Raw genomic sequence first — 57,671 nt, forward strand, 5'->3', positions numbered from 1 at the left:
GGAGCACCATCCGGTCGGACTGCCGCCTGCGATCAGACGGGTGTAGATGTGGTGCTTGCCGAGGGCCTGGAAGTCGTCCGAGGTGAGTTGTGGGGCCGTCTTCGCGAGGTCTCGGGCATCGAGCGGGTCAAGTGCGAAGCAGATCTTGGAGCGGGCGTTGACGTCGAGCGCGGAGCGCAGCCTGTCCGGCAGCTGCTTGCGGTACTGGTGCGCGAGGTGCCAGGCAACACCGTAGGAGCGAGAGGTCGCGAGTACATCGTCGATCGGTGTCGGGAGGTGGAGGTAGTTCTGCACCTCGTCGATGAACACCATGCCGGGGCGTTTCATCGGCTCTTTCTCCAGGGCGCGCTCCAGTGTCGCCATCCACAGCTCGGCGACGACAAGGCTGCCCAGGAGCCGGGACGCCCCTGTGCCGAGGAGGGCGTCGTTGAGCGGGACGAGGACCACCTTGCGGTCGCGGAAGATGTCCCGTAGTCGGAAGCGCGGCTGGGACTGTCCGAGCACGGCGACGAGGGGCTTGCGCATCACGATCTTGCGGAGCTTGTTCAGTGGTGAGGCAATGGCCGCCGCACGCTGGGCGGGGCGCATGGCGTCGAACTCGTCCCAGAACGCCGCCAGCGTCGGGTCGTCTCGGACGGCCATTACGATGGGGCGACGGAACGCGTCGTCGGTGAAGGCGCGCGGCAAGTCGATCAGCGTGTACGGCTCCCCGCGCCGCTGTCCGGCTCGGGCCAGCGATAGCAGCGCGCCTTGGATCAGGTACTCGGTTCTTGGTCCCCAGCTGTCCTGGAAGACGGCGGCGAGGGCGGCGAGGATGCCGTCGACGACAATGTCGGGGTCGCGGTCGCCGACATCCAGTGGGTTGAACCCAACGGGTGCTTCGGTGTCGGTGGCGTCGAGCACCACGATCCGATCTGCCGCGTCCTTCGGCGCGGTGGCGAGGATACGTTCGATCAGCTGGGTCTTCGGTTCGATCACGCAACAGGCGCGCCCGGCGTTGATGTCCGACAGGATCAGATGCTCAAGGAGTGTCGACTTACCGGACCCGGTCGGCCCTAGCACCACCATGTGCTGCAGACGGCTCTCTGGATCGATCCCCACCGGCCGCTCCGGCCCTGGGGCGGTTCCGGTGGCAAACACTGCCTCCGTACGGGAGACGATTTCGGGGACGGCGAGAAGCCTTGGGTGGGCGCTGGGCACGCCTGCGTAGTGCCGGTCGCCGAGCGGCCAGCCGAGGAGTGGTACCAGTTCGCTGGAGTTGAGGCTCAGACCCCAGCCGGGTCCGATGTGTGCGCTCTCCCAGCGCCGCGGAGTATCGCGCACGAGGGAAAACCGGACCCCGGGGCTCTCGAGGGCCTGGAGGGTGCCGAACAGTTCCCACGTCAGTGCTCGGCGCCGCTTGGCGGTGTCGGCGGTCACTCCCAGCCGAAGGGTGGTGACGAAGCGTGCCTGTGCTGCGTGCTCGGACACGCGGCGACGCACGTCCGTCGGGGCGGGGCGGATACCTTCGAGGAGCCTCGAGGGTGCTGGTTGCAATGGATCGGGCATCGTGTTGCGCACGGTCGAGGGGTGATGGGTTGTGCCGAGGACGAGCTGTACGGCCAGGACTTCGTCTCCTCGGCGGGCCGCGAGCGCGTCGTAGAGGGCGGCGACCTGGTCCTCTGGGTCGGGTAGCGCGAGGGGGAGCCCAGGTGGGCGGGCGGTGACGCGGCTGACAGCGGCGACGTGCGCCCGTGTGGCGGCCTCAAACTGGACCTCGGGTACGACGGCCCGAAGGAGCCGCTTTAGGCGCTGAACCGCCGTCTTCTTGCAGCCGAACATCGCGGTGATGCCGTCGGAGTCGCCGGAGAGCTCGAAAGCGATCGGGCGCGGGACGTCGCTGCTCGAGAGTCGGGTGATCACCAGCCCAACCGTGGCCGGGCTGAGGCGTGGCAGGTACAGCCGGGTGAAGACCATGGATTCAGGCATGGTCGGCCTCCCCTCGTTCGGGCGGTTCAGCCCGAGTCCGGTCGGCGGCCTGGGCTTGGGCTTCCGCTTCCAGCCGGGCCCGTTCCAACCCAGCGGTGGTGATGATGCGAGCGATCTGCTCGGGGCGCAGTTCACGGTTGACGTCCGAGAACACCCAGACGCGACGCTGGGAGGACTTGCGGTAGCGGCGACGGCCGCGGGCATGACGGGTCATGAGGCAACCTCCTTCCCACCGCTGCCCATGAAGGGCTGATTGGTTCGCGTTACGGTCGCGGAAGGACGTTGGATTCGCTCAACGGCATAGGTCGGGTGAGCGCAATGCCGCCTATTACGAACTCGAACGGCATCCTTGTCAAGCGTTTTGAACGCCCGTTGTGTATTCCGCAACGCTTCGACAGGGGTGAGCGTGCTCATGCTTAGAATCGCCGACCCCACCAGTAGCGGTAGACGACGATGCCGACACACAAGACGAGCACGATCGCGCTTATCAGCAGAATCCATCCCCAGAACTGCGCCAGCAGCTCCAGCGCGAGCCAGAGGGCGACGATGCCGCCGAGGATCAGCAGGCAGGCGCGAAAGAAGCGCGTCGGCGTCGGCGTGGGGGTCTCGTCCGGCATCAGTCATCACCTACCCCTCCATCTGCGCTGGCCCGGGTGAAGTCGCTTGGCACCGGATAGCCCGCGATCGTGATGTCGGACTCGATCTCGTTGCCCCACACCGACCAGTCCGCTTGGCTGTTCGGACGCTGCCGCGCGAACAGTTCGAGGTAGGGGCCGTCCAGGACGCGCTCGATCAGCGGGATCATCTCTTCGGGCTTGTGGGAGTGGTCCTGGCGAGGGAACAGCAGGGTCGAGCGCTGGCCGCGGAACTTGAACGGCGCGCGGCCACGAACCCCGTGGAGCAGGATCTCGTGGGAGCCGCGGAAGTAGTTCCCGAGGCCCATGTAGTACTTGTCCCAGACGGCGTTCGTCTTGTAGGTGAACCCCCACGCCTTCATCACCTCCAAGGCGCCGGGGAGGGCGGCGTTCGTGGTCCACAGCAGCAGGGTCGCGTTATCGTCCGCGAGGTCGGCGACCGGCATCGCTTTCAGCGCCTCGATGGTCATGAGCGGGTAGTGGTTGACCGCGCCGCGGGCGCCGGCCTGGGCGATGTCCCAGGGCGGGTCGGCGTAGATCACGGCGTACTTCTTGAGCGGGGACGCCGCTGCGGCGCCCGGGGTCTGATTGGTCATGTCAAAGAACTCCTTTCTCCAGCCCGCAGCGAAGCGTGCGAGCTATGGCGAGAACTGGTTATGCGCCATCAGGCGCGGGTCGTCAACATTCCGGTCGCTGTCGTTGCGAAAACCACAACGACCGGAAAGCTGACGAGGGTTGGTGCGGAGGTGCGGGCGCCCTGTGGTCATCACCCGCACCTCCGCGGTCACGGCTACGAGTCCGCGGACTCGTCCGGTACCCGCCCCGAGGCGAGGAAGGACTCCCGGATCAGCGCCTTGCGGGCCTCGTGAGCATCCATTCCGAGAGCCTCTGCGAGGCGCAGGATGGTCGCGCGGAGCTCTGCTTGCTTGCGGTCCAGCTCGGCCTCGATGCGCTGCTGACGGCGGGTGCCGTTCGGGGCCACCCAGCGCGTGAAGCGCTCGCTTGCCGTCGCGATCGCGTCGCGGGCAGACTCGACGACCAGGCGGGCCGTCTCGCTCGCCGTGGACATCACTGCCACCGGCGGATCGCCGCCGACGCGCCGAGGGTGTAGCTGTCCACGATCTCGCGGTAGCGTGCCTCACCGAGCGGGGCAATGCTGATGAGGTGCTGTTCGAGCGCGGTGAGTGCGCCGACGTTCTCCAGGGCGACCTGCGTGAGGAGTGAGCGTCCGTCCTCGGTCAGCTTGGCGATGACCGCGCGGGACTGGACCTGCTCGACCGCGCGGCGGGTGGCGCGCTCCATTCCCATCGACATGCCGCGGAAGGCGGTCGGAGCGATAGAGGCGCCTCCCGCCGGGAGCAGCTGCGTATTGGTGTTCATGGTGTTTCCTTTCCTTGTGGGTGGACGAACCGTTCGGCTACTGCGACAGCCGGCGGCTGAGAAGTTCCGTGAGCAGCTCGACTTCACTGAGGTGCTCGATGCCGTCCTGCCGCACAGCCGCGGTGGGCTGTGCGGCGAGGTCGCGGAGCGCAAGCCCAAGTGCGTTCACTGCGTCGATGAGGTGCTTTATGGTGCTCGGCGTCAGGTCCATGGCACCACGGTGACAGTCCTCAGATCCTTTGCAATTCTTGGTTCCTCAAGGAACTGAGGAAAAGGAAAAGGCCCGATCAGATGACTGATCGGGCCTGAGTTGGCCGAACTGTTTCCTTTATCTACTGGCTGGGTGGCCAGAAACGACGAAACTCCTCTTGGCGACGAAACTCCTCTTGGCGACGAAACTCCTCGAGACGACGCCTTCGGTTGTACTCGAAGAAGTCTTTCGACAGTGCCGGGTGGTTCCACATCTCGATCACGCTACCCTCGCGTACGAGCGTGGGCAGGACCACGATCTTCTCCTCGTAGGGACGTGACGTCGGTCCCGGCGAAGCGGTCATGGTTTCTTCGTCGTAATCGAAACCTTCCGGCGTGGTGCGCGAGAGAAACTCCTGGGACACCTTGCCAGTCGCGCCGCCTTCTCCGTTCCACATCGCGATGATGCAGATGACGGATCGAAGGTAGAACTCGTACTCGCCGCAGACGACGATGGCATCACCTTCGCTGACCCACAGCGCGATTGCGTCCATGAGGCATGTGACCGTGTGCTCCTCGAGGTAGTGCGCCTGATCGGGATCGCTGATGAACTCCGCGAAGTACGAGACGCCATCTTCGAGTGGGCACGTTCCTTGTCCGAAGGCGGTGAAGTAGCCACTCGGGGTCTTCATCTCGAGGTCGGTTATGCGGCGCATTCTCGCCTCGAATGCTTTCTCTTTTGAATCTGATTCGGCCATGGGTGGCCTCCAATCTTCTGGGGCCAACCCGCACATAGTATAGCACTATTGAGAATGATTGTCAATAAGCACCGCCTCTAGACTTGTCCAATGACGCCAGGCGTAACCGCGTGGGAGGACCTCACCGATTCGGAAAAGGAGGTCTGTCTCGACCTGTGCCGTGTGATGAACTTCTCGAAGCGTGACGTCTTCGCGCAGTTCGACTCCCTGCGGTCGTGGTCTGAAGCTTCGCTGCCTGCCTCTCGATCTCAAGACGGGTGGGCGATAATTCAGGCTCGACTTCGGGATGAGGCGTTGCTTGACCCTACGTTGCTGGCAGCGGCGTGGTTGCTTCGTGTGCGCCCGAACACGGTGGAGCAGGTCGAGCGCGACACAGGGAAGCCGGTGGGGTTCTCACTGCCGACCCGGTACTGGGATGACCCGCAGCGAACGGTCGGTGCCGTGCGTCGCATCGCCGCAGCGTGCCTTCTCCGAGATACCGCCGAGAGTTCGAACCACGCAGACCTTGATCGTCCGTTCCGTTCGAGCGGAAATGGCCCGACACCAGAGCTGAAGATCGTCTCGAAACACCTGATGAGGTCTGCCGACGAGTGGTTTGAGCTGGAGTCTCGCAACACGCAGGCCCGTGACCTCTCCGCGCCCACGCTGGGTGATTCTGATCGGGGTGGCAACAGTTCTGAAGCCGTGCCGACCGCGCGGCCAGCGTCTGAGTTCGCCGAGGCAAGCACAGGTTCTGCGCCCGCAACTGCCGTGGCCCCCGAGGAGACGACGACCCTCGGCCCCCAGTCGCCAACGGCTGCGCGCGGTCGCGCCGGGTTTCTCGCACACGCGAGAAGTACGCTTGCTCGCCGGAAAAGAGTGGTTGTTTCGTTGGCTGCTGTCGCGGCATCAGTAGCCGTGATTGCACTCGCGGTGAGTCTCACCAGTGCCATGGGCGACCTTCGTCCGGCGAGCGAATCGTCAACGATTTCTCCCGAGCTCAAGTCCATCCTGGACGCGGGAACTCCCGTGGGTCCTCCAGCTCAAGACGTGACGGCCGTCCAGACGGCCGGATGGGGCCCGATGTCGCGTGACCAGATCGCAGACGCAGCCCGCACACCAGACGTGTCGTTGAACTCCATTGTCGACAACCCCTCCTTCGGAGACGAGCGGCTATTCGCTCGAATCGCTCCCGTCGGAGCCGACACGGCGGGCGTCGATCGGCTCGCGCTAAAGCCAGGTGAGCGGTACCAGGTATCGATGTTCGTCCACAACAGCGCCCGGGAGGGGACGAACGCAGCGACCGGCGTACGCGCATCGGTCGCGGTGCCCGCAGTGATGTACGGGTCGGGCGCCATCTCGGCAATCGTGAGTGCTGACAACGCGGCCGTTCCACAGGTCTGGGCTGGCGTCTCCCTCATGCTCGATTCCGCGGAGTCGATTGCAGCCTTGAGGCGCGTTCCGGGGAGCGTCGTGTTCGAGACGATCGGCGGCAAGGTGCTGCCGCTTGGCGATGAACTCTTCACGTCGGGTTCGCTTCTTGGATGCGATGCACTGAACGGAGTGCTGCCTGCCGACGATGCATGCGCAGGCTACATAAGGTTCGAGATTCAGGTCGACCAGCCGAACTTTGAGATCGCGGCGGCGGCAGCCGTGGTCGATTCGAATGATCGTCTCAGTGACCACGTCGTAGCCTCAGTCGGAGACGTGCTCGACGTCCAGGTCGAGTACGTGAACACGGGATCGACCAAACAGAGCAACGTCGTGCTGCGACTCGGCGACCTCCCCGACGGCATCAGCTACGTCCTCGGTAGCGCCACGCTTCTGAACAGCAACACCGCCGGCCAACCACGGCCAGTAACGGACGCGGTTGTTGATGGCGGCATAAACATCGGAAACTACGCTCCCTCCGCAAACGCATTTCTCTCGTTCCGAGTTCAACTCGAATGGGACGAGGAGCTCTCGACCGTGGCACCCGGATGGATGACGATCAATCCTCTAGTTACGGTCGAGACGAACAACGGAAGCAAGGCTGCTGACCTTTCCATCACGCTGCTCCGGTGAGCCAGCGCGAGGTGGTCTGCCGTGAAAAGCACATCACTTGCGAACGGGACATTGACCAGCGTCCGCCAGCATCCATAGCGGATGAGCGCCTCGCGTGCCTCGTGCGCTTTCATGCCGAGCGCATCGGCCGGCTGGAGCACGGTGCGGCGCAGCTCATCAGCGACGGTAGCAGGATCACGCTCAAGCCCGACGAGGTCCGCATTTGCTCCGGTGTGACGAGTGGGCACTTCGATTCGTCCGACGCGCACCCGCACCCGAACCATCGCCTGATTCGTGTTCTCCAATACGCTGGGTGAACCATCAGGGGGAATGCATGGATCTTGCACGGCCGCAACGCAGCACCATCGTCCTCGCGCATCACGGTACAAGCGCCTCTGTGGCGTCCCACATTCTGGGTGAAGGCTTTCGATCATCCAAGAACGAATATGACTGGCTGGGGGACGGGACCTACTTCTGGGAGAACAACTTCTCGCGTGCGGAGGCTTGGGCGGTCCAGCACCATGAGGATCCCGTGGTGATCGAGGCGCAGATCGACCTGGAGGACTGTCTTGATCTCACGAATCCGAAGTGGTTCGCCCTGCTCACGCGATATGCCGATCGCATACTCTCGGCGCGCAAGAGCGCTGGTCTGAAGCCACTTCGCCAGGAGGGCCTCTTCCACGGCAAGGATCGGTTCATCATCAACAAGATCGCTGATGAACTCGAAGCGAGCGGACGGCCGTTGCGCTCGGTCCGTGGCGCGTTCTCGGAGGGTGATCCTGCCTACCCAGGCTCAGCGCTATTCTCTCAGTCACACGTACAGATCGCCGTTCGAGACCCCGCTGTGATTCAGAGCGTCGCAGTCACTCGGGTAAGGAGTGTGTTCCCATGATTACCCCTGATGAGGCCGAAGAGGTGTTGCGCGAGAGATTGATGGCGGCCCAGCCCGGTGAGACCGCCGGCGTCGGCACGGACTTGGCCGCCGGCGGCGCACTGCTCCCTCTGTTCGATGAGGCGGCGTGGGAAGGCGACACCAGAACGGTAGCGACCACCCTGCGTTCGATCGCACCCAGTCATGATCGTGTCGCGTTGGACGCATACTTGGCGTGCGCACTCACCGGACTCGACTCGCAGCAGTATCAGTACATCTCGCTGCTATCCGACACGATCAACTCCATCTGCGCTGCGCAGGGCATTGAGCTATACGAGCCAAGAAAGGTCACCGATCCCTCCCACCACCCTGAGGTCGACGCGTCGGACGTTTTCCGTATCGATCGCGATCGGGTGGTCACCTCTGACCTGCTCGTTGTCCTGTCGCACCATCCCAGCTTCGGGGCTGGCCAAGAACTCGATTTTGCCTATAACGCGATGGTGCCGATTATCGTGATCGTTCCGTCCGACCGGAAGCTCAGCCGCATGGTGAGTGGCATTCCGGGTCTCGTCATTCAGATCAGCTATACGGAGCCTGAGCAGTTGCGTGGCGAACTTGCACGCCAGCTCGAACTGATTCGTCCACTACTCGTTCAGCGCAAGCTGCAGTTCGCGAAGCATGACGTAAATATTGTCGGGGATCGGATCAGACGAGCGCGCGAGTCTGCGGGTCTGACGCGCGCAGAATTGGCTGCGGCATCCACGCCCGAAGCGCCAATCACTGAGGGTCTCCTCACCCACTGGGAGGAAGCGAGCGACCGTGAGTCGAACCTTAGCCTTATCCAGCTCAGGGAGATCGCAGTCCTTCTGAACGTCACGATCGCGGAGCTTGTGGAGCCGAACCTGGACGGGCTCTATCTCTCGTTCGTGAACTCGTTGCTCGACTCCGCGGATCAAGAGATCGCGGCGCGCTGGGGTCGATACACGAGCGCGGATCGACAACGCATAGTACTGCGACTCATCGAGCGTTTTGGCATCGAACTTGGCATCGATGATGTGCGGTGACCCCACGACGTCGGCTTAGCGCGTTCATCTCTGAGGACGAGCTCCCCACTGCTGCAGCCGTAGCGTCGGCAGTGCTGTCGGCAGCGGGTGTTGTGCGCGCGCCTGTCGAGCTTGAAGAGGTACTCCTACTATGGCCCGGTCTGCGCGTCGGGACAGAGGTGCTTGACGGCGCGGGGTACCTCATTGCTCTCGGCGGCGACACTGGCGAGATCCTGCTCCGACGAGACGATTCGCCGCGTCGGCGACGATTCACACTTGCTCACGAGATCGGCCACTGGCTGCTCGGTCCAGGGGCGGTGCCGGACGGCCACGATGACGAGGAGGTGGAGACCTGGTGTGATCAATTTGCAGTCGAGCTACTGCTGCCAAGTCACCTTGTGCGAGAGCACATTGGTAGTAGTCAGGCTCCGTCTGCGATTGCTCAGCGAATGACGACGATCGCGTCCAAGTTCAATGCATCGACGCAGGCGTCTATGCGTCGGGGCATGGAGGTTATGGACCTGCGTGCATTGGCCGCGCAGCGCGATGGGGTGTTCACATTCCAGGCCTATGAACCCCAGCTATCTAATGCGGAGAAGATCGTGTTTCACAGGTTCATTCGGGATTCGTACCGGGAGGGCGCTTTGAGGAATCCGCCACATCCCGGTCTTGGCTCGGCGACTGCACAGGCGGGCCGATGGCACGTCTTCCTAGCAACGAAGGGCTACGCCACACACGACTCGCCGTAGCCACTGCGTCGGCGCGTAGGTCAGCAATGAGCTTGTCTTGTGCCGCTGGATCTGTGATGTCAAGGTCAGCGAGAAGCCCGCGAAGGGCGGTCTCGGAATCTTCATGCACGCCCTCGGAGGCGGGCCGTGCTCTACGCTCCATCAGCGATCCTCCGAGCGACGCCGCTCTTGATGAGTCGTGGGATAGCGCATGCACGCAGCCTAGGCCGCGCCGCGGACACCGAAGAAAGGTCCCGACTAGCGCCGTGCGCCTCGTGAGACCTCAACATTCGGCACCGTAGTCGGGCGTCGTCATTCGGGCGGAGGCGGTCGGGGTTGGCATGGTTCATATGTGTCCCTGACTATGCGCGTTCGTCATCGATGATGCAAGCGGTCAATCGACATCGACCCCGACATCGGCATGGCCATCACGGCACCGACCGGGGTGCGCAGGAGCGCCAGCGGCGATGTAGAAAAGACAACGCGCGCGATCAGAAGATTGACGCATGCGGCCGGATGGCCCATAGTCGGCCTCGCTCCTCGTCGGCGTGCGGCGTAGATGATCCCACCCCGGGCTCGTCCGTCGCTTCCGATGAGGAGGCTCACCATGAGTGAGAACACCCCCGCCGACGTGCCGGCCTCGGCACTCGGTCCGTTGCGGACGCTCGCCGTTCGCATCACTGATGGCCTGCGGGCCCAGCTGGACGTGCTCGCCCAGCTCAACGACCGCACCGTCACCGAAGAGATCCGCCTGGCCCTCGAGTCGTGGGTCGAGTCGAGCAAGTCCGACCCGAAGGTGCTCGAGCGTGCCGAGACGGTGCGAGCCGAGATCGAGCGCGAGGCGAAGACCAAGCAGAGCGCGATCGAGGCCATCTTCGGTGGTGCCAGCGGCGGCAAGACGCCGCGTCGGTCGTCGGGCTCTGCCTGACCGCAGTTCGGCATGCGGGGAGATCCGGCTGTTCGGGACTGAGCGATTCACCGCGCCCGTCCCGGACAGTCGGTGAACCACCCACCCCAGAACCCCCCATCCTTTACCCCTCGTTGCTGCCCCGCGGCTTGTCAGAGAACCAGATGGTTCTCGGCCGCGACAACAGTAAGGAGGTGGGACGAATGGTGCGCAGCATCGTCATCCCGCATGACACAGAGCAGCGCCCCGCGCTCGTCGAACTCGCCGACCTCGGTGAGTTCCAGGAAGCGGTCGACGGCTGGCTGGATCTCATCGAGATCCCGTCCATCGGCGTAACCGTCTACCTGAACGAGGCGGCACGCCGGACGCGCGGTCCGCTCAACACCCGCGCCACTGCGTTCTGGTGGCTCCACAGTGCACAGCCGACCGACCACCCGGTCATCCTCGGCGACGTCGTCCTGACGGGCGTCGGCGACCAGGAGAACGAGGGCGACGTCCCGGAGGCGGTCATCGAGCAGATCTTCCATCGCGACAATTTCGTGGTGCAGGTCCGCCCGTCCGACCGCAGCTCCTGGTGCGACTCCTTCGCGCGCTTCGACAGCGTCTTCGATGCCGCCATCTGCTGTCTGCTGTTCGAGGCCACGATGCGTTCCGGAGCTCGGTTCCGAGTTCGTCGCGAGCCACCGATTCACATTGCCGAGCTCCCCCTCTTCGGAGGTGACCGGTCATGGTGAAGGCGCTTGTTATTCCAACAGCCGCAGGTGAGCCGATCACGGAGTGCGAGGTCAACAAGCTCAAGGACTACCAGGCCGTGTTGGGCGGCTGGATCGAGCCGGTGGACATCCCGGCGCTCGGCGTGACGGTGTACGTCAACGAGGAGGGACTGATGCGCAATCTCCCCTTCAACCCACGGGCGACATTCCTCTGGTGGTACTTCGTGCCCGAAGCTCGCCAAAGGGCCATGCTCGTCGGCCCGGCGCTCATTTCGGGGATGCCCGACCGCAGCGGTGACAGCACCGATGTCCCGAGCGAGGTGGTCGCCATGCTCGCCCGCCCGGGGAAGTGGCGCGTTGAAGTGCGGACTGTCGGTGACCCGAATTGGTATCGCAGCCAGGTGACGTTCTCGGACTACTTCGAGGCGCTGGTCTGGGCGATGGTCACTTTGGAGCGATGGAAGGCCACCGAGGACACCCGCGTGGTGCCCGTGCTCCACAGCGAAGTCGGAGCGACGAACGTCAACCCGTCATCCGCGGCCTGACAACAGGGCGGCGACTGCCTGGGCTGAGAACCTCTGAGTTCTCGTCCGGTGCGGTCGCCGCCCGCTTCTCTTGGTGCGGGTTTTCTTCGTTGTTGGGGCAACGGTGTCAACGGTGAGGGTCGTGTCCAGATTCCGCTATCGTCGGCACGTGGACATGAATAGCCCTGCCATCTCGATGATGCATCGTTCCGGCCATGATCGCACGCATCGCCGAGCCGGTCTTGCGACAGCAGCGGCTGCAACCGCAGCGCTTGCCCTTGCTGCGTGTGCACCTAGCAACAACGTTGATGCAACACCAGAACCAGTAGAAACATCGACATCAACTCCAGCGCCCGAATTTGAAGGTGCGAGCCCTGAGGACTTTATTATCCCTGCAGGACTTGACGCAGAAGCTGCTGCCGAAGCCGTTGTAGAAGGTGCTCTTACTAGCTGGGATAATGCAGGTGCGAACGACTCACTCCGCGATCGAATTCTAGCTAGTGACGAGTCGTTTGATACTGTAATCACTGAAGTTGTAGCCGAAAATAGGCAGGTTGCCGTTGAAAACCTTTTTGTTGAGAATTGGGAATCTGTCCCGTCATTGGTCGATCTTGCAAACGGAAGTGCAGACATTAACTATCAGAATCTTCAGTGGTTCACCTCTACAGCCTGGAGTCAAGATGAAAAACCAGAAAACATTGAGGGGTTTAAAACTTCAAGGGACGTTCTTGCGGTACAAGAAATTGATGACGGAGACGGTAACCCAAACACCCGTAGAATCAAACTTGACTATACGACACTTACAAATGGTGACAAAAACGAGGGCCCTGAATCTTCTGGCGAAACTGCAACAATGATCATAGACCTCGTTTCGGATGGTAAACAAGACAGAATCGCTGATTTTGAAGTGTTCTAGCTTGATTCTGCACCCATCCCCAATTGTCCGCCAGTTGGAAGCGACCGGAGCATCCGCCGGAAATGACACACTCCTCAGAATTGCAGTCACAAGTATCGCGAGTTACCTTGCGGGTCACCGCCGCGACGTTTGCCGGTGTGTTCGCCGCAGCCCTCGCGGCTTGTGCGCCAGCCGAGCTATCGCCTGACAGCAACGCCGCGGCATCGAGCTCTGCCAAGGCCACACCAAAACCAACCGAAACAGAAGCACCAACCGCTGAGCACGAATTTTCCGGGACAATTAACCTAGAAGGCTTTACTGGTGAAGCATGGGAAGAAAAAGACCGAATTGAAAAGGTAGATACTTGTAACGAAGAGTTCTTTGCAGTAAACCTTCCGGAAGATCCTGTTTTGACGGTTAGTAGCTCGGCTCAAGAAATCGCTACCGTCTTTGGTAACCGACTTGATCTTGTAGGCGATCTAGCAAAAGATGCTTCAGATCCATTTAATCTTGAGGCGGCGAAAAACATTGCCGAATGTATGACTTCAGACCTAACGGTCAACGGTGACCATATTGCACGCAACAACCTTCAAAGCTCTCTTGGTACAATCGCAGAGGGTAAATTTGAAGGATATGAGCTAACGTACATTAAGCCCGAGGACATTACCCGTCACAGCGATGGCCTTTTCGCAGCACAGACAAATGACACCCTTTACTATGATGCGTTTGCTATTGAAGGTGCGATTACTGACAACATTGGCAGTATGCTTCAAACTCAGTATTACGAGTGGTCTCCTGCTGAGTATCAGTACACCATGATGCTTACGAGCTCAATAGATGACGCCGATAACAAGTCGCACTTTGGTACAAAACCCCCGATTGTTGTTGACCCAAGTCGTGCAGAAGCACCAGCCGCAGACTTCTAAGTCGCTGGCCTGATGGCAACGTGGGGATGCCATCAGCTGATTCCCAACCATCGTGCGAACCGTTCGAGTCGTCGGTCCGTCGCGCGGTACGCCTGGGCATCTTCGTACGGAAGGTAGTCGCTGAACTGCTGGATGAGCATGTCTGCCTCGTGCGCGTCACGGGGTAGCACCAGCATTTGCGGTGGCCGAATTCGTGCTCGCGGTAGCAGAGCGATCGCCTTCTGTGGTTCGTCGCGCTTGCCTGACGGCATGTCAACGACAGTGAAGGTGCGGTACCGATTGAGCGGTCGGACCTGACTCCGATGCTTGTCGTCCAGTCCTTCGATCCTGACCGCGCTCTTGTCGATCGTCACTTTCCAGGAGTGAGGCTTGCCGATGTTGATCACGAGAAGGCCAACGGTTGCCGTGGCGGCGACGAGCGCGGCGGTCCAGTTGCCTACCGCGACAAGCATGAGTGCGAGGGTCCACCCGATCCACCCGATCACGAGGTACCACCACCAACGGTGTCGGCTGTGCGCGATCTCGGTCGTCCACGTGAGAGCGGGCGGATTCGCTCCGCTACTCGCTGCTTTCTTGGTGGTTGATGTCTCGCTTCTCATTTCGTGGTCTCCTGGGCTCTTGCGGCCCGTTAGCGGATCTTTCCGTCTGGTTGGATGGCGGCGAGGCCGGTGAGGTGGGTTGCGGCGTAGGCCTGGAAGGCTGAGCTGCCGGCCGCGATCGTGCCGACCACGCTCGCGCCCGTGTCTCGACCGAACTTGGCCTGAAGCGTCGGATCGAGTGTGATGTCTTCGACGGCGCTGTTGAACGAGGTCACGGCCGCGTCGAGGTTGGCCTGCGATGCAGCCCGCTGGGCGGCGCTACGGGTCATGTCGTTGGCAGCGGCGTGTAGGCGCCCAAGGTGCTCCATCTGCGATCGGGCTGTTCCCGCGCTATATCCGGCGAGGTCTGCACCGGTGACCGAGCTGAACGCTGCTTCGACACCCTTGACGATGTCGGGTGCTTTGCCGACGAGGGCGCCGGCGTTGGATGAGATCGCTCGCTGGAGGGCTTCCTGGTCGACGCCGGGCGCGACTGCCAGGCTGCGCACCACGCCGTCGCGGCCGAGTGCTGCGGCTTGATGCATTGCGGCTTCGCGTTCGGTGTCAGAGTGCGTGGTGCTGGTGGCGCGTGCGTGGAGAAAGGCGTCGACGTCTGTTCCGGTGAAGGTCGGGTGCGAGCCCGCGCGGACGGCGGCGATCTCTTTCACGAGGGGTTCCAGTGCGCCCTTGAGTTCTTCGGATTGGGCACGTGCTTCGACGGCCCGGATGTATGCGGCACCCGCGCCGTTGGCGGGCAAGTCGGCGATCAGGCTATCCACGTTGGCACCGACTTTGCGTGCGATCGCGGCGTCGGTCTCGGCGTTCCATGCGGCGGTCTTGATGTCACGTTCTCGGCGGCCACCGTGTCGTCGTTGAGCCGCCGCACGCCTGCGATCCCTCCAGATCGGGTTGCCGTTCTTGTTCGTGCGGATCGGAGCACCGAGGTACTTCGCCCTGCGAAGACCGGCGTGCGAACCGGCCCAGTCTTGGATCGGCTTCCGTGCGCGTCCAGCGAGGTTGCCCAGCGCGCCGCCGATCTTGCCCAGCATCGGACCGGCCTGGCGGGCGATGAACGGCAGCATGAACAGCGGTGCTGCCATCACGATCAGAGCGGTGAGGGTGGAGAACCAGTTTGGGTTATCTCCGGCGATGGTGACGGCGACGACCTGGAGTCCGCCGAACAAGAATGCGGCGATCGGGTAGAGCAGGAGCAGGCCGAGGAATGTCTTGCGCCACTTCGTGAACCACGACTCAGTGTTCGGGAATAGGTACAGCACGATCGCGACCGGAGCAAGCACCGCCAGTAGTGGGATCAGGGCTTGCCGCAACATGAGCACAGCCAGCGCGACGACAAACGCCAGCGCTGCCATCGCTGCAGCGGGGAGCAGCATGAAGAGGGCTGCGCCGACTCCGCCTGCAATGGAGATTCCGGCCAGGCCGATGCCGACTCCGGCGCCGAGGCCTACGATGATGCCGATCAGGTTGTCCCACGTCGGCACGCTCTTGGACTGGTCGGCGACGCCCTTCAGGATGTCGTAGATGCCAGCCCCAGTGATGTTGAACACATCGACCGTGACCGCGACGATGAAGTACGACACGTTGATGGCGACGGCGGCGACCATCAGCCGCGGCAGCATCTTCTTGACACCGTAGTTGCTCACCCCGGCACTGGTCAGTTGCGAGAACACGATGACGAGGAACGCGACGATCAGCAGCACATTCGCGATCGTCCGCAGGGTTCCCCACAACTGGTAGATCGACCCGTTCTGTTCCAGTGGGTTCACGTTCAGGAGATTGCTGACGATGAGGCCCCACATCATGTCGTTGAGTCCCGCGAGGCCGTCGAGCAGCGGGCAGACGATCCAGCCGATACCGTCCACAAAGCTGCCGCAGGATGGTTGAGTGTCGGGGCAGGAGCCGTTTGAGCAGCCCTCGCTACCCTGGGTTCCAGCATCGGTTGCGTTGAGTTTCAGATACGCGGCATACGCGTCGGCGAGACCGTTGTTCTTGCCGGCGTCGCCATTGATGGCACCGGCTAGAGCCCCGCAAGTCATGCCCTCGGCACCGAACAAGCGGTCGAGGGATGGTCCGGAGACGATGGCGACGCCGTCGCCCTGAGACCGGTTGTTCAGGCTGAGGTAGTACGTCGTGGTGAAGATGACCTCATCGCCGCTGCGCGAGGGGATGCGAAGGGCGTAGTCCTTGTCCGTCGTCCCGGTCGGTTTCGACGTCGTGACGGTCGCCTGCGGGGCGCACACTGCCGTGAGCGTCTTGAGGTAGAGCAAGTACTTGCCCGCGTCTGCCCAGGATGGGTTGGCCGTGATGGTCGGCTCTTTACCGCCATAGACGCGGTCGCTAACGCCCTTGCGAAACTGTGCGAGCATGTCGTCACCGCGTTTGAACTCATCACTGCCGCCTTGCCGGTCGGTGCAGCGTCCGGCATCGAACTCGGCATCGCTCGAGCGCCGCATGCCCATGGCGCAGAGAGCCTCGTCCGGTGCCCATCCGTCCCACAGGCCCAGGGCGCCGGAGACGAGCCCGGTCTGGGCGCACTCGGTGGCTCCGTTGGTATCGACACGGGCGACGACGCCGCTCCGGCCATCGAGGTACACGCCACCGGGAGCTTGTGCCTGCGCGAACCACTCCCCGCTCTTCGCGTGCGACTGGTTGATTCGCTCGCCGCCGTCGATCCAGGCGCCGTCCTTCAGGTTCGGCCCGCCATCGACGAGACAGGTGCCGAGGGTGCGGTAGTAGACGAACGACGCCACCTGATCGTCAAGGCTCATCCCTTGCGCCAAGATGTATCCCGCGCAGCCCATCTGGGGCACACCGCCAGTTGGTGCGAGATTGCTCCAGGTTCCACCCGATGCCTCGCACGTCTCCTTCGTCGTAGGTGCAGCGGACGCCGTGGTCACGTTGCTTGCTGCGAAAGATGCGGCGGCAACGAAAGCGAGTAGCCCTATCCAGACCGAGATAGGGCGGAGTGACAATGAAAGCCAAGCCCGACGTGGGCTTGGCTTCAATGGTGGTGTTGAAGAATCTCGAGACCGGTGTGGATGGCGAAAGTGCCGCATAACCTGGGCTTATTTAAGCACAAGCGCCGCGACTTGAGAAGACCTTCAGGCTACTCGCGGGCCGACCAGGCGATTGCGGCGATCTTCCAAGCGCCATCGATCTGCTGGAGCGAGATGTCACCGATGATGCGGTTTCCATCGAGAGTGGTCGATTGCTCGATCCGCTCACCGGGGCCGACACTGTTGCGGTCCGCGTTGTCGTGCTCCGTGGCTTCGACCGTGACGCGGGTGGTGCCATCCTGCTCCCCAACAACGGTGACTGAGTCCAGGTTGATACTGCGTTCATACGGTTCGATGTCCTGTGGCAGGCCGCTCCCGCTCGTAAGCACCCATGCTTCGACAGATCGAGCGTTCTTTTCCGTTGACCAGTCGACGTAGCGTGCGAGCGACTCATCGTCTTTCCAGCCTGGAATGAACAATGCGTCGGCGATCTGTGGAGCGTTCGCTTCCGAGAGGGTGTCGAAGAAGCCGTGCACACTTGAGCTCTGTAGGTATGCGTCGAGAGTCGCCTCGCTCGCCCCGACCATCGCCCATGTCGACAGGCGTTCTTCGACGAGGATGGTGACTGCAGCCTCCGGGCTCAGGGTCGCGGGGATCTCCAAGGCCTCGACGGTGAGTTCCTGCTCGGGTGTCGCGCTCGCTTCGGGAGTCGACCCTGAGCTCTCGCTGGTCGTGGTTGATGGCGGTGGCACGAGGTCAGGCGCTTGAGACGCGCAGCCGACTAGAGCGGCGGAGCCTATGCCGACGATCGCAGCAAGCTTGAGACTGAGGGCAGCCCGACGTTCGGGGAGGCGGGTTCGTTCGGAGATGAGTTCGGGGTGGGATGCACGAGTGTTCATGCGATGGTGTTTCCTTGCCGCACGGGCGGCATTACTGATGACCTATCCGGATCCGGGAGGCTGATGCCTTCGACCGAGAGCGTCTCGGGTAGATGGATATACATTAGCACATTTGTTCGATTCTGTAAAGAGAGTAGCGACACGGAGCGCCTGCCTTGCAGAGATGGCCACTCGCATAATGCCATATACAGGATGCCTGTTGTGCGATCTCTCCTTTCACGCTGGAGGAATGGCGAAACGGCGACCCGGCGGCGAGTGGGCCGAGTTCGCGCGGACTCTAGGAACCAACATCCAGCGGGCAAGGGTGGCGCGCGGACTGTCGCAGGAGCAGCTCGCGTATGCGGCCGGGTTGTCGCGTTACACCTTCCAGAAGTTCGAGAAGGGCGAGTCGATGCCCGGGACCCCCGCTAACCCGTCGCTTCGCAATGTGATGGCAATCGCGCAGGTCCTCGACGTCACTTTGGATGAGCTCGCGCCGTTGCCGTGGCCGGATCTCCGGGCTGGACGCATCGGGTAGCCGCACAATGCGCGAGGACGCGCACGATCGGGTCACAGGGGTGTCGACCGACCAGAGGCGAACTCGCCTCGATCGCTCGAATGGCGCTGACCTGCGGCTGCGCTTCAATGGCTGGGTATCGATCGGGGCGCACCCGACTTGAGACGGCGGTGATCTGATTCTCGCCTCACCCCGAATATCGGTTTACGAAAATGCCTGATAGATATACAATTATCGGCAGACGCTGTCGCGTGGTTCGAGCCTGCTCCCGCGCGTCAGCCTTGCCTTGAGGCGGTGCTGTCACCCCGGCCATGTCGTCGCGCGCCACTAGCCTGAGAGCAACCGAGGTCATCAAACGAAGTGCGCCGAATCAGGCGCGAGGAGAAGTAGAGGTCAATGACGCCGACCACCAAAGAAGCCCAGCGCGCAGAACTGCACAAGACCATCTGGCGGATCGCGAATGACCTGCGCGGGTCGGTCGATGGCTGGGACTTCAAGAGCTACGTGCTCGGCATGCTCTTCTACCGCTTCATCTCCGAAAACCTCACCGCCTACATCAACAAGGGCGAACACGAGGCCGGCGAGTCCGACTTCGACTACGCTCGCCTTCCCGATGCCCAGGCGGAGTTCGGACGCAAGGAAACGGTCGCCGAGAAAGGCTTCTACGTCCTTCCTTCTGAGCTCTTCCAGAACGTGCGCGAGCGCGCGGCCAAGGACGAGAACCTCAACGAGACGCTCCAGCGTGTGTTCAAGAACATCGAAGGCTCGGCCGTCGGCACCGACAGCGAGGACGACCTCAAGGGCCTCTTCGACGACCTCGACGTGAACAGCTCGAAACTCGGCAACACTGTCGCCAAGCGCAACGAGAAGCTCGTGAAGCTGCTCGATGCCATCGGCGACCTTCCGCTCGGCAACTTCGAGGACAACTCGATCGACCTCTTCGGCGACGCCTACGAGTACCTGATGCAGATGTACGCCTCACAGGCCGGCAAGTCTGGCGGCGAGTACTACACCCCACAGGAAGTCTCCGAGGTGCTCGCCCGCATCACTGTCATGGGCAAGAAGCGCGTCAACAAGGTCTACGACCCCGCCGCCGGATCGGGCTCGCTGCTGCTCAAGTTTGCCAAGGTGCTCGGGCGCGAGAACGTCGGCGGCTTCTTCGGTCAGGAGATCAACCTGACCACCTACAACCTCGCGCGGATCAACATGTTCCTGCACGACGTCAACTACGAGAAGTTCGACATCGCACACGGCGACACCCTGCTCGACCCGCAGCACTGGGACGACGAGCCGTTCGAGGCGATCGTCTCCAACCCGCCGTACTCCATCAAGTGGGACGGCGACGCCAACCCGCTCCTGATCAACGATGAGCGCTTCGCACCGGCCGGGGTGCTCGCGCCGAAGTCGAAGGCCGACCTCGCCTTCACGATGCACATCCTGAGCTGGCTCGCCGTGAACGGTACTGCTGCGATCGTCGAGTTCCCTGGCGTGCTCTACCGCGGGGGAGCGGAGCAGAAGATCCGCAAGTACCTCATCGACAACAACTATGTCGACGCTGTGATCCAGCTACCGCCGGACCTGTTCTTTGGCACCACCATCGCGACGTGCATCATCGTGCTGAAGAAGTCCAAGACCGATAACTCGGTGCTGTTCATCAATGCGTCGGACGAGTTCAAGCGCGTTGGTAACAAGAACAAGCTGACGCCTGACCATCAGCAGAACATCCTTCTTGCGCTGGCGAACCGCGAGGACGAAGACCACTTCGTCAAGCTCGTGCCGAACGAGGACATTGCCGCGAACGACTACCACATCTCAGTCTCTTCGTATGTCGAAGAGGAGGACACCCGCGAGGCAGTCGACATCACAGCGCTCAATGCGGAGATTGCCGAGATCGTTGCAAGACAGGCTGAGCTGCGCGTTTCGATTGACGAGATCGTCGCGGACCTGGAGGGCTCCAAGTGAGCCGAGTGGACGAGCTGATCGCTGAACTCGCGCCCAACGGCGTGGAGTTCCGCACACTTGGCGACATCGCGCGATTCGTGCGCGGCAACGGCATGCCCAAGACCGATCTCGTTGATGAAGGCGTCGGCGCTATCCACTACGGCCAGATCTATACGAGGTACGGCGTCTGGGCGACCGAAACGATCTCATTCGTGACACCGGAGACCGCCACGAAACTTGCGAAGGCGCAGCCAGGCGACATCATCATCACCAATACCAGCGAGAACGTCGAGGACGTCGGAAAAGCCGTTGCTTGGCTCGGTGCCGAGCCGATCGTCACTGGCGGTCACGCCACGGTAATCCAGCACGATCTCGAACCCAAGTACCTCGCCTATTGGTTTCAGTCCGAGTCCTTCTTCCGCCAGAAGCGGGCGCTCGCCACTGGCACCAAGGTCATCGACGTTTCAGCTCGACAGTTGGCAAAGGTGCGACTTCCCGTGCCGCCGGTCGAGGTACAGCGGGAGATCGTGAGAATCTTGGATAAGTTCACCCGGCTGGAGGCGGAGCTGGAGGCGGAGCTGGAGGCTCGGCGGCTTCAATATGCCTTCTATCGCGACCAGCTTCTGACCTTCCCTGAAGCGGGGGGGGGGTACGGAGGGTTTCGATGGGTGACGCAGGCTCCTTCTTTGGTGGCCTCAGCGGAAAGTCGAAGGCCGATTTCACCGACGGCAACGTGCGCTTCGTGTCCTACGTCAACGTATTCAACAACATCGCCATCGATCTCTCTCGCGATGACTTCGTGCGCGTTGACCCCGGCGAACGTCAGCGGGCGCTTGCGCGCGGGGACATCATCTTCACCGGATCGTCTGAAACTCCGGATGAGGTCGGCATGTCCTCAGTGGTGACCCAGGATCTCGCGGAGCCAACGTATCTAAACAGTTTCAGCATCGGCTTTCGGCTTGACGACCCCGACCTGCTCGACCCCGAGTTCGCGAAGCATCTGTTCCGGTCCGCGGGCATGCGTCAGCAGATCATCAAGACCGCCAGCGGTGTGACGCGCTTCAACGTTTCGAAAGCCCGACTCGGGAAGGTTGAGTTCCCCGTTCCCAGCAAGGACGAACAGGCCCGTATTGCAGGAGTCCTCGACGACTTCGAGGCTTTGGTAAACAGCTTGTCGGATGGTCTCCCAGCGGAACTCGCCGCACGGCGCCAGCAGTACGTGTACTACCGCGACAAGCTCCTCGCCTTCGAGGAGGCCGTCGTATGAGTGAAGCTATTCCTCGCAAGTACGATCCGATCGCAGTCTCGGCCGAGTCCACGGTCGTCGCGGAGTACATTCCAGACGCCCACACGTCGGTCGCCTACCAGTCAGAGTCGGCGCTCGAGCAAGAGCTGATCCGCCTTCTGGAGTCCCAGGCGTACGAGTACATGCCGGTCACCTCTGAGGCGCAGCTCGTGGCGAACCTGCGCACTCAGCTGGAGGCGCTGAACCACATCACCTTCTCTGACGCCGAGTGGGCGAACTTCTTCGACTCCAAGATTGCGGGCAAGAATGACGGCATCGTCGAGAAGACCGTGCGTATCCAGGAGGACCACGTCCAGCTCCTGAAACGCGACGACGGTTCGACGAAGAACATCACGCTGCTGGACAAGCAGAACGTCCACAACAACCGCCTGCAGGTCATCAACCAGTACGAGATCGGCCAGGGCGAGGGTGGCGCGAATTACGCGAACCGCTACGACGTGACGGTGCTTGTCAATGGCCTCCCGATGGTGCACATCGAGCTCAAGCGCCGTGGTGTTGACATCCGCGAGGCGTTCAATCAGATCAACCGCTACCAGCGCGACAGCTTCTGGGCCGGCTCTGGCCTGTTCGAGTACGTGCAGCTGTTCGTGATCAGCAACGGCACGCTGACCAAGTACTACTCGAACACGACCCGCACCCAGCACATCAGCGAGGGCAAGAAGCAGACGAAGGGTCGCAAGACCTCGAACTCCTTCGAGTTCACGTCATGGTGGGCTGACGCGCAGAACAAGCCGATCACCGATCTGACCTCATTCGCGAAGACCTTCTTTGCCAAGCACACGCTACTCAACATCCTGACCCGCTACTGCGTGCTCACCGCCGACCGGCTCCTGCTCGTGATGCGCCCGTATCAGATCGTCGCGACCGAGCGGATTCTGCAGCGGATCGATATCGCCACCAACTACAAGCAGCTCGGCACCGTTGCCGCAGGCGGGTACGTCTGGCACACGACTGGTTCGGGCAAGACGCTCACGAGCTTCAAGACGGCGCAGCTGGCGTCGAAGCTGCCGAGCGTCGACAAGGTGCTCTTCGTCGTGGACCGCAAGGATCTCGACTACCAGACGATGCGCGAGTACGACCGCTTCGAGAAGGGCGCAGCCAACTCCAACACCTCGACCGCGGTGCTGAAGAAGCAGCTCGAGGACTCGAACGCGCGGATCATCATCACGACGATCCAGAAGCTGTCAACGTTCATCAAGGCGAACAAGGGCCACGCGGTCACGAACGACCACGTCGTGATCATCTTCGACGAGTGCCATCGCTCGCAGTTCGGTGACATGCACACCGATATCACTCGCGCCTTCAAGCGTTACAACCTGTTTGGCTTCACCGGCACCCCGATCTTCGCGGTCAACGCCGGCACGGGCGGCAACCCGCAACTCAAGACCACCGAGCAGGCGTTCGGTGAGAAGCTGCACACCTACACGATCGTCGATGCCATAACGGACAAGAACGTGCTGCCGTTTCGGATCGACTACGTCAACACGGTCAAGGTTGGCACCGTCGTCGACAAGCAGGTGTCGGCCATCGATACCGAGAAGGCGCTGCTGGCGCCGGAGCGCATCAGCCAGGTCGTGCAGTACACGCTGGAGCATTTCGATCAGAAGACCAAGCGTTCCTCGAGCTACGAGCACTCCGTCGTGACGAACGTCGCTGAGTCGACACGTGCCCGCCGACAGGCCGAAGCTGTGCGAGAGCGCAAGCGGGTCCGCGGCTTCAACGCCATCTTTGCGACGGCTTCAATCGATGCGGCGCGTCGCTACTACAACCACTTCCAGATCCAGCAGGAGCAGTTCCCGCCGGATCGACGGCTGAAGATCGGCCTTATCTTTTCGTATGGCGCGAACGACGCCAGTGATGACGGAATTCTCGACGACGAAGCGTTCGATACGGATGCGATGAGCATGGACGACCGCAGGTTCCTCGAAGACGCCATCCAGGACTACAACGACGTCTTCGGCACCAGCTATGACACCAGCTCCGACAAGTTCCAGAACTACTACAAGGACCTCTCTCAGCGACTGAAGAACCGTGAGCTCGACCTCGTGATCGTGGTCAACATGTTCCTCACCGGCTTCGACGCGACCACCCTCAACACTCTCTTCGTCGATAAGAACCTGCGGGCGCACGGCCTGATCCAGGCCTACTCGCGCACCAACCGCATCCTCAACTCGGTCAAGACGTACGGCAACATCGTCGCCTTCCGCGACCTTGAAGAGGAGACCAACGCCGCGCTCGAACTGTTCGGCAACAAGGACGCCCGCGGCGTCGTGCTCCTCAAGCCGTACGGCGACTATTACGGCGAATACGCGGAGAAGGTTGACGAGCTGCTGACATCGTTCCCACTCGGCCAGCAAATCATCGGCGAGGCTGCGCAGAAGGAGTTCATCCAGCTTTTTGGGCAGATCCTGCGGCTCGAGAACATCCTCACCTCCTTCGACGACTTCGCCGGCCACGAAATCCTCACCGAACGCCAGGGCCAGGACTACCGCAGCGTCTACCTCGACCTGTACGCCGAGTTCCGCAAGGACAAGGACGCCGACAAGGAACTCATCAACGACGACGTCGTCTTCGAGATCGAGCTGATCAAACAGGTCGAGATCAACGTCGACTACATCCTCATGCTGGTCGCGAAGTACCGCGAGCGGTTCGGCGACGGCGACGACAAGGAGATCCGCGCCGAGATCTCCCGCGCCGTCGACGCCAGCCCGACACTGCGCAACAAGAAGGACCTCATCGAAGCCTTCGTCGACTCCGTCTCGGTCGACGGTGCTATCGACGAGGAGTGGCAGGCGTTTATCGCGGCCAAGCGCGAGGCCGAGCTCGAGGCCATCATCGAGGACGAGCGGCTCCGCGCCGACGCTACTCGCGCATTTATCGAGATCGCGTTCCGCGACGGTGCGCTCCGCACGACCGGGACAGCGATCACCAAGGTGCTTCCGCCCGCCTCCCGGTTCTCGGCCGATGGCGGCCACGGAGAGAAGAAGCAGCGCGTGATCGAGAAGCTTGGGTTGTTCTTCGAGCGGTTCTTCGGACTGAGTTCAGGAGGAGAGTAGTGACTCTCAATGAGGATCTTGCGAGTTTCCTGGCGGCGCGGCCCCACTGGCAGAAGGACGTTGTTGCCCGCTTCTGCCGCAACGAGACGTTGTCAGCTGAGGACGTATCCAACATTGCGGACCAACTGATCGCGGGAACGTACCCGGTTGCCGTGAACGTCGAAGCCGCTGACATTCCTGGCTCGACGGCGGCAGGCGATCCTGTCAGCCTTGTTCAGGTATCGGATGTCAGGGGCGTCAATGCGCTCACTGGAGGTCAAACGCTCTCATTTGGTGCCGCGGGCCTTACGATTGCCTTCGGCAACAACGCCAGCGGCAAGTCGGGCTACGCTCGGCTCATACGCGAAGCGGTCACGGCTCGCGTGAAAGATGCGCAGCTCCTCGGTGACGTCTTCTCGGACGTTGACACTGCACAGACGGCGAAGCTCGATTACCAGGTTGGAGCCAATGCCGAGACGTGGAATCTCGGTGAGCCCCAGAGCACCGAGTTGTCCCGAATTCGCTTCTACGACGAGGACTGCGGTGACGCGTACGTCACGACCGCCTCGGAGGCCAATTACCGACCTTCGGCGCTCACAATCCTGGACCAACTGTCCGATGCTTGCGAAGCGGTCGCTGCTGAACTCAGTCGCCGCCTTGGGGCAAACCAGACTGAGCGACCGCAACTACCGGTGCTCCACCCAGGAACCCGGGCGTCGACGTTCCTGTCAGGCATCTCAGCCACGACCTCCAAGGAGTTGATCGCAGAAGCTACCAACCTGGCCGACGATCACGACACACAGCTTGCGAAGCAGCTCGCGGAGGAGGCTCGGCTTAAGGGGAGCGACCCCAACAAGGAGAAGGATCGCCTCACGTCCCTCGGGCGTGACTGGTCGACGGTCGAAGCGCACGCCAAGGCGGTGGAAGCCGCCTTGGGCGATAGCGAGCAGCGCGAACTTAGAGAGCTGCAGCAGAGGTCCATTCAGCTTCAGGAAGCCGCCCGCATCGCCTCCGCTCGAACCTTCGACACCGAGCCCCTCTCTAGCGTCGGCTCAGAGGCGTGGCGGGCGCTGTGGGAAGCGGCGCGCAAGTTCTCTCTCACCGACGCCTACCACGATCATGACTTCCCAGTGACAGGCGAGGACGCAGTTTGCGTTCTCTGCCAGCAGCCCTTGAACGAACAGGCCGCCGACCGGCTCACTCGATTCGAGGCGTTCGTCACGGACACAACGTCGCGTGACGCGGACACGGTCGCCAAGGCACTTGCGATGTTCCGAGACCACTTCGTCGAACTTCAAACTCTGCCAGTCGCGGTTTCTGCCGCGATCAATCGACTGCAGGACGCTGGCGAAGACGTCCAGTCAGTGCTCGACTGGTTTGAAGTAGGGACGCGCGCTGCAGCAGCGGCGGTTGCCTGGCTCGATAGGAAGGAAGGTGTCGACCTCCTTGCGCTCACAGCCTCGATAAGCGCCCAGGCCGGCACGCGAGCACAAGCGCTGACGACGAGGGCGCGAGAGATCGACGCGTCGACATTCGCTCAAACGCTCAGCACGACGAGCAAGAAGGTCGTCGAGTTGCAGGACGCCAAGACGCTCAGCGAAGCAAAGTCAGCCGTCGAGACTGAGGTGACGCGACTCGCCGAACGCAAGATGATTGAAGACGTTCGCCGGCTCACCGCGACGAACGCGATCACAACGAAGCGTGGAGAGCTGACCGAGACATACGTCACAGCGGAAGTTCGGGATCACTTCACGCGAGAAACCGAGCGCCTCGAACTGCGCCGAGTCACCCTCAATCGAACCGGACGTGGCCGCAACTCTGCGCTCGAACATCAGCCGAGTCTGCTGGGATCGCGACGCAATGCCGGCGTCGATCAGGTGCTTAGTGAAGGAGAGCAGACGGCGCTCGGCCTGGCGGGGTTTCTCACTGAAGTGGAACTCGACAAATCGCTCTCAAGCGTTGTCTTTGACGATCCGGTCTCGTCGCTCGACGCCGAGCGGCGGTCAAAGGTCGCTCAGCGCCTGGTGGAGCTGGCAAGTCAGCGACAGGTGATTGTCTTCACACACGAGATCACGTTCGTGCACGCACTGGTCAAGGCGGCAAAGAGTAAGTCGATCGCAACGACAACACGGTCGATTCAGCGTCTGGGTGGCGCTCAGCCCGGTCTCATCGTTGACCAACTCCCTTGGGCCGCGAAGGACATTCCCGAGCGCATCAGCAAGCTTGAGGCAGACCTCGCGCAGCTGAAGAAGGAGCGCGAGAGTCTGTCGGAGGACGATTACACAGAGCGAACCGCTCAGATCGCGGGTCGACTTTCCGAGACACTTGAGCGTGCCGTCAATCTGCATATCGTGAACGAACTCGTCGATCGAGGAACGAACGAAGTGCGCCCGACCATGCTCAAGATCCTGCCGAAGTTCACGCAGGGCGATCATGACGAGTTCCAAGCCGCGTACGCGAAGACATCGAGCTGGGCAGCACGGCACGACAACGCGCCCGAAGAGAATTACGTCGCGCCGACAGTAGACGAGCTTTGCGGCGAAGTCACCTGGCTCAAGACGTGGCACGCTCGGATTCGGCAGTACACGAGATGACGCTGACAAGGAGTGCTCGAGCGTTCATGACCTCAGCCCTGCGGCGTGGCATGTCGCTCATGCTTGCATCCACCGACCACTTGACTCATAATCAGCCACAAAAATGGGGGATCTTCAATGAGATTAATTAGCTTTCAAGTGGAGAGATTCCGCAACATAGTCAACTCCGAGCCCATCGAGGCGCAGCACGATGTGACGGCGCTCGTGGGCAAGAACGAGTCGGGAAAGACCGCGATCCTCACTGCGCTGTATCGACTGAATGCCGCCTACCGTGAGGAGTTCGTCGTAAGTGAGCACTATCCGCGCTGGATGATGACCGCGGATCGAAAGAAGGGCGTCATTGGCGACGCGAGCCCGATCACTGGCCATTTCGAGCTCGAGGACGACGACAGAGCCGCGTTCGTCGAGAAGTTCGGAGAGGGAGTACTACGCAACGACAAGTTCGAGTACACCCGAGGCTACGAGGGCAACCGGGCAGTGCTAAGCATGGATGAAGCGGCACTGATGGAGAACTTCTTCACTCGTCACTCGATCTCTGCCGAGACCCGCGCGCTGTTCTCGGCAGCCGCTTCTCTTGCCGACGTTCGGGACACTGTCGCCCAGATCATCGAGGATCAGGACGAGGAGGAAGAAGACCTTCTCGCTGAGTTGACAACTGTTCAGACGGAGTCCACCTCACTCCTGGGCAAGTCCTCGACGTGGCAGGCGGGTGTCACGCTCCTCAAAAGCCGCATGCCGAAGTTCTTCTACTTCAGCCAGTACTCACTCCTACCCGGTCGCATCGATCTCGCCCAGCTTGACGAAGTCAGCGATGGTCCGGCCGCGAGCGGCCTCCAGACTGCCAAGGCATTACTCGAACTTGCGGGCACGTCGACCGAATCGCTCACCGATGACGACTACGAGGAGCGGACGGCTGAGCTCGAGGCCGTATCGAACGACCTGACGAGCCAAGTGTTCGAGTTCTGGTCTCAGAATGAACAACTTGAAGTTGAGATCGATGTGGACAAGGAAACTGTCACCACACAAGGTCAGTACGGTCAGGACCAGTCAGCGGTCGCGCGATACCTTGACATCCGCGTGAAGGATCGGCGCCATGGGTTTACGAGCAACTTCTCGCAGCGATCAACTGGCTTCCAATGGTTTTTCTCGTTCCTCGCAGCCTTCAGCGAGTTCGAGGGCAAGAGCGAGAAGGTCGTTGTCCTCCTTGACGAGCCCGGCTTGGCCCTCCACGCGAAAGCACAAGCCGACTTCCTCCGATTCATCAACGACCGCCTCGCGCCGTCAGCACAGGTGATCTACACCACCCACTCGCCATTCATGATCGAACCCGGACATCTCGAGCGAGTACGTGTTGTCGAAGACAAGGGCCCCAAGCTAGGGACAACTGTTTCCAGCGATGTCATGACCGTTGATTCGGACACCCTGTTCCCTCTCCAGGCTGCCCTCGGGTATGACATCGCCCAGAACCTCTTCGTCGGCCCCGACAACCTTGTCGTCGAAGGGACATCCGACTACGTATACCTCACGCTCATCTCCGAGCATCTGAAGTCGCTAGGACGGCAAGGCCTCGATGAGTCTTGGCGAGTTCTCCCAGCGGGCGGAGTGACGAACGTCCCATCGTTTGTCGCGCTCATGGGACGCTCTCTCGACGTCACTGTCTTCGTCGATAGCGGCGCCAACGGACTCCAGCGCTTGAACAACCTCGCAACGGCTGGCCTGCTCGAGGCCAAGCGACTGATTACTGTCGGCGACATCACGGGCTCGAAGAATGCGGATATCGAGGACCTCTTCACGCCAGGCGACTACCTCAAGCTTTACAACGCGGCATTCGGGGCAAGCCTCGCGGTGTCGAAACTCCAGCCCGGAGACCGAATCGTTGACCGTATCGGTCGCACCGTCGGAGCAACCTTTACCGATCACGGCAAGCCGGCCGACTACCTGCTCCGCAACAGCGACAAGCTCATTCCTAAGTTCAGCGAAGGCACCCTCACAAACTTCGAGTCGGCGATCGTGAAGATCAACTCCACGAAAGGCAAGTAATTCCGGGGTGGGTCAGGCGCCAGTCGCTGGCCTGATCTGGACGCCCGCTTCAATAATCGCCACCCGCATGGTCTCTTGGTTCACGTTGAGTCGCTTAGCGACCTGGGAGAGTGAAAGGCCAGAATCGTATAGCCCGACTGCATCGCATACTTGTTCGGGTTTCATGGGCTGTCGACGCACGACCACGCTGTTCGCGCGCAGGATGCCGAGGATCGTGGACTTCGCGACGCCATACGCTTCCGCGAGGGCCGTCGACGTCTCGCCCGCTTCATATCGCTCGACCACCGCCACGCGAGCCTCATCGCTCAATCGCGTCCACTTCCGACGCGTCCCAGTGGTCCCGCCTGGGGTTTGAGCATCGGCGGAATCGCGCAGGATTCGGCGCATCGCGGCCGTCGTGACCCCTGTTTCTGAATTCGTGGAACAGAGGTAAACAAGGTCGACCGGAAATGAAAAGGGTCGGCCGAAAGGCCGGCCCTTTTCGTTTCCTGCGAGCGATCACGGGCGGGCCCACGCCGCCGGAGGCTCCGCGTGCCGCGCAGCGGCGCGTGGAGGGGCGGTGGGGCGCATCCCGACCGGAAATGAAAAGGGTCGGCCGAAAGGCCGGCCCTTTTCATTTTCCGCGAGTGCTAGCGGGCGCCGATCAGTGCAGCGGCACCTCGGCGCGAGCCACTTTCGTCGGCTTGATGAAGAGGGTGAGTACCACCGCGATGAGTGAGACCACGCCGCCGACCATGAAGGCGGCCTGCATTCCGGCGGATTCTGCCGCGACAGCATCCACCCCGGTCGCGCCTGCGGCGACGGTCGACATCACGGTGATGAAAACGGCCGTTCCAGCCGCGCCGGCGAGTTGCTGCACCGTGTTCACGATGGCGCTGCCGTGCGAGTAGAGCTCGTTGGGCAGGACGCCGAGCGCCGTCGTGAGCAGCGGGGTCAGCGTCAGTGCGAGGCCGATGCTGAAGAGCACGTGCATCGCGACGATGAGGGCGACGGCCGAGTCGGGCCCGAGCGTGGCGAACATCCACAGCGCAGCACTGATCATGATCGCCCCCGGAATCAGGAGCGGACGAGGGCCCACGGCGTCGTACCAGCGGCCCACGAGCGGGGCCGCGAGACCCATGAGCACACCGCCGGGCAGGAGCACCAGTCCGGACGCGAGGGTGTCGAGGCCGACGACGTTCTGGAGGTACAGCGGGAGCAGGATCAGGGTGCCGAACATCGCGATCATGCTGACGAAGACGAGGATCGTGGACAGGGAGAACAGGGGAGTGCCGAAGGGGCGCAGGTCGAGCAGTGCCGCGTCGCGACGCTGCAGGCTGCGTTGACGCAGCACGAACGCGACGAGCGTGATGGCGCCGACGACGAGCGCCACGACCGGGCCGACCGCGCTGTGCGATCCACCGCCCTCGCCGAAGGAGCCGAGGCCGTAGATGATCCCGCCGAAGGCGACCGCCGAGAGGACGATGGAGAGGACGTCGAACCGCACGCGGGAGGTCTCGGACACGCTCTTGATCGTGAGAGCTCCCACAGTGAGGGCGATCAGCGCGATCGGCAGCACCAGCCAGAACAGCCAGCGCCAGTCGAGCACGCTCAGCACGAGACCCGAGGCGGTCGGACCGATGGCCGGTGCGACCGAGATGACGATCGAGATGAGCCCCATCATCGCGCCGCGCCGGTGCGGGGCGACGAACCCGAGCGCGGTCGTCATGAGCAGCGGCAGCACGATCGCCGTCCCGCTGGCCTGGATGATGCGGCCCGTCAGCAGCAGACCGAATCCGGGGGCGAGGGCGGCCAGAAGCGTACCTGCGGAGAACAGCGTCATCGCGGCGACGAACATCGTGACGGCAAGGGCAACGCGATGGCCTGCGGCTTCCGCGCCGCGACGGGAGACATCATCGTCATGCTCGACGCGGATGGATCGGCGGACCCGGCGGAGATCCCGGCGTTCGTGTCCGCCCTGATCGCGGGAGCGGACTTCGCCAAGGGGAGCCGCTTCGTCTTCGATCCCGGCGCCGGCAGCGACGACATCACCGCGCTGCGTCGAGCCGGCAACGCGGGTCTCAATCTCGTCGCCAACGTCCTCTTCCGTTCGCGCTTCACCGACCTCTGCTACGGCTACAACGCCTTCTGGCGGCGAGTCGTGCCGGTGCTCGATCTTCCGCTGCCGAGCGTCGAACGCACCGAGAACATGCAGTGGGGCGACGGATTCGAGATCGAGACGCTCATCAACTGCCGCATCGCCGCCGCGGGGCTGACCATCACAGAGGTCCCGAGCACCGAGCTGCGTCGTATCCACGGCGAGACGAATCTGCGCACCTTCGCCGACGGCACGCGCGTGCTGCGAACCCTCGTCGCCGAATGGATCCGCGCTCGCCGCCGAGGTGCCGCCCCCGATGTCGCTGTCGGTGCCCTGACGGCGCGGGGCTGACCGTCATGGAGCAGCGTGACGTCACCGGCTGGGCGCCCTCGGGGGGGATGCTGGCGGTCGAGCTTTCCGGGCCGATCCCCTCCATCGCGGCATCGCGTGTTGAAGAAGCCGCGGGCAGCCACTTCAGCATCCTGGTGACTCTCCACGGCTGTCCGCTCGCGATGACCCAGGTGGCAGCGCCGCCGACGGGCGTCTCCGCCGAACAGCTGGCGACGATCCTCTGGCGGCTCCCCGAGATCGCCGACCACCTGCGCGGCGACGGGCTCGTCGTTCCGGACCGCCTGCCGGTCGGTGGCCTCGATGCGGTGCCGTCGCCGCCCTGTCTGGCACGCCGGCGTCGGGCGATGGCTGATGCCCCCTCGTTCACCGTGCTCGTCGCGACCCGCGACCGCACCGAGAGCCTCCTGCGCTGCCTGACCTCCGTCGCCGCGCTCGACTACCCCGACTTCGACGTCGTCGTCGTCGACAGTGCGCCGTCGACCGACACGACCCGCCGTGCTCTCGAGCAGATGGCAGGGCGGGTGGGACGAGCGCGGCTCTCATATGTGCACGAGTCGCTGCCCGGTCTGGCGCGCGCGCACGCGGCGGGCTTGGCTGCGGTCACCGGAGCGTGGGTCGCCATCACCGATGACGACGTCGTCGTCGACCCTCACTGGCTGGCAAGCCTCGCCGAGGCCATCACCTGGGATCACGACATCGCCTGTGTGACCGGGCTGATCCTCCCGGCTGAGCTGCTCACCCCCGCCCAATCGCTGCTCGAACAGTACGGAGGCTTCGCCCGCGGCTTTGTCCCTCGCCTCTTCGACGAGCAGGGCAATCGGCCGATCGATCCGCTCTTCCCGCTCACGGCCGGTCGTTTCGGATCGGGTGCGAACATGGCTTATCGCGTCGATGCGCTGCGCGCGGCGGGCGGATTCGATCCGGCGCTGGGTGCGGGCACGCCGGCGCGAGGCGGTGACGATCTCGCCGGGTTCCTGCGCGTGATCCGCCGCGGCCACACGCTGGCGTATCAGCCGTCGGCGATCATCTGGCATCACCATCGCAGGGAGTACGACGGCCTGCGCAGACAGGCGCGGCACTACGGGGTGGGCCTGGGTGCGTACCTCACCGACGCGATCGTGCGCGAACCTCGTCTGGGCGTGCTCCTGGGCCGAAGATCGATCGCCGCGGTGGCGCATCAGTTCGGCAGCGCATCGCCGAAGAACAGCAGCAAACGGGCGGGGTTTCCGAAGGAGCTCGAGCGCGCGGAGCGACTGGGCATTCTGCTGGGTCCTTTCGCGTACGTCCGCAGCCGGCTCGCGCTGCGGGGCGCACGGTGACCGTCGCGGTCGTCATCTGCTGCTACACGCGGGCTCGTCTGTCCGACACCGTTGCGGCGATCGAATCGTCGCGGGCGCAGGAGCCCGCGCCCCGCGTCATCGTCGTCGTCGATCACAACCCCGACCTTCTCGATCTGCTCGCCGGACGCTATCCGGACCTCACCGTCACCCCGAACCGGTTCGCCCGCGGACTGTCGGGCGCCCGCAACACGGGCATCGCGGAGAGCGTCGAGGACGTCGTGGCGTTCCTCGACGACGACGCCGTCGCCCAGGCCGGGTGGTTGGCCGCGATCGGTGCAGAATTCGAGGATGAGGCCGTCGTCGCCGTCGGCGGCCACATCGCGCCGGCCTGGGACGTGGTGCGACCGCCGTGGTTTCCCGCCGAGTTCGACTGGGTGATCGGATGCAGCTACGTGGGGATGCCGTCGACTCGGACGATCGTGCGCAACGTGATCGGCGCGAACATGGCCTTTCGTCGTCCGACGCTGGCGGCGGTCGGCGGCTTCGGAGCCGAACTGGGCAGGGTGGGCGCGAACGCGGCGGGGTGTGAAGAGACCGAACTCTGCATCCGAGCCGCCCGCCGGACGGGCGGTACGGTCATCTATCAGCCGGCCGCCCGTGTGCGGCATCGTGTCACCCCGGATCGTGCGCGGCTCGCCTACTTCGTCCGACGCTGCGTGGCCGAGGGGCGGTCCAAGGCGATCGTCATGCGTATGCACCCCGGCGGCGCGAGGCTCGGTGTGGAGGGGTCGTACGCGGTGCGGACTCTGGGGCGCGGGGTCGGTCGGGGGGTAAGGGACGCCGTCCGCCATCGTCGCGGTGCACCGCTGCTGCGGTCAGCGGCGATGGTCCTCGGGCTGGTGTGCACCGGAGCCGGGTTCGTCGCCGAGGGAGTCCGAGGGGCGATCTGCGGGCTGGTCGGTCACGCCCCGCGACCACCGCGCAGCCAGGACTTGAGCGCGCCCATATCGAGCACCGGCCGATACCGGGGGCAATCACCTGGGCAGAGCGCGCAGTCGGTGCCCCGTCTGTAGTGCTCGTGTGCGGCGCGCTCGTGCCCGCACCGGCAGTGGATGATCTGCTTCATCAGGCTCCGTACGACGGCCGCGTGCGGTCATCACCCGTGCGGACCCGGCAATCATAGTCGCTGCGGGGCGTGGCGCCTCGTCGGGCGGTGCGCACAGCTGCGGACCGGCCGCGGCGACACGCCGGTACCGAGGCGGGTCGCGCGGCGTGTCGGGCGTCGAGGTCCGCAGCTGTGCACGGGCCGACGGTGAGGTCGAGCGGCCCGGCTTCAGGCGCCGGGGCGTGACATCGGCACGTGCGGGATCCCGTCCTCCTCGAACGGCGCCCCGTCGACCGTGAACCCGAACCGCGCGTACCAGCCTTCGAGCGCACTCTGGGCGTCGAGGGCGATGGATGCTGTCGGGTCGATCTGCGCACACACCTCGAGGCCGCGGCGCATGAGGTCCGACGCGACGGGGGTGCCCCGCACCGACCCCGCGGCGACGACGCGGCCGATACGCAGGCCGGCAGCATCCTGCAGCACGCGGAGCGTGGCGACCACCTCGTCGCCGACCTGCGCCCACACCATGCGGGCCCCGGGTTCGATGTCGCGTCCGTCGAGCTCGGGGTAGGCGGCGCCCTGCTCGACCACGAACACCTCCACGCGCAGCTGCAGCATGCGATAGAGCACGACCGGGTCGATGTCCGACACGGGGGCATCGGCATAGACGATCGGCGCGTCGGCCCCCCTCACGCCGACACCAGGTTCGTCGTGCCGATGCCGATCAGCAGCAGCCCGATCGCGAGCAGCGACACCCGCAGCACCAGGCCCGAGTGGCGCTGCAGCCAGATGCTGAAGCGCTCGAGCGCGGGCCGCACGCGCTTGTCGCCGAAGAGAAAGCTCAGCACGAGCCCCGCGACCGTCGAGATCCCGACGACGGTGAACACCACGATCGCCAGGCCGCTGGCCACCGGGTTGAGCGCGGCGGAGCCGATCGCAAGTCCCGCGGCCACCGCGAGGGTGAGGTTCTTGGGCCGGACGTTCATCGCGATACCGAACAGCAGGGCGCGTCGTGGGCTCAGTGCGCTGAGGGCGCGCGTCCACGACGGGGCGACAGCATCCTTCGTCCTCGAGCGCACCTGCGAGATCACGGCGTACACGACCAGCAGGATCCCGATCACGAGCTCGACGCCGTGCGCCCAGCCGGGCATGCGCTCGGGGCCCACCGAGGGTACGATCCGCGCGCCGAGGGTGAACACGGACACGAGCACGAGCACCCCCAGCGCCCAGCCCGCGAGGTAGCCGACGCCCACGGGCACCGGGTTGGGGGAGAGGAGGATGAGCACGGCGGCGAGGATCGGCAACACGCTGAGCGCCAACGCCATCGCGAGGGGGATGACGTACCAGAGAACGGACTCCACGATCCGAGCGTAGGGGAGGCGCACAGCCGCCCTTCACCATGAGTCGCTAGGCTCGATCGCTCACCCATGCTTGGAGGCATCAGAACCCCATGAGCTGTGCGATTCGCTCCACACGCCCATCCGAAGAACCCGGCGATAGTCCGAAGCGCGTCGGCCTGACCCCGACGCGCGCCCGGTCCGTCTCGAAGCGAGGGGACGCCGCGACATGCTGATCGCCGTGCTCACCCTGCTCCTCGGAATCATCGTCATCCTCGCGATCATCGTCGCCAACGGCTTCTTCGTCGCCCAGGAGTTCGCCTACATGTCGGTCGACCGCTCCAAGCTCGGGGCGCAGGCCGAGGCGGGGGATGCCGCCGCCGCACGCGCGCTGAAGGTCACCCGCCGTACCTCGTTCATGCTCTCCGGGGCGCAGCTGGGCATCACGGTGACGGGCCTGCTCGTCGGCTTCGTCGCCGAGCCCCTCGTCGGCGAGTCTCTCGGCGTGCTGCTGGGCGGCGTCGGAATCCCCGCCGCGGTCAGCGTGACCATCGGCACCGTGGCGGCCCTCGTCGTCTCGACCGTCGTGCAGATGATCTTCGGCGAGCTGTACCCGAAGAACCTCGCCATCGCGAACTCCGGCCCCCTCGCTCGCGTCCTCGCCGGACCCACGCTCGTCTACCTCACGGTGTTCGGATGGCTGATCACGGTGTTCGACCACGCCGCCAACGCCCTGCTGCGGCTGCTGCGCATCGAGCCGGTGCACGATGTCGACTCCAGCGCGACGGCCGACGACCTCGAGCACATCGTCGCCGACTCCCGCGAGAGCGGCGATCTGCCGGAGGAGCTCTCGCGCATGTTGGATCGCATCCTCGACTTCCCGCACCAAGACGTCGAGCACGCGATGGTGCCCCGCTCCCGGGTGGACGTCGTCCGGCCCGACACGACGATCGGCGAGGTGCGCGCCATGATGGCCGAGGCGCACACGCGATACCCCGTCATCGACGACGACGATCAGCCCCTGGGTGTGGTGCAGCTGGTGGACGTGCTGGGTGCGGGCAAGGCCCGGGATGCTGTCGCCGTGACCGAGCTGATGCGTCGTCCGACCGTCGTGCCCGAGCTGATGAGCCTGCCGGACGCGCTCGAGCTGATGGCGTACGAGCGCAATGAGCTCGCCTGCGTCATCGACGAGTACGGCGGGTTCACCGGCATCCTGACTCTGGAGGACCTCGCCGAAGAGGTGGTGGGCGAGATCACGGACGAGCACGACGGCGAGCTTCCCGCCGGCGTCGAATCCGTGGGCGAGGACTCGTGGACGATGGGAGGCGACGTCCATCTCGACGAGGCCGAACGCGAGATCGGCCACGACCTGCCACGTGGCGATTACGAGACGATCGCGGGACTTGTGATCGCCTCGGTCGGCGCGCTGCCCCGCGTGGGCGATCAGGTGCGCATCGACCTGCCGCAGGAGGCGGCCGACATCGTGTGGCACGAGACACTCGCGCGCTGGCTGGACGTGAAGGTGCTCGAGGTCACCCGGCACGTCCCCGCGCGAGTCGAGGTCACGCTGTGCGAGCAGCGTGACGACGACGAAGGCAGCGATCGCCGCGAGGCCGGCGGCGTGCCGGCCGCCGATGGGGAGGAGGGCGCGCGATGACTGATCCCTGGATCGTGATCGTCGTGACGATCGCCCTGATCGCCCTGTCGGCGTTCTTCGTCGTGATCGAGTTCGCCCTGCTGGGCGCGCGTCGCCACAGGCTCGAGGAGATGGCGGCGACGAGTCGACCCGCACGCGCGGCACTGCGCGGCTCGAACGAACTGACGGTGATGCTCGCGGGTGCACAGCTCGGCATCACCGCGTGCACGTTCGCGCTCGGCGCGGTGACCAAACCGGCCGTGGACGCGTGGCTGCTGCCGCTGTTCTCGTCGTGGCTGCCCGCATGGGGCGCGGACGTGATCGCGTTCGCGCTCGCCCTTTTCATCGTGACATTCCTGCACCTCGTGGTCGGCGAGATGGCCCCCAAGTCGTGGGCGATCGCGCATCCCGAGCGTTCAGCACTCCTGATCGCGGTGCCGGCACGTGCGTTCATCTGGATATTCCGCCCGCTGCTGCTGTGGATCAACAGCATGGCCAACAAGCTCGTCGCGGCGAGCGGTGTCGAGCCGGTCGATAGAGCCGCCGCCGGCGGGTACGACACCGCGACGCTGCGTCACCTCGTCGAGCATTCCGCCGAGGTGGGGGCACTGGACACGTCGTACCAGACGTCGCTGCGGGGCGCGATCGAGCTCGAGACGCTGACCGTCGATGACCTGATCCCCTACGGTGTCGCGCCGACCACGGTCCCATTCGATGCGACCGTGGCCGATGTGCAGCGGGCCGCGGAGGTCTCGGGACACCTGCGCATCCTGCTGGGATCGCCCGTCGACGGCATCGACGGTGTCGTGCACGTGCGCGACACTCTGCTGCAGGACCCGGAGCGGCCTGCTCGAGGGTTCGCGCGTGCACCCTTCGTGCTGCCCTCGGGCACACTCGTGCACGAGGCGCTCGCGCAGATGCGTCGAGCCAGTCAGCAGCTGGCGATCATCATGGACGGCGAGCGATTCGTGGGCCTGGTCACCCTTGCCGACGCGCTGCGCAACGTGTTGCCGCGGCCCTCGGACTCGGAGGAGCCCCGACCGGCGCGGTGAGCCATCCGTCCGGGGTTCGGTGACGAACAGGAGATGTGAGCATTTCGTCTCCCGCCCGCAGCGGCGGTGCAGCATCCCCCTCTCTCGCCCTCGACCCCGAGCACCTGGGACTTCAGCGAGAGGTCGCGCAGACGGCGCTCGGCGATGTCGTCGTGCGCGCGGGGCGACGCGCGGGCGGGCCCGCGACCCTTTTGCTGCACGGCGCCGCGGGGTCGTGGACGACGTGGATCCCCCTGATCGAGGCGTCGGACCGGCTCGGCAGGCCCCTCGCCGACGTCGTCGCGATCGATCTGCCGGGGTGGGGCGAGTCCGTCGCCGACACGTGCGGTGTGGGCGTACAGCAGATGACCGCGGCCGTGGCCGAGGTCGTCCTCGCTCGCGGATACGGAAGCTGGCGTGTCATCGGGCACTCGCTCGGCGGTCTGATCGCCCTCGATCTGGCGTCACGTCATCCCGAGCGCACGATCTCGGTCGGTCTGGTCTCACCCTCCGGGCCCGCCGTGATCGATGCGATCCGCCGGCCGTGGCGCGGGGGTCGCCGCCTGCCGTGGTTCGCCGGGATGCTGCTGGCGATGCGCCTGTTCGCCCCGCTGGGCCGCGCCGGCCGGGTACTGGCGACGGCCTTGCACCGGCTGGGCGTGCTGACGCTCTTGGCCGCTCCGCTGTTCGCGGCGCGGGGAGCGCTCGATCCGAGCGTCTTCGAGGCGCTCGCCCGCGAGGTGCGACCCGGTGCGTTCGCCGATGCGGCGCGCGCCGCGGCGCGGTACGACCTGCGCGCGTGGGGCGGCATCCATGCTCCGGTGCGGGCGGTTCGAGGCGCGAGGGACGTCTTCGTCGGCGCGGATGACCGCGCGGCCCTCACCCGACTGATCCCGGACTACCGGGAGCACACGATCGTGGGGGCGGGGCACTTCGCCGCGATCGAACGGCCCGAGATCGTGCTCGACGCGCTGCTGCCGGCGTCGGTCGTGCGCGGTTCGCGGGTGGCCGAGCGGGTGTGAGAAACACCGCGAGGGCATGAGAAAGGGCGGCCCGCTTGCGCGGACCGCCCTTCGGCGAACTCAGATCAGGCGGATGTTCTCGGCCTGGGGGCCCTTGGGGCCCTGAGCGGTGTCGAACTCGACGCGCTGGTTCTCATCGAGGGTGCGGTAGCCCCCCGTGCTGATGGCGCTGTAGTGAGCGAAGACGTCGGCCGAGCCGTCCTCGGGAGCGATGAAGCCGAAGCCCTTGTCGGCGTTGAACCACTTGACTGTTCCGGTGGTCATGGTGTTATTCCCTACGTGTTCTGCTGCACCCGAAGGTGCGGGTGGCCTCATCGGATGCCGCATCCTCGTGAACACGCACCTGCGCCATCGAATCCGACGGTGAAAGCGGGGGTCCTGCGATCGGCGGCCCCGACAGGGCCTCTTCTGCCAAAGGCAAATGCCGATCGCACGGTCGAGTCTACGCCACGATCGCTCGCGCAAGCGACCACGGGTCGCTTCGATGTGTGATGGGCAATGTGGTCCGGTCCACCTGCGAAGAAGTGGCATCTGAATGAGTGTTCCCGGAGTGAGATCCGGGCCTTCGTGGCTGCCGTGAGTCCACTGCGGGTGAAGTGGACCGTTGTCGCGGGCGCCGTGCCGCGGTTGGGTACAGAGCAACCCACTCGTTCCCGGAGGTGACCGTCGTGATATCCCTGCTCGTTCTTGTCCTCGTCGTGCTGCTGATCGCCGCGGTCGTCGTCGCGACCCTGCGCACCGCGCTGCGTGATGACACGGGGCCTCGCCCCGCCGATCCGACCTACGACACGCGGCGCCCGGCGCCGTAGCTCACGCGCGGTGCGGATCGATGCCGAGCCGCTCGACCCAGCCGCGCAGGAACGCGGCGCCCGCCTCGTCGTGGATGAGATCACCCTCGGTGATCACGTCGTACGGACGATCCAGCATCCCGTCGGAGGGGCGGACGTCGACGTGCGCGACCTCGAAGCCTGCGGCGTGCAGTTCGTCGGCCATCTTGTAGTCGCTGCGCGAATCGCCGATCGTGCGCCAGGTGCGGGGGAGGTCGCCGAGTGCGGCGAAGTGCGCGAGCGCGCGCCGGGCGCCGCGGTCCTTGTCGAGCAGCACCGACTCGATGTCGGTCGAGATGATCGTCGGATCGAGGCGGAAGGGCACATTGCCCGCGGCATCCGGCGCGACGCGGTCGCCATAGCGCACCCCCACGCCGTGTCGCACGGCGGCATCGAACGCCGCCTCGTCGAATGCGTCGCGGTGCGCGAGGAAGGTCTCGTTCTCGACGTCGACCCGCTGCTCGACCGAGATCATGGCGCGCTTGGTGTCGTCGAAGAAGACCAGCTCGTCGTAGTCGGTCGCCACGATCATGCGGATGTCGTCGACGAGCGCATGCGGGGGAGCGACATCGTGATCGACCTCGACGTCGCCGAGCCCGTCGGGGGTGATCGTCGACCACGCGGCGCCCTTCTCGTAGACACCGAACATGCGGGCGCCCGGGGTGCGCAGCACCTCGCCGAGTCCGCGCCCGAGCAGCGGCGTGACGACCTGGTCGCGGATGAAGGCGTCGGAGCGGCCGGTGATGAAGGCGATCGGCACGCCCGCGCGCGTGAGGGCGAGCAGATCGTCGAGGATGCTGTCGATCGCGATCGTGCGACTGACCGGGCTGGCGAGGGGGCCATCGACGTCGAAGAGCAGGCCGAGGTCGGGAGTGCGGGAGGTCACCGTCCTATGTTCTCGCACGTTGGCACCGGGCAGAGATCCTGGAGCGCAGCGATCGAGGCGGACTGCGGGTGCGGGGGTAATCTGACCGCATGTCTCTGAACGATCGCATCGTTGTCCGCCCGGACGTGGTGCACGGTCGCCCGGCGATTCGGGGGACACGCATGCGCGTATCCGACGTGCTTTCGCTTCTCGCGGCCGGCGCCACCGTGTCAGAGATCGTCGAGGACTGTCCGTATCTGGAGGCTGACGATGTCAAGGCAGCTCTGCAGTATGCGGCGGCCCAGACCGATCACGTGATTCTCACCGCCTCCTAGGTGCGCGGGTCAGAATCGGGTGGCGTGGCGCGCGGCGTTGACTCTGGCATCGCGCGCTGACGGTCGCGAACGGGAACGGGCGGGCCGTTGCGGTGTGAGAGCGTGCGGGATCGCACGGCGAGGGGCTCGTGGCGACTGTCGGTGCGTGCTGTGACGCCCAGGGACCCCTGGGGAGGCCTATGCGGGCGCCAGCCCGGCGGCTGTAGCGACGCGGAGCTTGCGGAGGTTGTGGCAGATCGTGTGGAGTAGCCATTCGCCTTGGGCGCCGGCGAGTCCGCGTAGCCGGAGCTGTCCGGCGTTTTGCCGGGTCTTCATCTGCCCGAACGCGGGTTCAACGATGGCTTTGCGGCGCGCGTAGTCGGTGCGGCCCTGCTCGGTGCGCAGCGCGTGCGCCATCCGCTCCCGCCGGCTCGCGTCCTCTGGGGCCGGGTCCGGGGCGCCGGCGGTAGGGAAGCTCTCGCCGTGACGTTGCCGTCCCGTCGCGATCAACACCTGTGCGTCCAGATCGTCGGCGGCTTCGAGGTTGGCTTCCGAGCAGTAGCCCGCGTCAGCGAGGACGACCTCTGGGGAACGCTCGATTCCTGCCGCGTCGAGGTTCCGTAGGGTCTGCTCGGCCATCGGGACGAACTGCTGGATATCGGTGGCCTGCTGGGTGACCTCGGCGCTCAACACGATCTGGTGGCCCTCATCGACAACGGCCTGCGCGTTGAACGCGTAATCGAAGCCGCGGACCGTCTTCATCATCCGCGCCTCAGGATCGGTGAAATTGCGTTGCGCTTTCGGCTTCGGCGCCGCCGTGTCCACCGCAGTCGCGACGGCCGCGTCGGCCTGCTCAGGGGGCTGACCGGCGGCGTCGGCCTTCTTCCGCGCCACGGCTGCCGCCTTCTCGGCGGCGTCGGCCTCGATCGCGTCCTTCGCGGCACGTAGTTTTGCCAGGCGCCCCTCACGGCGGGCCAGCTCCGGGGCGACCTCGTCCCCGCGCCGGTCCTGGCCGAACTGCTGATCCTCGGCCTCATCGACCGCCTCCGCCTCGGCGAGCAGCGCAGCGACCTCGGCTTGGAGCTGATCGATCTTCGGCACGATCCGGTCATAGCTCATCGCCTTATGCCGCGACGCGTTCGCAGCCAGCTTCGTGCCATCCAGCGCGACCCGCCCCAACCGCACCAGCCCCGCCTCCGCGCAGACCCGCAGCACCTGCAGGAACAACCCCGGCAGGGCATCCAGGTGACGCCGACGAAACCGGGCCAGCGACCGGTAGTCGGGCGCCTGGTTGCCCGACAGCCACCGGAAGGCGATATCGCGCTTGCAGCGCCGCTCCAACTCACGAGACGAGGTCACGCCCGTCGCGTACGCGAACAGCAGCAGCTTCAACATCATCCGCGGGTCATACGGAGGCGCACCCGAGGCGGACGCGTACGACGCGTAGACCGGCGTCAGATCCAAGAGCTCTTCGACGACCTCGGAGATGAACCGGGCCTCATCATCCTCGTCCAGCCAGTCATCCAGACTCGGCGGGAGCAGGAAACACTGCCCCTGGTCATACCCACGGAACGTCTTGCCCGCACCCGCCGGTGCAGCCGATCCCGGCGCCCGCGCCTCACCCGGCTCGACCTCGAACAGACCCTCCAGGCTGGCAGTCACCGTCATGAATCGATTCTCCCAGCACCCCGCGCTATCCACCGGATTCACCCCGGCGCGTTAACGGAAGGATCTGACCCACGCACCTAGACCGTGCGTTTTCTGGTCGACGCGCAGCTGCCGCCCGCGATGGCGCGGACGCTCCTGGGTCTTGGTCATCAGGCAGAGCACGTCACCGATGTCGGTCCCGGCGACGCGACGGACATGGCACCCCGCCTGCGATCGTTTGGGTGCGTGTCGGGAACACGCGACGTCAAGCGCTTCTCGATTGGTTCGAGCCGCTCGTTGAGCGGGTCGGTCGTGGCTGAGCCGCGGTGCGGATTGCGGCAGGCGCGCCGTCTCAGCGGAAGTCGCGGGACGCATGCCGGATGCCGACCCGCAGATCTTCGAAGCCGTCGGCGACGAGGTTGGTGACGCCCTCGGGTGATCGCTCCAGCATCCCGCGCACGATCAGCGCCGGTGAGTCGCGCACGATTCGCCGGTAGCGGGTCCAGACCCCGACCGAGCAGATGACGTTGACGAGGCCGTGTTCGTCTTCGAGGTTGAGGAACGTGATTCCGGATGCTGTCGCCGGGCGCTGCCGGTGCGTCACGAGCCCCGCGACCTCGACGCGTCGCCCGGTCTCGTGCGAGCGCAGGGCGGCCGAGGGCAGCACGCCCCGCGCGGCGAGATCGCCTCGATAGTGCGTCATCGGGTGATCGTCGGGGGAGACGCCCGTGGCCCACAGGTCGGCCGCGAGCCGGTCGTGGCTCGTGAGGTCGGCGAACAGGGGCGGCTGCACGGCGAAGACGGTGCCGGGCAGAAACTGCGCGCGGTCCTGCGCGGCCGATCCCGCCTGCCAGATCGCCTCGCGGCGGGACAGACCCAGGCATTCGAACGCCCCGGCGGTGGCGAGCGCCTCGAGCTGCGCGGCGGTGAGGTCGGTGCGGCGCACGAGATCGTGCATGTCGCGGTAGGGGCCGGCGGCATCCCGATCGGCGACGATGCGCTCGGCGACCTTGGTGCCGATGCCGGTGACCCCGGCGAGCCCCATGCGCACGGCGAAGGCGCCGTCTCGGCGGTGGGATGCCGACACGTCGGGGGCGTCGATGTCGAACTCGCCCGCGGGGGGCTGGTCGGTGTCGAGGCAGGAGTCGAGGCCTGACGAAACGTCGACGTCCTCGACCGGCTCGAGGATCTCGGTCGCCCCCGAGCGGTGCAGGTCGGGGCGGCGCACCTCGACCCCGTGCCGTCGGGCGTCGGCGACGAGCGTCGCGGGCGAGTAGAACCCCATCGGCTGCGATCGCAGAAGCCCCGCGAGGAAGGCCGCGGGATAGTGCAGCTTGAGCCACGAGCTGGCGTAGACCAGCAGCGCGAACGACAGCGAATGCGACTCGGCGAACCCGAAGTCGGCGAACGCCTGGATCTTGGCGTAGATGTCGTCGGCCGCGGCGCCCACGAGCCCGTTCTCGGCCATGCCGGTGTAGAGCTGCTCGCGCAGCGACTCGATCTTCTCCTGCCCCCGTTTGGAACCCATCGCCCGCCGCAGCAGGTCGGCCTGCTCGCCCGAGCAGTTGCCCACCGCCATCGCGATCTGCATCAGCTGCTCTTGGAAGACCGGGATGCCGAGCGTGCGCTCGAGCACCGGCTCGAGCTTGGGGTGGGCGTACTCGACCTTCTCTACCCCCATCTTGCGGCGCACGAACGGGTGCACGGCCCGTCCCTGGATCGGGCCCGGGCGGATAAGGGCGATCTCGACCACGAGGTCGTAGAACCGACGCGGCTGCAGGCGCGGCAGCAGGCCCATCTGTGCGCGCGATTCGACCTGGAACACCCCGATCGAGTCGGCCCGGCACAGCATGTCGTAGACGGCGGGCTCCTCCTTGGGCAGGGTCGCCAGGGTCCACTCCTCGCCGGTGGCGCCACGGATCATGTCGAACGAGTGCTGCAGCGCGGCGAGGATCCCGAGGCCCAGCAGGTCGAATTTGACCAGTCCCATCCAGGCCGCGTCGTCTTTGTCCCACTGGATCACCGTGCGGTTCTCCATGCGCGCGTGCTCGATCGGCACGACCTCGCCGACGGGGCGCTCGGTGAGCACCATGCCGCCCGAGTGGATGCCCAGGTGCCGGGGGGCCTTCAGCAGCTCACCCGCGTAGTCGACGACAAGATCCGGGATGTCGTGATCCGGCATCGACGACAGCTCGGCGCCCCAGCGCTCGACCTGTTTGGACCAGGCATCCTGCTGGCCAGGGGAGTACCCGAGGGCGCGGGCCATGTCGCGGACGGCGTTCTTGGGCCGGTACTGGATGACGTTCGCCACCTGCGCCGAACGCTCACGGCCGTAGCGGGCGTAGACCCACTGGATGATCTCTTCGCGCCGGTCGGAGTCGAAGTCGACGTCGATGTCGGGCTCTTCTTCGCGCAGCGACGACAGGAACCGCTCGAACGGCAGCCGGTAGAGGATCGGGTCGACGGCGGTGATGTGCAGCAGGTAGCAGACGGCGCTGTTGGCCGCCGATCCCCGCCCCTGGCACAGGATGCCGCGGCGCCGGGCCTCGGCGACGATGTCGTGCACGATGAGGAAGTAGCCCGGAAAGTCCTTCTTCTCGATGACGTTCAGCTCGTTCTCGATGCGCCGGCGGTCGTCGTCGGCCAGGCGCGGGTACAGCTGCGGCACCGCCTGCCACACCAGGTGCCGCAGCCACGACATCGGGGTGTGCCCCTCGGGCACCTCCTGCGTGGGCAGCGCGGGTTTGGCGCGGCGCAGGGGGAAGCCGAGCTCGTCGGCGAGGGTCGCGGTGCGGGCGACGGCACCCGGGTAGCGGGCGAAGCGCTCGGCCATCTCGGCGCCCGAGCGCAGATGCCCCGCGCCGTGTGAGGGCAGCCATCCGTCGAGTTCGTCCATGCTGCGGCCCGCGCGCACGGCCGCGATCGCCGCGGCGAGCCGGGCCTTGGCGGGGGTGGCGTAGTGCACGTTGTTCGTCGCGAGGGTGGGCAGGCTGCGTTCTCGGGCGAGAGATGCGAGCAGGTCGTTGCGCCTCGAATCCAGCGGATCGCCGTGGTCGGTGAGCTCGACGAAGACCGATGTCGCTCCGAAGAGATCGACGAGTGCATCGAGTTCGCGGGCAGCACCCTCGGGCCCCTCGGCGGCGAGGGCCTGCCGCACGGCTCCCTTGCGGCATCCGGTCAGCACCGCCCAGTGCGGATCGCCCGGCCCTCCCGCCCGGTCGGCGAGTTCGCCCGGGTCGTACACGGGGCGCCCCTTCTCACCCCCGCGCAGCTGGGCGGCCGTGATCGCGGCGGCGAGGCGGTGATAGCCCTCCTGCCCCCGGGCGAGCACGAGCAGGTGCCGTCCGACGGGGTCGGCCTCGCCCCTCTGCGGCTTCGGCAGGCCGAGCGACAGCTCGGCGCCGAACACCGTCGTGACGTGGAACGATTCGGCGGCCTCGGCGAAGCGGGCGAGGCCGTAGAAGCCATCGTGGTCGGTGAGGGCGAGGCCCGAGAGCCCCAGACGCTCGGCCTCTTCGATCAGGGCCTCGGGCGAAGAGGCCCCGTCGAGGAAGGAGTACGACGAGTGCGCGTGCAGCTCGGCGTAGGGCACCGCACTCTCGGGGCGTTCGATGGCCGGTGTGACGTAGGCCCCGCGTTTGCGCGACCAGGCGGGACTGTCGCCGCCGTCGGCGCCTGCCGGCACCTTGTCGGGCCGGGTCGTGCCGAGGATGCGCTCGAGCTCGGACCACGGGATCGGAGGATTGCGAAAACCCATCAGTCGTACCGCCCCTCGGCGCGCCATGTGCCGCCCTCGAGCACGAGCAGCCAGGCGACCTGGGTGTCGTCGACGATCTGCACCCGGTGCGCCTCGCGTCGCCGCTCGGGATCCCACTCCCGCTCGCGCACACCCCACGGGCCTGCCCACCCCGCGACGGCACGATGGATGCCGGTGCCCGCGATCGCGGCGGGCGCCGCGCTCAGGCGCCCTCGCTCGTCGACGGTCACGGCGGCGCCGTCGGCGGAGGTCACCCGCATCTCGGGCTGCGGGAAGAAGACGGTGGTGGGATGCGGGGCCGGAAGGCTGCCGGGCCAGGGCTGCGAGCGCTCGCGCGCCGGCGCGGCCCGGTCGCCCCACGGCACGAGCACCTGGCGCTCGGCGAGCCAGCGGCCACCCCCGATGGCGGGGGTGACGACGCCGCGATGCCCGAGCAGGGCCTGCACGCGCGAGAGGGCGTGGTGCACGCGCTCGCCCGGGCCCTGGCCGAACAGTCCCGGTTCGTGGTGGGATGCCGCATCCACCGCCTCGGGCTCGAGGCGGACGAGGGTGATGCCGCTGCGCAGCTCGGCGTCGACGGCCGCCTCGAGCTGCCAACGCACCCGGTCGACGACGGCGGCGGCATCGAAGGTGGTGGGGTGCAGCCACACCCGCTCGGACCGCCCGCCGCGGTCATCGCGCAGCTCGACGCGCAGCTCGGTGCACACCAGGCCCCGGGCGGCGAGCGTGTCGACGAAGTCGTCGGCGGTGATGCGCACCGCGAAGCCGACCTGATCGACCAGTTCGAGCGGGGGCTCGAACGCGACCTCGCGCTCGTGCTCGGGCGGGGGTACCCGCGCGGTGACGGGCCGCGCGTCGAGCCCGCGGGCGAGGCGGTGCAGGCGCACGCCGTGTTCGGAGAAGCGCTCGCGCACCCTGTCTTCGGCGAGCGCGGCGAAATCGCCGAGCGTCTGCACGCCCAGGCGCGCGAGCAGCCCCACCAGCTCGGCGTCGTCGATCGTGCGGATCGACAGGGGCGCGAGGAAGGAGGCCGCGGCACCGGGCTCGACGGCGTGCACCCGCGCTGCGGGCTCTGCACCCGGTCCGGGGCGGGTGCGCCGGGCCGCATGCTCGGCGGTGAAGGGGCCGTCGGCGATGCCGACGCGCGCGTCGGTGAGATCGATGGCCGCCAGTTCGTCGAGCAGCACCCGCGCGGCCTCGCTCTCGCCGCCGTAGTACCGCGAGGGGCCGCGGGCACGCAGGGCGCCGATGCCCGCCCGCATGATCTGCACGCCCGGCGCGAGCCGTTCGATGCGGTCGACCACGGGCAGGAACCCGCGGTTGTCGCGCCCCTCGTCGGAGGAGACCAGGCGCAGCCCCGGGCAGCGGGCCTGCGCATCGCGGCGGCGCTGCCCGCGGCGCACGCCACTCGCGCGGGCCGCGGCCGAGCAGGCGACGATGCCGCCCGCCCGCTCGATCGCGATCGGCGCACCGGCATCGAGCGTCGAGCCGCGCTCGCGGGCGAGGGCGGCGATCGGCCAGTCGGGCACCCAGACCAGCAGGGTGCGCACGGGGGTCTGGTGCATCAGCCCACCGCCCGGATCGGGGTGGGCATGGGGATGCTGTCGGGCACATCCGTGCGCGGATGCCCGGCGGGGCTCGCACCGACACCCGCGCCGCCCGCGCCGCCGCCCGTGCCCGCGCCGACACCCGCGCCGCCCGCGCCGACGCCCGTGCCCGCGCCGACACCCGCGCCGCCCGCGTCGACACCCGCACCGGCCGCGGTGCCGGCGGCATCGGGCAGCAGCATGCGGGTGCTGCGGGGAACGGGAAAGCGTCTGCTGGACGCGGTGACGGTGACCTCGCGCCCGGCGAGATAGCCGTGTCCCTCGCCGAGACCGCGCCAGCGGGGGTCGCTCACGCTCAGCAGCGCATCGGCCCCGGGCCATGCGCCGAGCGTGATCAGCGTCGTGCCGCGATCGCGCAGGCGCGCGGCGAGGCGCGCGACATCGCCCTCGCCCGGGCGCCCCGCCGGGTTGACCGCGACGATCGGCAGCACCTCGGCGAGCGCCGAGGCGACCGTGAACCACCGCGCACCGGGCTCGGGAACCAGCACCAGGCGCTCGAGATCGAGGCCGTACTCCTCGGCGGCCTCGGCCCCCAGCGTCGACACCCCGACGATGCCGCACCACGACCCCGCCCGCGAGGCCTGCGCCATGAGCCCGAGCATGAGGCTCGGCGACGAGGAGTCGATCGCGTACACCGAGCCCGGCCGCAGACCCCGCTCGGGCAGCAGCCCGCCGATCGCGGGATGCACGGGCAGCAGCGGCACCTCGACCCGTCGCCCCCGCACCCGATCGATCTGCGAGCGCAGGCGGCTCAGCTCGTCGACCCGGGCGGTGCCCGGGGACGCCTGCTGCTGCCGTGCGATCGCCATGTCGACAATGGTAGAACAGAGCTTCGACATTGACCACGGGAGGGTGGGGACAAAGATCCGAAGGGCATGTCGTCGCAGCATCCCGAGTCTGCCCCGCCCCTCCGACATCCGGGACATCCGCCCCTGCCGCGGCACGGGCACCTCCCGCGATACTGAGCGCATGGACCGGCCCGCACGCCCCGCGCGCGAGCCCCGCCGTGCGCCCGCGTTCGGTGCCGCGCTGGCGCTCATCGCGGCGGCGTGGCTGCCGGCGCTCGCGGCGGCGCTCGTCGTGCTCGGCACCGGCGGCCCGTGGTCGAACACGCTGCGGGTGATCGTCACGGCCCTCGTGTACGCGCCCGTCGCGGCGGTGGTCATCGTGCGCGGACGCCCCGCGATCGCCCTCGTCGTCGGCGCGCTCGCCGTGCAGTGCGGGTGGCTCGCGCTCGCGGTCGCCGTGCTCCCCCTGACCGAGCCGGGCACCGTGCCCGCAGCCCTCGCCGACGCCGTGCTGCTCTTTCCGCGCCTGGCCGAAGTCGCGGCGCTCTGCCTGCTTCCGCTGCTGCTCGCGCGCCGCCGCGATCGACTCTGGCGCGCGGGCATCGCGGCGGGCATCGTCGTGGTCGCCCTCGACGCGACGCTCTCGCTGTACTCGCGCGTCGTCGAGCCGTTGCCCCTGGGCGTCCTGCTCGTGGTGTTCTACGCCTCCATCGGGCTCTTCGTCGTGGGTACCGCGATGCTCGTCGGCGAGGGTCGTGCCGGCGGGCCGCGCGAGCGTGCCGCCCTGACCTGGCTCGCCGTCGGCGCCGCGCTGCTGGTCGCCGGATACCTGCGCATCGCGATACCGCTCGGACCCACCGCCACCGTGCTCAGCGACGCCGCGTTCGTCCTGGCGCAGGCCGCGCTTCCCGCCGCGGTGCTCGCGGTCGCCCTGCGCGGGCGGCGCATCGGCGAGCACCGCCATCTCGCCGCGGGGGCGCTCCGGGTGCAGGCCGTGGCCGTGTCGATCGCCGCCTACCTGCTCATCTCGCACCTTGCGGGGCTCCTCGGCGCATCGACCGCGGTCGCGGGGGCGATCGCGGCGGGCGCGCTCGCGCTCTGCTGGGTGCCCCTCATGCGCTCCCTGCGCCGCCGCACCGCGGAGCTCTACGGCGAGTCGCGCGACGATGCACGCGCGGTGCTGCGTCGCATCGGCGCGCACCTCGCCGGCGGCGGCGGACTCACCCCGCTCGCCGCCGCGCTGCGCTCCGCCTGGGGTCTGCAGTCGGTCGAGCTCGTGCCGGATTCGGGGGCCCCGCCCGCCCGCGAGGGATCGGCCGGCGCCGCGGCCGTCGAGATCGAGCTCACGGCGGGTGGCGTGCGCGTCGGTCGCCTCGTGCTCACCTCCGACGACCCGGCGTACCTGCGCACGGAGATCGCTCCCGTCGTGACCGAGATCGCCGGGCTCATCGCCGTGGCCGTCGTCCTGGCCGACCTCAACATCGAGGTCGCCGAGACACGCGAGCGGATGCTGGAGGTCAGGCGCGAAGAGCGGCGGATGCTGCACCGCGAGCTGCACGACGAGCTCGCTCCCTCGCTCGCGGGCATCGGGTTCGGCATGGCGGCGGCGGGTCGGCTCATCGAGTCCGGCTCGCCCCGCGCGGGGACAGCGCTCGCCGATGTGCGCGACGACGTGGCCCGGCGCGCCGAGGACGTGCGACGGCTCGCCCGCTCGCTGCTGCCCGCCGCCCTCGACGAGGGCGATCTCGAGGGCGCGCTGCAGGAGCTCGCCCGTCGTTTTGCCGTTGACGGGGTGCGCATCGACGTGCGCGCCGCGGGGGCGGATGTGCTGCATGCCGACCTGCAGGTGGCCTGCTACCTCGCGGCGACCGAGGCCGTCGTGGGCATGCGGCGCACGGCCGGGGTCGCGGTCATCGGGGTGGCGGTCGAGGTGGCCTCGGCATCCGTCACCCTTCTCGTGACGGGCGACCGTGTCGACCCCGCCGTCCTGCCCGCGCTCGCCGACGACGTCGCCCGGCGCGCCCGCGACGTCGGCGCCCGCGTGCGCGTCACTCCCGGGCGGCGCGGTGTCGAGGCGGTGATGCCCCGATGACGGGGCGGCGGATCGTCGCGGGCGCGGTCTGGGGGATCTCGTGGGCGCTCGCGCTGGCGTCCCTGACTCTGCAGGCGGTGTGGCAGCTGCCGCAGACCGCGCTGCCGGGGGTGTTCCTCTCACCGGCGCCGGCCGAGATGCAGGCGCGCTTCGACGAGATCGGGGTGACCGTCGCGCTGATCTACGGCCCGGTCAGCGCCATGATCCTCGCGCGGCGTCCCCACCCGGTGGGGGTGATCCTCGCGGTGCACGCCGTCGGGTCGGGCATCGCCGCGTTCGGGGTGCAGTACGGGCTGCTGGGCGCCGAGATCCCCGGTCTGCCGCTGTGGGGGCTGATCGCGTTCGCGGCCGGGTGGGGGTTCGTCCCGGGCACCTTCATGACCGCCGCGCTGCCGTTGCTCGTGCGTCGCGACGCGGTGCCCGCGTGGCAGCGCGGCGTGATCGTCACCGGCCTCGCCGTGGCCGTGCTCGCGTTCGTGGCGAGCCTGACCCAGCAGAGCGTCGCCGCCCCCGTCAACCCGCTCGCGATCGACCTACCGGGGTATCAGGCGGTGCTTGCGCCCGCCTACACCGCGCTCTCGTTCGCGGCGGTGACGATCTCGGTGCTCTCGTGCGGCGTGCTGATCGGTCGGTGGACACGAGCGCGGGGGCGCGAACGTACGGGGGTGGCGTGGCTCACGCTCGGTCACCTCTTCCTGACCTTCTCCTACGTTCTGCTGGTGCTTCCCGCTGAGCTCGCGGCGCCGCGGTGGGTGGTCGATCTCGGGATGATCGCCCCCGTCGTCGGGCAGGTGCTCTACCCCGCCGCGATCCTCGTGTTCGTGCTGGGGCAACGGCTCTGGGGCGTCGAGATGGTCATCAGCCGCGTGATCCTGTGGGCATCGCTCACAATCGGTGGTGTCGCGGTGTCCTTCGCGATCGTGGCGGGCACGGCCCTCGTGCTGCCGGGGGTCGGCGGACTCTGGGTCGTCACGCCGATCGTGATCGCTCTGGCGGTGCAGCCGCTGCGCGTGTGGCTGCAGCGGCGGATCGACGCCCTCGTGTACGGCGAGGGCGCGGACCCCGTGTCGATGCTGGCCCGCCTCGGCGATCGGATCGGCGATCTCGAGCCGGGAGCGGCGGGGCTCCAGCGACTGTGCGATGCGATCCGGCGCGTGCTGCGGCTGGGGTTCGTCGAAGTGCGTGCGGCGGGCTCGTCGGAGCTCGTCGCGGCGTCAGGACGGGCGCCGGTCGACGCGCGCGGAGGCGGACAGCTCGTGCGGCCGCTCATGGTGGGCGCGCGCCGCATCGGCGACCTCATCGTCGCCGCGCGCGAGGGGCAGCGCCTGGATCGCCGCACGCGCGCGCTGCTCGATGACATCGTCGGCCTCGTCGCGGCCGCACTGCAGCTGGTCGAGGCCGGTGTCGCGCTCGAGCAGGCCCGCGCGGATCTGCTCGCGCGCCGCGCCGCCGAACGTCGCGCCGTGCGTCGCGAGCTGCACGACGGGCTCGGGCCCGCCCTGGCGGGCATCGGCTTCGGCCTCGCGGCGACGCAGAACCTGCTGAGGGATCACCCCGAGCGCGCCCGCGCGCTGCTGGCCGAGCTCGGCGACGACCTCACCCGCCGCGCCCGTGCGGTGCGGGAGCTGGCCGGGGAGGTGACGCCCTCGCCGCTCGAGGGCGCGACCCTGGGCCGCGCGCTGCGCGAGATCGGCGGACGCTTCGACTCCCCGGCGCTCGCCGTGGTGGTGCGCGTCGATGCCGGCGCCGACGATCACCTGCCCCCACCCGTGCGCGACGGGCTCTACCTGATCGCGTCCGAAGCGCTGGCGAACGCCGTCCGGCATGCGCGGGGCACGCGGATCGAGGTACGGCTGGAGCGCGGGGTCGACGGTGATTCATGGATGCTGCGCATCAGCGACGACGGACGCGGCATCGCCGCCGACGCCCCATGGGGCGTGGGCATGCGGTCGATGCGCGAGCGGGCCGCGGAGCTGGGGGCGAGGCTCGAGATCTCGACCGGGCAGGATGGCACGACGCTGGCGCTCGTGGGGACGCGTGCGGCGCGCGAGGAGCCGGGCGAGGCCGGGACACCGGCGGAGGTTGAGGGGTCGCCCGAGGCCGGGACGCCTGTGGAGGCTGCGGGGCCGGCCGTGCGCGGAGGTGCGAGGTGAGGGGGACCGACATGACGCGGGAACGGGCGATCACGGTCGCCGTGGTCGACGATCATCCCCTCTTCCGCCGCGGCATCACCTCGCTGCTCGAGACCCTCGACGGGGTGGAGGTGGTGGGCGACGCCGAGACCGTCGACGCCGCGGTCGCGCTCGTCGCGGAACGTACGCCGGATGTCGTGCTGATGGACCTGGACCTGGCAGGGGAGTCGGGCATCGACGCGACGCGCACGATCATGCGACAGCATCCACGCACCGCCGTTCTGGTGCTGACGATGCTCGGAGACGACCAGTCGCTCTTCGCCGCGATGCGCGCCGGGGCCCGGGGTTATCTGCTCAAGGTCGCCACACCGCGCGAGGTCGAGCGGGCGATCCACGCGGTCGCCGAGGGCGAGCTGCTCTTCGGCGCAGACGTCGCCGCGCGCGCGATGGCCTACCTCAGCGGGAGCGCGGGGGATGCCTCCGCCCGGCCGTTTCCCGAGCTCACCGAGCGCGAGAGCGAGGTGCTCGAGCTCGTGGCGCGCGGGCTCGACAACGGCTCGATCGCGCGCACCCTGTTCTTGACCAACAAGACCGTGCGCAACTACGTGTACGGGATCCTCACCAAGCTCGGCGCGTCCGATCGCAGCGCGCTGATCGTCATGGCGCGCGACGCCGGCTTCGGGTCCGTCCGGCGCTGAGCGCCCGTGCGGGCGGGTCGACGCGGTCGGTCGCCGCGGTCGGTCGGGGTGGTGGTGCGTCCCGGAGCGATGTCCCGGGCGATTCGGGACATCGGCACCTGGGGCCCGGGCCGTCGGGCGCGGGAGTCTCGGGGTGTGCCGCGGTGCGGCAGCGCGGCGGGGGCCGCGCACCTTCGACGAAAGCGAAACCATGACCACCTCTTCATCCGGCGCCCGAACGACCGCGGCGCCGCGGCCGGCGCGCCGCACTCCGTCCCGCGGCTTCCGCTTCGCGGCCTGGCCGCTCTGGCTCACCCTCGCCGGCATCGGCGGCGCGATCGGCACGGTCGGCACCGACCTGCGGCCCGCCGCCGAAACCGAGGCGTGGGAGAACGGCACCGATTACATCGTCACCTCGGTCGACGTGATGGGTTTGGATCCGCTGATCGGGCGGATCGGCTTCACCGCGGGGCTGCTCGGGATCCTCGGCATGCTCGTCTTCGTCGGTGCATGGCGGCGACACGTCGAGGCGCGGTTCGTGCGCTCGAGCGCGGCGGGCGTGGTCACCGCGGGCCTGATCGCGACGGCCGGGGCGTCGCTGCTGGGGTACGGCTGGCGCGGGGCGCTGGCGAACTACCTCGGTCCGGAGGCGGGCCTCTACGACTCGGAGGGGCTGTTCGTCTACTACATGCTGACCGACTTCGGCGCCTACCTGCCGTGGTTCGGAGCACTCGTCGCGGTGCTGGGGATGGGATGGATGGCGTGGGTCGAGCGCTCGATCTCACGGGTGATGGCCTCGGTGGGGCTGGTCGTGGCGCTGTTCCTGCTCGTGCTGACGGTCGCCACGGGCGTGCCGGGTCTGCCGGGAACGCTGACGCCGATCTGGCTGGCGATCGCGGGAATCTGGCTCGCCGTGGGCCGCAGCCGCATCACCGAACCCGAGCCGCCGATGCGCGGCTGACAAGTCCGCCGCGGCGCTTCGGGTGCGTCGCGTCGGTATCCGGACGAGCCGGGGGGCCAGATCGACGGGGGACGATCCGTCCGGACAGGCGGCGTGCAGGTGGGGACCTGCACGCCGCCTTCGCGCGTGCGATGCTGGAGCGGTCAATATTCCGGACCGGCGCGGGTGCCGGCAACGCCGGGGCCCGGGATTCCGGGCCCGCGCGACACGATCGCGGCAACGTCTCCGGAATGTTGACCGCTTACGCGAGGAGAACCATGCAGCAGCGCACTTTCGGACGCACCGGACGCGACGTCTCGGCGATCGGTCTCGGTACCTGGCAGCTCGGTGCCGACTGGGGCGACGTCGGCGAAGACGACGCGTTCGCCGTGCTCGAGACCGCCCTCGAGCGGGGCATCACCCTGTTCGACACGGCCGACGTCTACGGCGATGGCCGGTCCGAGACGCTGATCGGTCGCTTCGTCGCCGCCAATCCCGGCGCTGAACTCACCGTCGCGACCAAGATGGGCCGGCGGCTGCCGCAGGAGCCGGCCAACTACTCGGCGGCGAATTTCCGCGCCTGGACCGACCGCTCGCGCCGCAACCTCGGCGTCGACACGCTCGACCTCGTGCAGCTGCACTGCCCTCCGGCATCCGTCATCGAAGACGACGCCGTCTACGACGCCCTCGACGCGCTCGTGGCAGACGAGACCATCGCGGCCTACGGCGTGTCTGTCGAGACCTGCTCGCAGGCGCTCACCGCGATCGCCCGACCCGGGGTCGCGAGCGTGCAGATCATCCTGAACCCCTTCCGGCTCAAGCCTCTCGATGAGGTCCTGCCCGCGGCCGAGGCGGCGGGCGTGGGGATCCTCGCTCGGGTGCCGCTCGCATCCGGTCTGCTCTCGGGCAGATACACGCGCGCGACGACGTTCGCCGACAACGACCACCGCACGTACAACCGCGGCGGCGAGGCGTTCGACCGCGGCGAGACATTCTCGGGTGTCGACTTCGAGACCGGCCTCGAGGCGGCGGGGGAACTCGCGGCGGCGCTTCCCGTCGGGGTGACGCTGCCGGCGGCGACCCTCGCGTGGATCGCGTCCCGCCCCGGCGTCTCCTCCGTCATCCCGGGGGCGCGCACCCCCGCGCAGGCAGCATCGAACGCGGATGCCGCCGCCCTGCTCGATGACGGATTCGATATCGCGGCGTTCGATTCCGCCGTGCACCGGGTCTACGACGATCGGCTGAGGGCCGGCATCCACCCGCTCTGGTAGCGGCGCGTCGGGCGCGGGCGGGCCGATGTCCGGGTGTCGCGCGCGTCGGTGTTCGCCGGTTTCGGTCGGTTTCGCAGGGATCCCGCCGCCGAACCCACATATTTGCAGCGAAACCCCATTCGTCGTGTGGTGGCTCGCTGCAAAAGTGTGGGTTCGGGCGTTTGTGGCGCAGGCCGGGCCGTCGGGGGCGGGATGGACTCCGGGCGGGGGTAGGGGGGTCTACCGGGGGCGGTATCCGTCGGTTTCGCAGGGATCCCGCCGCCGAACCCACATATTTGCAACGAAACCCCATACGACGCGTGATGTTTCGCTGCAAAAGTGTGGGTTCGGGCGTTTGCGGCGCCGGCCGTGCTACCGATGGGGGCGGGCCGGGGCGGCGCGGGCCGGGGCGGCGCGCGGCCGGGGCGGCGCCGGCCGCGGTGGCGCCGGCCGGGCGGCCGCGCGGCCGCGGGATGGCGGCGGGATGCTGCCGTCCCGCGACCGCGCGGGCGCTCAGTGAGCGCTGTGGCCGGGCATCTCGCCGTGGGGCACGGCGTGGTCGCCGGCGTCCGTGGCCGCGAGGGCCGGGGTGGTCAGCGCGGCGACGATCGCGGCACCCGCCAGCAGTCCCGTGATGGTGCGGCCGGGTCGGGGTTCGCGGCGCTCGGGAGCGGCCGATTCCGCGAGCCCGCCGGCGCCAACCGGACCGGCACCGGCAGCACCGCCCCCGGCATCGGCAACGGCACCACCGACCGGACCGGCACCGCCACCGGCATCAACCGCCCGTGCACCGCCCCGGACCCCGCGCCGCACCGCGAGGGCGCATGCACCCGCGATGAAGACGACGAACACCGTCGAGCTCGCCAGCGGCAGCCAGGCCATCACGCCCGCAAGTGCCGCGGCGACCGAGGCCGCGACGATCGCCACGGCGGCGCCGAGCGCGATGCGTGGCACGACGAGGCCGCCCGCGCGCAGCACGAGCACACCCCAGACGATCTCGACCGCCCCGATGAGGACGAACAGTGCGAGCATGGCAGGCGGCGCCGCAGCCGCGACCGCGAGATGAATGAGGCCCGCCCCCCACGAGGCGAGGGCGGGCCACATGCGCAGAGACATCGCGCGGATCAGGCCGTCGCGTGGCGTGTGCGCACGCCGCGCTCGGCGCCGAGGCCGACACCGAGCAGCACGAGGGCGCTGGCCAGGTGCAGGAAGTGGTCGGCGGTGTTGAGGGCGAGGATGTTCAGCGCGCTCTCGGCGATGAAGAATCCGACGATGCCCAGCAGCAGGTACACGGCGCCGATCGTGACGTTGACGCCCTTGGCGGCCGAGACCGACGAGAGGCCGGCGATCAGCAGCGCGGCACCGATCAGCAGGTGGGCGATGTTGTGCAGCGGGTTGACCTCGAAGATGCCGAGCAGCAGGCCGCCCTCGGTGGCGATGAAGCCGACGCCGCCGGTGACCGCGAAGCCGAGCA

General features: G+C 66.6%; 53 protein-coding genes (2 of these 53 running past the window's edge). 30 read left to right on the forward strand and 23 right to left on the reverse strand.

The features are described 5' to 3' along the window. From AB2L57_RS07885 to AB2L57_RS07920, 8 genes are all read right to left on the reverse strand, one after another. A protein-coding gene (locus tag AB2L57_RS07885) for a type IV secretory system conjugative DNA transfer family protein (RefSeq protein WP_409048487.1) crosses the window boundary here: on the reverse strand, positions 1-1,968 show its 5' portion. The gene continues 165 nt to the left of window position 1, outside the view; the window shows 1,968 of its 2,133 coding nt (coding positions 1-1,968); its start codon is at positions 1,966-1,968; its stop codon lies off the left edge, out of view. Beyond that, positions 1,961-2,182, reverse strand: coding sequence for a hypothetical protein (locus AB2L57_RS07890; protein ID WP_409048488.1), 222 nt, complete (start codon positions 2,180-2,182; stop codon positions 1,961-1,963). Before AB2L57_RS07890 ends, AB2L57_RS07885 begins: the two co-directional genes overlap by 8 nt. A 202-nt stretch (positions 2,183-2,384) precedes the next feature. Beyond that, positions 2,385-2,585, reverse strand: coding sequence for a hypothetical protein (locus AB2L57_RS07895; protein WP_409048489.1), 201 nt, complete (start codon positions 2,583-2,585; stop codon positions 2,385-2,387). After that, positions 2,585-3,199 carry an MT-A70 family methyltransferase gene (locus tag AB2L57_RS07900; protein ID WP_409048490.1) on the reverse strand — a complete coding sequence of 205 codons (615 nt, stop codon included), beginning with the start codon at positions 3,197-3,199 and terminating at the stop codon, positions 2,585-2,587. Before AB2L57_RS07900 ends, AB2L57_RS07895 begins: the two co-directional genes overlap by 1 nt. A 194-nt stretch (positions 3,200-3,393) precedes the next feature. After that, positions 3,394-3,681: a hypothetical protein gene (locus AB2L57_RS07905; RefSeq protein ID WP_409048491.1), complete on the reverse strand. Its 288-nt coding sequence runs from the start codon at positions 3,679-3,681 to the stop codon at positions 3,394-3,396. Continuing rightward, positions 3,672-3,983, reverse strand: coding sequence for a hypothetical protein (locus AB2L57_RS07910; RefSeq protein WP_409048492.1), 312 nt, complete (start codon positions 3,981-3,983; stop codon positions 3,672-3,674). Before AB2L57_RS07910 ends, AB2L57_RS07905 begins: the two co-directional genes overlap by 10 nt. Before the next feature lie 37 nt (positions 3,984-4,020). Then, a complete protein-coding gene (locus AB2L57_RS07915) occupies positions 4,021-4,194 on the reverse strand; it encodes a hypothetical protein (RefSeq protein WP_409048493.1) in 174 nt (57 codons plus the stop codon). A gap of 121 nt (positions 4,195-4,315) precedes the next feature. Next, positions 4,316-4,930, reverse strand: coding sequence for a hypothetical protein (locus AB2L57_RS07920; protein WP_409048494.1), 615 nt, complete (start codon positions 4,928-4,930; stop codon positions 4,316-4,318). 90 nt (positions 4,931-5,020) lie between these two features. Between AB2L57_RS07920 and AB2L57_RS07925 the strand changes: the two genes are divergently transcribed. The 10 genes from AB2L57_RS07925 to AB2L57_RS07970 all read left to right on the forward strand — a co-directional run bounded on the left by AB2L57_RS07925 (position 5,021) and on the right by AB2L57_RS07970 (position 13,559). Then, complete coding sequence (locus tag AB2L57_RS07925; RefSeq protein WP_409048495.1) at positions 5,021-6,973, forward strand: hypothetical protein; 1,953 nt, start codon at positions 5,021-5,023, stop codon at positions 6,971-6,973. Then, a complete protein-coding gene (locus AB2L57_RS07930) occupies positions 6,970-7,269 on the forward strand; it encodes a hypothetical protein (RefSeq protein ID WP_409048496.1) in 300 nt (99 codons plus the stop codon). Before AB2L57_RS07925 ends, AB2L57_RS07930 begins: the two co-directional genes overlap by 4 nt. A gap of 17 nt (positions 7,270-7,286) precedes the next feature. After that, positions 7,287-7,844, forward strand: a complete 558-nt coding sequence (locus AB2L57_RS07935; protein WP_409048497.1) for a hypothetical protein — start codon at positions 7,287-7,289, stop codon at positions 7,842-7,844. Beyond that, positions 7,841-8,887, forward strand: coding sequence for a multiprotein-bridging factor 1 family protein (locus AB2L57_RS07940; RefSeq protein ID WP_409048498.1), 1,047 nt, complete (start codon positions 7,841-7,843; stop codon positions 8,885-8,887). The genes AB2L57_RS07935 and AB2L57_RS07940 overlap by 4 nt, the downstream gene beginning before the upstream one ends. Beyond that, positions 8,884-9,615, forward strand: coding sequence for an ImmA/IrrE family metallo-endopeptidase (locus tag AB2L57_RS07945; RefSeq protein WP_409048499.1), 732 nt, complete (start codon positions 8,884-8,886; stop codon positions 9,613-9,615). The genes AB2L57_RS07940 and AB2L57_RS07945 overlap by 4 nt, the downstream gene beginning before the upstream one ends. 586 nt (positions 9,616-10,201) lie before the next feature. Beyond that, complete coding sequence (locus AB2L57_RS07950) at positions 10,202-10,522, forward strand: hypothetical protein (RefSeq protein ID WP_409048500.1); 321 nt, start codon at positions 10,202-10,204, stop codon at positions 10,520-10,522. A gap of 182 nt (positions 10,523-10,704) precedes the next feature. After that, positions 10,705-11,235: a DUF3846 domain-containing protein gene (locus AB2L57_RS07955; protein ID WP_409048501.1), complete on the forward strand. Its 531-nt coding sequence runs from the start codon at positions 10,705-10,707 to the stop codon at positions 11,233-11,235. Further along, positions 11,229-11,759, forward strand: coding sequence for a DUF3846 domain-containing protein (locus AB2L57_RS07960; RefSeq protein WP_409048502.1), 531 nt, complete (start codon positions 11,229-11,231; stop codon positions 11,757-11,759). Before AB2L57_RS07955 ends, AB2L57_RS07960 begins: the two co-directional genes overlap by 7 nt. Before the next feature lie 148 nt (positions 11,760-11,907). Then, complete coding sequence (locus tag AB2L57_RS07965; RefSeq protein ID WP_409048503.1) at positions 11,908-12,654, forward strand: hypothetical protein; 747 nt, start codon at positions 11,908-11,910, stop codon at positions 12,652-12,654. 62 nt (positions 12,655-12,716) lie between these two features. Beyond that, positions 12,717-13,559 (forward strand): hypothetical protein, encoded by an 843-nt coding sequence (locus tag AB2L57_RS07970; protein ID WP_409048504.1) that lies wholly within the window; start codon positions 12,717-12,719, stop codon positions 13,557-13,559. A 32-nt stretch (positions 13,560-13,591) separates the two neighbouring features. On the opposite strand, the gene AB2L57_RS07975 is transcribed toward AB2L57_RS07970, so the two are convergent. The 3 genes from AB2L57_RS07975 to AB2L57_RS07985 all read right to left on the reverse strand — a co-directional run bounded on the left by AB2L57_RS07975 (position 13,592) and on the right by AB2L57_RS07985 (position 18,050). Next, positions 13,592-14,011 carry a hypothetical protein gene (locus AB2L57_RS07975; RefSeq protein ID WP_409048505.1) on the reverse strand — a complete coding sequence of 140 codons (420 nt, stop codon included), beginning with the start codon at positions 14,009-14,011 and terminating at the stop codon, positions 13,592-13,594. Between the two features lie 176 nt (positions 14,012-14,187). Beyond that, positions 14,188-16,965: a hypothetical protein gene (locus tag AB2L57_RS07980; RefSeq protein WP_409048506.1), complete on the reverse strand. Its 2,778-nt coding sequence runs from the start codon at positions 16,963-16,965 to the stop codon at positions 14,188-14,190. 296 nt (positions 16,966-17,261) lie between these two features. Beyond that, positions 17,262-18,050 (reverse strand): hypothetical protein, encoded by a 789-nt coding sequence (locus tag AB2L57_RS07985; protein WP_409048507.1) that lies wholly within the window; start codon positions 18,048-18,050, stop codon positions 17,262-17,264. Between the two features lie 229 nt (positions 18,051-18,279). On the opposite strand from AB2L57_RS07985, the gene AB2L57_RS07990 reads away from it, so the two are divergent. From AB2L57_RS07990 to AB2L57_RS08020, 7 genes are all read left to right on the forward strand, one after another. Then, positions 18,280-18,567: a helix-turn-helix domain-containing protein gene (locus AB2L57_RS07990; protein ID WP_409048508.1), complete on the forward strand. Its 288-nt coding sequence runs from the start codon at positions 18,280-18,282 to the stop codon at positions 18,565-18,567. A gap of 375 nt (positions 18,568-18,942) precedes the next feature. Further along, positions 18,943-20,508: a type I restriction-modification system subunit M gene (locus tag AB2L57_RS07995; RefSeq protein WP_409048509.1), complete on the forward strand. Its 1,566-nt coding sequence runs from the start codon at positions 18,943-18,945 to the stop codon at positions 20,506-20,508. A 5-nt stretch (positions 20,509-20,513) separates the two neighbouring features. After that, positions 20,514-21,392: a restriction endonuclease subunit S gene (locus AB2L57_RS08000; RefSeq protein WP_409048510.1), complete on the forward strand. Its 879-nt coding sequence runs from the start codon at positions 20,514-20,516 to the stop codon at positions 21,390-21,392. Then, positions 21,377-21,754, forward strand: a complete 378-nt coding sequence (locus AB2L57_RS08005; protein ID WP_409048511.1) for a restriction endonuclease subunit S — start codon at positions 21,377-21,379, stop codon at positions 21,752-21,754. The genes AB2L57_RS08000 and AB2L57_RS08005 overlap by 16 nt, the downstream gene beginning before the upstream one ends. Beyond that, on the forward strand, positions 21,751-24,849 hold the full coding sequence (locus tag AB2L57_RS08010; RefSeq protein WP_409048512.1) for a type I restriction endonuclease subunit R: 3,099 nt from the start codon (positions 21,751-21,753) through the stop codon (positions 24,847-24,849). The genes AB2L57_RS08005 and AB2L57_RS08010 overlap by 4 nt, the downstream gene beginning before the upstream one ends. Next, complete coding sequence (locus AB2L57_RS08015; protein ID WP_409048513.1) at positions 24,849-27,422, forward strand: AAA family ATPase; 2,574 nt, start codon at positions 24,849-24,851, stop codon at positions 27,420-27,422. Before AB2L57_RS08010 ends, AB2L57_RS08015 begins: the two co-directional genes overlap by 1 nt. 117 nt (positions 27,423-27,539) lie before the next feature. Next, positions 27,540-29,462 carry an AAA family ATPase gene (locus AB2L57_RS08020; RefSeq protein ID WP_409048514.1) on the forward strand — a complete coding sequence of 641 codons (1,923 nt, stop codon included), beginning with the start codon at positions 27,540-27,542 and terminating at the stop codon, positions 29,460-29,462. A gap of 12 nt (positions 29,463-29,474) precedes the next feature. Here AB2L57_RS08020 and AB2L57_RS08025 read toward each other — a convergent pair whose 3' ends face one another. Next, on the reverse strand, positions 29,475-29,753 hold the full coding sequence (locus tag AB2L57_RS08025; protein ID WP_409048515.1) for a hypothetical protein: 279 nt from the start codon (positions 29,751-29,753) through the stop codon (positions 29,475-29,477). Positions 29,754-30,105: 352 nt separating this feature from the next. Then, positions 30,106-31,284, reverse strand: coding sequence for a DHA2 family efflux MFS transporter permease subunit (locus tag AB2L57_RS08030; protein WP_409048516.1), 1,179 nt, complete (start codon positions 31,282-31,284; stop codon positions 30,106-30,108). A gap of 36 nt (positions 31,285-31,320) precedes the next feature. Between AB2L57_RS08030 and AB2L57_RS08035 the strand changes: the two genes are divergently transcribed. From AB2L57_RS08035 to AB2L57_RS08045, 3 genes are read left to right on the forward strand one after another with little or no spacing between them, the layout of a single operon-like run. Next, positions 31,321-31,890, forward strand: coding sequence for a glycosyltransferase family 2 protein (locus tag AB2L57_RS08035; RefSeq protein WP_409048517.1), 570 nt, complete (start codon positions 31,321-31,323; stop codon positions 31,888-31,890). 5 nt (positions 31,891-31,895) lie between these two features. Next, positions 31,896-33,209, forward strand: a complete 1,314-nt coding sequence (locus tag AB2L57_RS08040; RefSeq protein WP_409048518.1) for a glycosyltransferase family 2 protein — start codon at positions 31,896-31,898, stop codon at positions 33,207-33,209. Beyond that, positions 33,206-34,243, forward strand: a complete 1,038-nt coding sequence (locus AB2L57_RS08045; protein WP_292814072.1) for a glycosyltransferase family 2 protein — start codon at positions 33,206-33,208, stop codon at positions 34,241-34,243. The genes AB2L57_RS08040 and AB2L57_RS08045 overlap by 4 nt, the downstream gene beginning before the upstream one ends. A 260-nt stretch (positions 34,244-34,503) precedes the next feature. Here AB2L57_RS08045 and AB2L57_RS08050 read toward each other — a convergent pair whose 3' ends face one another. Together AB2L57_RS08050 and AB2L57_RS08055 are read right to left on the reverse strand one after the other, a co-directional pair. Continuing rightward, complete coding sequence (locus tag AB2L57_RS08050; RefSeq protein WP_409048519.1) at positions 34,504-34,968, reverse strand: GNAT family N-acetyltransferase; 465 nt, start codon at positions 34,966-34,968, stop codon at positions 34,504-34,506. Beyond that, positions 34,965-35,636 carry a GAP family protein gene (locus AB2L57_RS08055; RefSeq protein WP_409048520.1) on the reverse strand — a complete coding sequence of 224 codons (672 nt, stop codon included), beginning with the start codon at positions 35,634-35,636 and terminating at the stop codon, positions 34,965-34,967. The genes AB2L57_RS08050 and AB2L57_RS08055 overlap by 4 nt, the downstream gene beginning before the upstream one ends. 205 nt (positions 35,637-35,841) lie before the next feature. Between AB2L57_RS08055 and AB2L57_RS08060 the strand changes: the two genes are divergently transcribed. The 3 genes from AB2L57_RS08060 to AB2L57_RS08070 are packed head-to-tail and all read left to right on the forward strand — an operon-like array spanning position 35,842 to position 39,301. Then, a complete protein-coding gene (locus tag AB2L57_RS08060; protein ID WP_409048521.1) occupies positions 35,842-37,269 on the forward strand; it encodes a hemolysin family protein in 1,428 nt (475 codons plus the stop codon). Beyond that, complete coding sequence (locus AB2L57_RS08065) at positions 37,266-38,300, forward strand: hemolysin family protein (protein WP_409048522.1); 1,035 nt, start codon at positions 37,266-37,268, stop codon at positions 38,298-38,300. The genes AB2L57_RS08060 and AB2L57_RS08065 overlap by 4 nt, the downstream gene beginning before the upstream one ends. A 35-nt stretch (positions 38,301-38,335) precedes the next feature. Further along, positions 38,336-39,301, forward strand: coding sequence for an alpha/beta fold hydrolase (locus AB2L57_RS08070; RefSeq protein WP_409048523.1), 966 nt, complete (start codon positions 38,336-38,338; stop codon positions 39,299-39,301). 60 nt (positions 39,302-39,361) lie between these two features. On the opposite strand, the gene AB2L57_RS08075 is transcribed toward AB2L57_RS08070, so the two are convergent. Then, entirely contained in the window at positions 39,362-39,565 is a 204-nt protein-coding gene (locus AB2L57_RS08075) for a cold-shock protein (protein ID WP_292814937.1), read from the reverse strand. A 404-nt stretch (positions 39,566-39,969) separates the two neighbouring features. On the opposite strand from AB2L57_RS08075, the gene AB2L57_RS08080 reads away from it, so the two are divergent. Beyond that, positions 39,970-40,110, forward strand: a complete 141-nt coding sequence (locus AB2L57_RS08080; RefSeq protein WP_292814940.1) for a hypothetical protein — start codon at positions 39,970-39,972, stop codon at positions 40,108-40,110. A 1-nt stretch (position 40,111) separates the two neighbouring features. On the opposite strand, the gene AB2L57_RS08085 is transcribed toward AB2L57_RS08080, so the two are convergent. Next, positions 40,112-41,014, reverse strand: coding sequence for a hypothetical protein (locus AB2L57_RS08085; RefSeq protein WP_409048524.1), 903 nt, complete (start codon positions 41,012-41,014; stop codon positions 40,112-40,114). Between the two features lie 89 nt (positions 41,015-41,103). On the opposite strand from AB2L57_RS08085, the gene AB2L57_RS08090 reads away from it, so the two are divergent. Then, positions 41,104-41,328: a DUF433 domain-containing protein gene (locus tag AB2L57_RS08090; protein ID WP_409048525.1), complete on the forward strand. Its 225-nt coding sequence runs from the start codon at positions 41,104-41,106 to the stop codon at positions 41,326-41,328. A 177-nt stretch (positions 41,329-41,505) separates the two neighbouring features. On the opposite strand, the gene AB2L57_RS08095 is transcribed toward AB2L57_RS08090, so the two are convergent. The 4 genes from AB2L57_RS08095 to AB2L57_RS08110 all read right to left on the reverse strand — a co-directional run bounded on the left by AB2L57_RS08095 (position 41,506) and on the right by AB2L57_RS08110 (position 49,127). Further along, the gene (locus AB2L57_RS08095; protein WP_081766114.1) at positions 41,506-42,948 is read right to left on the reverse strand and encodes an IS1182 family transposase; all 1,443 of its coding nucleotides are present in this window, start codon (positions 42,946-42,948) and stop codon (positions 41,506-41,508) included. A 358-nt stretch (positions 42,949-43,306) separates the two neighbouring features. After that, positions 43,307-46,711 carry an error-prone DNA polymerase gene (locus AB2L57_RS08100; protein ID WP_409048526.1) on the reverse strand — a complete coding sequence of 1,135 codons (3,405 nt, stop codon included), beginning with the start codon at positions 46,709-46,711 and terminating at the stop codon, positions 43,307-43,309. Further along, positions 46,711-48,276 (reverse strand): DNA polymerase Y family protein, encoded by a 1,566-nt coding sequence (locus AB2L57_RS08105; protein WP_409048527.1) that lies wholly within the window; start codon positions 48,274-48,276, stop codon positions 46,711-46,713. Before AB2L57_RS08105 ends, AB2L57_RS08100 begins: the two co-directional genes overlap by 1 nt. Further along, on the reverse strand, positions 48,276-49,127 hold the full coding sequence (locus tag AB2L57_RS08110; RefSeq protein ID WP_409048528.1) for a hypothetical protein: 852 nt from the start codon (positions 49,125-49,127) through the stop codon (positions 48,276-48,278). Before AB2L57_RS08110 ends, AB2L57_RS08105 begins: the two co-directional genes overlap by 1 nt. A gap of 160 nt (positions 49,128-49,287) precedes the next feature. On the opposite strand from AB2L57_RS08110, the gene AB2L57_RS08115 reads away from it, so the two are divergent. The 5 genes from AB2L57_RS08115 to AB2L57_RS08135 all read left to right on the forward strand — a co-directional run bounded on the left by AB2L57_RS08115 (position 49,288) and on the right by AB2L57_RS08135 (position 56,218). Further along, entirely contained in the window at positions 49,288-51,198 is a 1,911-nt protein-coding gene (locus tag AB2L57_RS08115; protein WP_409048529.1) for a histidine kinase, read from the forward strand. After that, positions 51,195-53,351, forward strand: coding sequence for a sensor histidine kinase (locus AB2L57_RS08120; protein WP_409048530.1), 2,157 nt, complete (start codon positions 51,195-51,197; stop codon positions 53,349-53,351). The genes AB2L57_RS08115 and AB2L57_RS08120 overlap by 4 nt, the downstream gene beginning before the upstream one ends. An 11-nt stretch (positions 53,352-53,362) precedes the next feature. After that, on the forward strand, positions 53,363-54,028 hold the full coding sequence (locus AB2L57_RS08125; RefSeq protein ID WP_292812730.1) for a response regulator transcription factor: 666 nt from the start codon (positions 53,363-53,365) through the stop codon (positions 54,026-54,028). A 190-nt stretch (positions 54,029-54,218) separates the two neighbouring features. Then, positions 54,219-54,968, forward strand: a complete 750-nt coding sequence (locus AB2L57_RS08130; RefSeq protein ID WP_409048531.1) for a hypothetical protein — start codon at positions 54,219-54,221, stop codon at positions 54,966-54,968. A 257-nt stretch (positions 54,969-55,225) separates the two neighbouring features. After that, complete coding sequence (locus tag AB2L57_RS08135) at positions 55,226-56,218, forward strand: aldo/keto reductase (protein WP_292812725.1); 993 nt, start codon at positions 55,226-55,228, stop codon at positions 56,216-56,218. Between the two features lie 492 nt (positions 56,219-56,710). Here the strand turns inward: AB2L57_RS08135 and AB2L57_RS08140 are convergent, their stop codons facing one another. Then, entirely contained in the window at positions 56,711-57,313 is a 603-nt protein-coding gene (locus tag AB2L57_RS08140) for a hypothetical protein (RefSeq protein ID WP_292812722.1), read from the reverse strand. A gap of 8 nt (positions 57,314-57,321) precedes the next feature. Beyond that, positions 57,322-57,671, reverse strand: partial view of a DUF4383 domain-containing protein gene (locus AB2L57_RS08145; protein ID WP_292812720.1) — the 3' portion only. 64 nt of this gene lie beyond the right edge of the window; the window shows 350 of its 414 coding nt (coding positions 65-414); its start codon lies off the right edge, out of view; the stop codon is at positions 57,322-57,324.

It is taken from the genome of Microbacterium sp. HA-8 (genome assembly GCF_046111165.1).
Lineage (GTDB): Bacteria > Actinomycetota > Actinomycetes > Actinomycetales > Microbacteriaceae > Microbacterium.

Coding starts and splice junctions, on each gene's coding strand:
- AB2L57_RS07890 (WP_409048488.1), bottom strand. CDS start 2,182: ATGACCCGTCATGCCCGCGGCCGTCGCCGCTACCGCAAGTCCTCCCAG.
- AB2L57_RS07895 (WP_409048489.1), bottom strand. CDS start 2,585: ATGCCGGACGAGACCCCCACGCCGACGCCGACGCGCTTCTTTCGCGCC.
- AB2L57_RS07900 (WP_409048490.1), bottom strand. CDS start 3,199: ATGACCAATCAGACCCCGGGCGCCGCAGCGGCGTCCCCGCTCAAGAAG.
- AB2L57_RS07910 (WP_409048492.1), bottom strand. CDS start 3,983: ATGAACACCAATACGCAGCTGCTCCCGGCGGGAGGCGCCTCTATCGCT.
- AB2L57_RS07915 (WP_409048493.1), bottom strand. CDS start 4,194: ATGGACCTGACGCCGAGCACCATAAAGCACCTCATCGACGCAGTGAAC.
- AB2L57_RS07920 (WP_409048494.1), bottom strand. CDS start 4,930: ATGGCCGAATCAGATTCAAAAGAGAAAGCATTCGAGGCGAGAATGCGC.
- AB2L57_RS07925 (WP_409048495.1), top strand. CDS start 5,021: ATGACGCCAGGCGTAACCGCGTGGGAGGACCTCACCGATTCGGAAAAG.
- AB2L57_RS07935 (WP_409048497.1), top strand. CDS start 7,287: ATGGATCTTGCACGGCCGCAACGCAGCACCATCGTCCTCGCGCATCAC.
- AB2L57_RS07940 (WP_409048498.1), top strand. CDS start 7,841: ATGATTACCCCTGATGAGGCCGAAGAGGTGTTGCGCGAGAGATTGATG.
- AB2L57_RS07950 (WP_409048500.1), top strand. CDS start 10,202: ATGAGTGAGAACACCCCCGCCGACGTGCCGGCCTCGGCACTCGGTCCG.
- AB2L57_RS07955 (WP_409048501.1), top strand. CDS start 10,705: ATGGTGCGCAGCATCGTCATCCCGCATGACACAGAGCAGCGCCCCGCG.
- AB2L57_RS07960 (WP_409048502.1), top strand. CDS start 11,229: ATGGTGAAGGCGCTTGTTATTCCAACAGCCGCAGGTGAGCCGATCACG.
- AB2L57_RS07970 (WP_409048504.1), top strand. CDS start 12,717: ATGACACACTCCTCAGAATTGCAGTCACAAGTATCGCGAGTTACCTTG.
- AB2L57_RS07975 (WP_409048505.1), bottom strand. CDS start 14,011: ATGCTTGTCGCGGTAGGCAACTGGACCGCCGCGCTCGTCGCCGCCACG.
- AB2L57_RS07985 (WP_409048507.1), bottom strand. CDS start 18,050: ATGAACACTCGTGCATCCCACCCCGAACTCATCTCCGAACGAACCCGC.
- AB2L57_RS07990 (WP_409048508.1), top strand. CDS start 18,280: ATGGCGAAACGGCGACCCGGCGGCGAGTGGGCCGAGTTCGCGCGGACT.
- AB2L57_RS07995 (WP_409048509.1), top strand. CDS start 18,943: ATGACGCCGACCACCAAAGAAGCCCAGCGCGCAGAACTGCACAAGACC.
- AB2L57_RS08005 (WP_409048511.1), top strand. CDS start 21,377: ATGTCCTCAGTGGTGACCCAGGATCTCGCGGAGCCAACGTATCTAAAC.
- AB2L57_RS08010 (WP_409048512.1), top strand. CDS start 21,751: ATGAGTGAAGCTATTCCTCGCAAGTACGATCCGATCGCAGTCTCGGCC.
- AB2L57_RS08020 (WP_409048514.1), top strand. CDS start 27,540: ATGAGATTAATTAGCTTTCAAGTGGAGAGATTCCGCAACATAGTCAAC.
- AB2L57_RS08030 (WP_409048516.1), bottom strand. CDS start 31,284: ATGACGCTGTTCTCCGCAGGTACGCTTCTGGCCGCCCTCGCCCCCGGA.
- AB2L57_RS08035 (WP_409048517.1), top strand. CDS start 31,321: ATGGCCTGCGGCTTCCGCGCCGCGACGGGAGACATCATCGTCATGCTC.
- AB2L57_RS08040 (WP_409048518.1), top strand. CDS start 31,896: ATGGAGCAGCGTGACGTCACCGGCTGGGCGCCCTCGGGGGGGATGCTG.
- AB2L57_RS08060 (WP_409048521.1), top strand. CDS start 35,842: ATGCTGATCGCCGTGCTCACCCTGCTCCTCGGAATCATCGTCATCCTC.
- AB2L57_RS08065 (WP_409048522.1), top strand. CDS start 37,266: ATGACTGATCCCTGGATCGTGATCGTCGTGACGATCGCCCTGATCGCC.
- AB2L57_RS08075 (WP_292814937.1), bottom strand. CDS start 39,565: ATGACCACCGGAACAGTCAAGTGGTTCAACGCCGACAAGGGCTTCGGC.
- AB2L57_RS08090 (WP_409048525.1), top strand. CDS start 41,104: ATGTCTCTGAACGATCGCATCGTTGTCCGCCCGGACGTGGTGCACGGT.
- AB2L57_RS08100 (WP_409048526.1), bottom strand. CDS start 46,711: ATGGGTTTTCGCAATCCTCCGATCCCGTGGTCCGAGCTCGAGCGCATC.
- AB2L57_RS08105 (WP_409048527.1), bottom strand. CDS start 48,276: ATGCACCAGACCCCCGTGCGCACCCTGCTGGTCTGGGTGCCCGACTGG.
- AB2L57_RS08110 (WP_409048528.1), bottom strand. CDS start 49,127: ATGGCGATCGCACGGCAGCAGCAGGCGTCCCCGGGCACCGCCCGGGTC.
- AB2L57_RS08115 (WP_409048529.1), top strand. CDS start 49,288: ATGGACCGGCCCGCACGCCCCGCGCGCGAGCCCCGCCGTGCGCCCGCG.
- AB2L57_RS08120 (WP_409048530.1), top strand. CDS start 51,195: ATGACGGGGCGGCGGATCGTCGCGGGCGCGGTCTGGGGGATCTCGTGG.
- AB2L57_RS08125 (WP_292812730.1), top strand. CDS start 53,363: ATGACGCGGGAACGGGCGATCACGGTCGCCGTGGTCGACGATCATCCC.
- AB2L57_RS08130 (WP_409048531.1), top strand. CDS start 54,219: ATGACCACCTCTTCATCCGGCGCCCGAACGACCGCGGCGCCGCGGCCG.
- AB2L57_RS08135 (WP_292812725.1), top strand. CDS start 55,226: ATGCAGCAGCGCACTTTCGGACGCACCGGACGCGACGTCTCGGCGATC.
- AB2L57_RS08140 (WP_292812722.1), bottom strand. CDS start 57,313: ATGTCTCTGCGCATGTGGCCCGCCCTCGCCTCGTGGGGGGCGGGCCTC.